The sequence below is a fragment of the Streptomyces sp. NPDC051064 genome (genome assembly GCF_044455985.1).
Classification (GTDB): Bacteria; Actinomycetota; Actinomycetes; order Streptomycetales; family Streptomycetaceae; genus Streptomyces.
In genome coordinates this window covers 280424-336665 of the sequence record NZ_JBITFK010000010.1, presented here as the reverse complement: position 1 = coordinate 336665, position 56242 = coordinate 280424, and the positions used below count along the sequence as shown (strand labels likewise).

At 71.5% G+C, this 56242-nt stretch carries 50 protein-coding genes and 1 pseudogene (1 of these 51 only partly in view); 24 read left to right on the top strand and 27 right to left on the bottom strand.

The window, feature by feature from the left end; genetic code table 11:
* Nucleotides 1-330: the final stretch of a 2-phospho-L-lactate transferase gene (gene cofD, locus ACIBCU_RS32290; RefSeq protein WP_362934866.1), read on the top strand. The gene continues 627 nt to the left of window position 1, outside the view; 330 of the gene's 957 nt are visible here — the last part of the coding sequence; its start codon lies beyond the left edge, outside the window; the stop codon is at nt 328-330.
* The gene (locus ACIBCU_RS32285) at nt 327-1655 is read left to right on the top strand and encodes a coenzyme F420-0:L-glutamate ligase (protein WP_362934863.1); all 1329 of its coding nucleotides are present in this window, start codon (nt 327-329) and stop codon (nt 1653-1655) included. Before cofD ends, ACIBCU_RS32285 begins: the two co-directional genes overlap by 4 nt.
* 21 nt (nt 1656-1676) lie before the next feature.
* Here ACIBCU_RS32285 and ACIBCU_RS32280 read toward each other — a convergent pair whose 3' ends face one another.
* The 3 genes from ACIBCU_RS32280 to ACIBCU_RS32270 form a co-directional block, all read right to left on the bottom strand.
* A complete protein-coding gene (locus ACIBCU_RS32280) occupies nt 1677-2681 on the bottom strand; it encodes a DNA-3-methyladenine glycosylase 2 family protein (protein ID WP_362934860.1) in 1005 nt (334 codons plus the stop codon).
* Between the two features lie 96 nt (nt 2682-2777).
* Entirely contained in the window at nt 2778-3869 is a 1092-nt protein-coding gene (locus ACIBCU_RS32275; protein WP_362934857.1) for an NDP-sugar synthase, read from the bottom strand.
* Between the two features lie 78 nt (nt 3870-3947).
* Nucleotides 3948-5405, bottom strand: a complete 1458-nt coding sequence (locus tag ACIBCU_RS32270; protein WP_362934854.1) for an N-acetylmuramoyl-L-alanine amidase — start codon at nt 5403-5405, stop codon at nt 3948-3950.
* Between the two features lie 140 nt (nt 5406-5545).
* Here ACIBCU_RS32270 and ACIBCU_RS32265 point away from each other — a divergent pair, with 140 nt between their 5' ends.
* The 4 genes from ACIBCU_RS32265 to ACIBCU_RS32250 all read left to right on the top strand — a co-directional run bounded on the left by ACIBCU_RS32265 (nt 5546) and on the right by ACIBCU_RS32250 (nt 11434).
* The gene (locus ACIBCU_RS32265) at nt 5546-6298 is read left to right on the top strand and encodes a TIGR03089 family protein (RefSeq protein ID WP_362934851.1); all 753 of its coding nucleotides are present in this window, start codon (nt 5546-5548) and stop codon (nt 6296-6298) included.
* 186 nt (nt 6299-6484) lie between these two features.
* Nucleotides 6485-7777, top strand: coding sequence for an LCP family protein (locus ACIBCU_RS32260; RefSeq protein ID WP_362934848.1), 1293 nt, complete (start codon nt 6485-6487; stop codon nt 7775-7777).
* Between the two features lie 233 nt (nt 7778-8010).
* Nucleotides 8011-9702, top strand: coding sequence for an LCP family protein (locus ACIBCU_RS32255; RefSeq protein ID WP_362934845.1), 1692 nt, complete (start codon nt 8011-8013; stop codon nt 9700-9702).
* A 49-nt stretch (nt 9703-9751) separates the two neighbouring features.
* The gene (locus ACIBCU_RS32250; RefSeq protein WP_399235741.1) at nt 9752-11434 is read left to right on the top strand and encodes an LCP family protein; all 1683 of its coding nucleotides are present in this window, start codon (nt 9752-9754) and stop codon (nt 11432-11434) included.
* A 64-nt stretch (nt 11435-11498) separates the two neighbouring features.
* On the opposite strand, the gene ACIBCU_RS32245 is transcribed toward ACIBCU_RS32250, so the two are convergent.
* Nucleotides 11499-12521 carry a glycosyltransferase family 2 protein gene (locus ACIBCU_RS32245; RefSeq protein WP_362934840.1) on the bottom strand — a complete coding sequence of 341 codons (1023 nt, stop codon included), beginning with the start codon at nt 12519-12521 and terminating at the stop codon, nt 11499-11501.
* 330 nt (nt 12522-12851) lie between these two features.
* On the opposite strand from ACIBCU_RS32245, the gene ACIBCU_RS32240 reads away from it, so the two are divergent.
* The gene (locus ACIBCU_RS32240) at nt 12852-14216 is read left to right on the top strand and encodes an LCP family protein (protein WP_399235739.1); all 1365 of its coding nucleotides are present in this window, start codon (nt 12852-12854) and stop codon (nt 14214-14216) included.
* Nucleotides 14217-14348: 132 nt separating this feature from the next.
* On the opposite strand, the gene ACIBCU_RS32235 is transcribed toward ACIBCU_RS32240, so the two are convergent.
* The gene (locus tag ACIBCU_RS32235; RefSeq protein ID WP_362934835.1) at nt 14349-14897 is read right to left on the bottom strand and encodes an acyl-CoA thioesterase; all 549 of its coding nucleotides are present in this window, start codon (nt 14895-14897) and stop codon (nt 14349-14351) included.
* Between the two features lie 119 nt (nt 14898-15016).
* Here ACIBCU_RS32235 and ACIBCU_RS32230 point away from each other — a divergent pair, with 119 nt between their 5' ends.
* Both ACIBCU_RS32230 and ACIBCU_RS32225 read left to right on the top strand, forming a co-directional pair.
* On the top strand, nt 15017-16294 hold the full coding sequence (locus ACIBCU_RS32230; protein ID WP_399235737.1) for an LCP family protein: 1278 nt from the start codon (nt 15017-15019) through the stop codon (nt 16292-16294).
* Between the two features lie 274 nt (nt 16295-16568).
* Entirely contained in the window at nt 16569-17315 is a 747-nt protein-coding gene (locus ACIBCU_RS32225; protein ID WP_399235734.1) for an SAM-dependent methyltransferase, read from the top strand.
* 65 nt (nt 17316-17380) lie between these two features.
* Here the strand turns inward: ACIBCU_RS32225 and ACIBCU_RS32220 are convergent, their stop codons facing one another.
* Complete coding sequence (locus ACIBCU_RS32220; protein WP_362934923.1) at nt 17381-18538, bottom strand: acyl-CoA dehydrogenase; 1158 nt, start codon at nt 18536-18538, stop codon at nt 17381-17383.
* Nucleotides 18539-18735: 197 nt separating this feature from the next.
* Between ACIBCU_RS32220 and ACIBCU_RS32215 the strand changes: the two genes are divergently transcribed.
* Nucleotides 18736-20079 (top strand): UDP-glucose/GDP-mannose dehydrogenase family protein, encoded by a 1344-nt coding sequence (locus ACIBCU_RS32215; protein ID WP_362934826.1) that lies wholly within the window; start codon nt 18736-18738, stop codon nt 20077-20079.
* Between the two features lie 55 nt (nt 20080-20134).
* Here ACIBCU_RS32215 and ACIBCU_RS32210 read toward each other — a convergent pair whose 3' ends face one another.
* Genes ACIBCU_RS32210 through ACIBCU_RS32200 form a run of 3 tightly spaced genes read right to left on the bottom strand, consistent with a single transcriptional unit; the run spans nt 20135 to nt 23020 of the window.
* The gene (locus ACIBCU_RS32210) at nt 20135-21328 is read right to left on the bottom strand and encodes a dipeptidase (RefSeq protein ID WP_362934823.1); all 1194 of its coding nucleotides are present in this window, start codon (nt 21326-21328) and stop codon (nt 20135-20137) included.
* A 7-nt stretch (nt 21329-21335) separates the two neighbouring features.
* Nucleotides 21336-21872, bottom strand: coding sequence for a 5-(carboxyamino)imidazole ribonucleotide mutase (purE, locus tag ACIBCU_RS32205; RefSeq protein ID WP_362934820.1), 537 nt, complete (start codon nt 21870-21872; stop codon nt 21336-21338).
* On the bottom strand, nt 21869-23020 hold the full coding sequence (locus ACIBCU_RS32200; RefSeq protein WP_362934817.1) for a 5-(carboxyamino)imidazole ribonucleotide synthase: 1152 nt from the start codon (nt 23018-23020) through the stop codon (nt 21869-21871). The genes purE and ACIBCU_RS32200 overlap by 4 nt, the downstream gene beginning before the upstream one ends.
* Nucleotides 23021-23195: 175 nt before the next feature.
* Between ACIBCU_RS32200 and ACIBCU_RS32195 the strand changes: the two genes are divergently transcribed.
* Nucleotides 23196-23714 (top strand): GtrA family protein, encoded by a 519-nt coding sequence (locus ACIBCU_RS32195; protein ID WP_362934814.1) that lies wholly within the window; start codon nt 23196-23198, stop codon nt 23712-23714.
* Nucleotides 23715-23717: 3 nt separating this feature from the next.
* On the opposite strand, the gene ACIBCU_RS32190 is transcribed toward ACIBCU_RS32195, so the two are convergent.
* On the bottom strand, nt 23718-24986 hold the full coding sequence (locus ACIBCU_RS32190) for an ATP-binding protein (RefSeq protein WP_104786446.1): 1269 nt from the start codon (nt 24984-24986) through the stop codon (nt 23718-23720).
* Nucleotides 24987-25000: 14 nt separating this feature from the next.
* The gene (locus tag ACIBCU_RS32185) at nt 25001-25678 is read right to left on the bottom strand and encodes a response regulator transcription factor (protein ID WP_031098784.1); all 678 of its coding nucleotides are present in this window, start codon (nt 25676-25678) and stop codon (nt 25001-25003) included.
* Between the two features lie 487 nt (nt 25679-26165).
* Between ACIBCU_RS32185 and ACIBCU_RS32180 the strand changes: the two genes are divergently transcribed.
* The gene (locus ACIBCU_RS32180; RefSeq protein WP_362934811.1) at nt 26166-27656 is read left to right on the top strand and encodes an oligopeptide:H+ symporter; all 1491 of its coding nucleotides are present in this window, start codon (nt 26166-26168) and stop codon (nt 27654-27656) included.
* 102 nt (nt 27657-27758) lie between these two features.
* Here ACIBCU_RS32180 and ACIBCU_RS32175 read toward each other — a convergent pair whose 3' ends face one another.
* Together ACIBCU_RS32175 and ACIBCU_RS32170 are read right to left on the bottom strand one after the other, a co-directional pair.
* Entirely contained in the window at nt 27759-28250 is a 492-nt protein-coding gene (locus ACIBCU_RS32175; protein ID WP_362934808.1) for an ATP-binding protein, read from the bottom strand.
* A 199-nt stretch (nt 28251-28449) separates the two neighbouring features.
* Nucleotides 28450-28818 (bottom strand): STAS domain-containing protein, encoded by a 369-nt coding sequence (locus tag ACIBCU_RS32170; protein WP_362934805.1) that lies wholly within the window; start codon nt 28816-28818, stop codon nt 28450-28452.
* A gap of 293 nt (nt 28819-29111) precedes the next feature.
* On the opposite strand from ACIBCU_RS32170, the gene ACIBCU_RS32165 reads away from it, so the two are divergent.
* The 4 genes and pseudogenes from ACIBCU_RS32165 to ACIBCU_RS32150 all read left to right on the top strand — a co-directional run bounded on the left by ACIBCU_RS32165 (nt 29112) and on the right by ACIBCU_RS32150 (nt 32945).
* On the top strand, nt 29112-30095 hold the full coding sequence (locus ACIBCU_RS32165; protein WP_362934802.1) for an RNA polymerase sigma factor SigF: 984 nt from the start codon (nt 29112-29114) through the stop codon (nt 30093-30095).
* A gap of 189 nt (nt 30096-30284) precedes the next feature.
* Nucleotides 30285-31433: a DegT/DnrJ/EryC1/StrS family aminotransferase gene (locus ACIBCU_RS32160; RefSeq protein WP_362934920.1), complete on the top strand. Its 1149-nt coding sequence runs from the start codon at nt 30285-30287 to the stop codon at nt 31431-31433.
* Nucleotides 31426-32730: pseudogene (locus ACIBCU_RS32155) on the top strand (lipopolysaccharide biosynthesis protein); the annotation flags it as partial. The gene ACIBCU_RS32160 and the pseudogene ACIBCU_RS32155, both read left to right, overlap by 8 nt.
* Nucleotides 32731-32762: 32 nt before the next feature.
* Nucleotides 32763-32945: a hypothetical protein gene (locus ACIBCU_RS32150; RefSeq protein WP_399235728.1), complete on the top strand. Its 183-nt coding sequence runs from the start codon at nt 32763-32765 to the stop codon at nt 32943-32945.
* Here ACIBCU_RS32150 and ACIBCU_RS32145 read toward each other — a convergent pair.
* From ACIBCU_RS32145 to hutU, 10 genes are all read right to left on the bottom strand, one after another.
* Nucleotides 32920-34014 (bottom strand): glycoside hydrolase family 26 protein, encoded by a 1095-nt coding sequence (locus ACIBCU_RS32145; RefSeq protein WP_399235726.1) that lies wholly within the window; start codon nt 34012-34014, stop codon nt 32920-32922. The two genes, ACIBCU_RS32150 and ACIBCU_RS32145, sit on opposite strands and share 26 nt — an antisense overlap.
* Nucleotides 34015-34046: 32 nt before the next feature.
* Nucleotides 34047-34469, bottom strand: coding sequence for a hypothetical protein (locus ACIBCU_RS32140; RefSeq protein WP_362934796.1), 423 nt, complete (start codon nt 34467-34469; stop codon nt 34047-34049).
* 29 nt (nt 34470-34498) lie between these two features.
* Nucleotides 34499-36400, bottom strand: coding sequence for a hypothetical protein (locus tag ACIBCU_RS32135; RefSeq protein ID WP_399235724.1), 1902 nt, complete (start codon nt 36398-36400; stop codon nt 34499-34501).
* A gap of 117 nt (nt 36401-36517) precedes the next feature.
* The gene (locus ACIBCU_RS32130; RefSeq protein WP_399235722.1) at nt 36518-37351 is read right to left on the bottom strand and encodes a polysaccharide deacetylase family protein; all 834 of its coding nucleotides are present in this window, start codon (nt 37349-37351) and stop codon (nt 36518-36520) included.
* Nucleotides 37348-38613: a glycosyltransferase gene (locus ACIBCU_RS32125; RefSeq protein WP_399235791.1), complete on the bottom strand. Its 1266-nt coding sequence runs from the start codon at nt 38611-38613 to the stop codon at nt 37348-37350. Before ACIBCU_RS32125 ends, ACIBCU_RS32130 begins: the two co-directional genes overlap by 4 nt.
* A gap of 88 nt (nt 38614-38701) precedes the next feature.
* Nucleotides 38702-39784 (bottom strand): GNAT family N-acetyltransferase, encoded by a 1083-nt coding sequence (locus tag ACIBCU_RS32120; protein ID WP_399235789.1) that lies wholly within the window; start codon nt 39782-39784, stop codon nt 38702-38704.
* Nucleotides 39785-39927: 143 nt separating this feature from the next.
* On the bottom strand, nt 39928-41109 hold the full coding sequence (gene hutI, locus ACIBCU_RS32115; RefSeq protein WP_399235720.1) for an imidazolonepropionase: 1182 nt from the start codon (nt 41107-41109) through the stop codon (nt 39928-39930).
* 71 nt (nt 41110-41180) lie between these two features.
* Nucleotides 41181-42551, bottom strand: a complete 1371-nt coding sequence (locus ACIBCU_RS32110; RefSeq protein ID WP_362934787.1) for a formimidoylglutamate deiminase — start codon at nt 42549-42551, stop codon at nt 41181-41183.
* Nucleotides 42542-43756 carry an allantoate amidohydrolase gene (locus ACIBCU_RS32105; protein WP_399235787.1) on the bottom strand — a complete coding sequence of 405 codons (1215 nt, stop codon included), beginning with the start codon at nt 43754-43756 and terminating at the stop codon, nt 42542-42544. Before ACIBCU_RS32105 ends, ACIBCU_RS32110 begins: the two co-directional genes overlap by 10 nt.
* A gap of 17 nt (nt 43757-43773) precedes the next feature.
* A complete protein-coding gene (gene hutU / locus ACIBCU_RS32100) occupies nt 43774-45438 on the bottom strand; it encodes a urocanate hydratase (protein WP_362934784.1) in 1665 nt (554 codons plus the stop codon).
* A 462-nt stretch (nt 45439-45900) separates the two neighbouring features.
* On the opposite strand from hutU, the gene ACIBCU_RS32095 reads away from it, so the two are divergent.
* From ACIBCU_RS32095 to ACIBCU_RS32080, 4 genes are all read left to right on the top strand, one after another.
* Nucleotides 45901-46305, top strand: coding sequence for a hypothetical protein (locus tag ACIBCU_RS32095; protein WP_362934781.1), 405 nt, complete (start codon nt 45901-45903; stop codon nt 46303-46305).
* Entirely contained in the window at nt 46302-47108 is an 807-nt protein-coding gene (locus ACIBCU_RS32090) for a helix-turn-helix domain-containing protein (protein ID WP_362934778.1), read from the top strand. The genes ACIBCU_RS32095 and ACIBCU_RS32090 overlap by 4 nt, the downstream gene beginning before the upstream one ends.
* A gap of 38 nt (nt 47109-47146) precedes the next feature.
* Nucleotides 47147-47614 (top strand): roadblock/LC7 domain-containing protein, encoded by a 468-nt coding sequence (locus tag ACIBCU_RS32085; RefSeq protein WP_362934775.1) that lies wholly within the window; start codon nt 47147-47149, stop codon nt 47612-47614.
* 98 nt (nt 47615-47712) lie between these two features.
* On the top strand, nt 47713-48087 hold the full coding sequence (locus tag ACIBCU_RS32080) for a hypothetical protein (protein ID WP_362934772.1): 375 nt from the start codon (nt 47713-47715) through the stop codon (nt 48085-48087).
* A 10-nt stretch (nt 48088-48097) separates the two neighbouring features.
* On the opposite strand, the gene ACIBCU_RS32075 is transcribed toward ACIBCU_RS32080, so the two are convergent.
* Nucleotides 48098-48637 carry a hypothetical protein gene (locus tag ACIBCU_RS32075; protein ID WP_362934905.1) on the bottom strand — a complete coding sequence of 180 codons (540 nt, stop codon included), beginning with the start codon at nt 48635-48637 and terminating at the stop codon, nt 48098-48100.
* Nucleotides 48638-48797: 160 nt separating this feature from the next.
* Complete coding sequence (locus tag ACIBCU_RS32070; RefSeq protein WP_362934769.1) at nt 48798-49646, bottom strand: MurR/RpiR family transcriptional regulator; 849 nt, start codon at nt 49644-49646, stop codon at nt 48798-48800.
* A 138-nt stretch (nt 49647-49784) separates the two neighbouring features.
* Here ACIBCU_RS32070 and ACIBCU_RS32065 point away from each other — a divergent pair, with 138 nt between their 5' ends.
* Nucleotides 49785-50366, top strand: a complete 582-nt coding sequence (locus tag ACIBCU_RS32065; protein ID WP_362934766.1) for a thioredoxin domain-containing protein — start codon at nt 49785-49787, stop codon at nt 50364-50366.
* A gap of 28 nt (nt 50367-50394) precedes the next feature.
* Here ACIBCU_RS32065 and ACIBCU_RS32060 read toward each other — a convergent pair whose 3' ends face one another.
* Nucleotides 50395-51198 (bottom strand): maleylpyruvate isomerase family mycothiol-dependent enzyme, encoded by an 804-nt coding sequence (locus ACIBCU_RS32060; protein WP_362934763.1) that lies wholly within the window; start codon nt 51196-51198, stop codon nt 50395-50397.
* A 135-nt stretch (nt 51199-51333) separates the two neighbouring features.
* On the opposite strand from ACIBCU_RS32060, the gene ACIBCU_RS32055 reads away from it, so the two are divergent.
* On the top strand, nt 51334-51753 hold the full coding sequence (locus ACIBCU_RS32055; protein WP_362934760.1) for a hypothetical protein: 420 nt from the start codon (nt 51334-51336) through the stop codon (nt 51751-51753).
* 285 nt (nt 51754-52038) lie between these two features.
* On the opposite strand, the gene ACIBCU_RS32050 is transcribed toward ACIBCU_RS32055, so the two are convergent.
* Nucleotides 52039-53442, bottom strand: coding sequence for a cystathionine beta-synthase (locus tag ACIBCU_RS32050; RefSeq protein WP_362934757.1), 1404 nt, complete (start codon nt 53440-53442; stop codon nt 52039-52041).
* Between the two features lie 155 nt (nt 53443-53597).
* On the opposite strand from ACIBCU_RS32050, the gene ACIBCU_RS32045 reads away from it, so the two are divergent.
* Nucleotides 53598-54641 (top strand): SGNH/GDSL hydrolase family protein, encoded by a 1044-nt coding sequence (locus tag ACIBCU_RS32045; protein WP_362934902.1) that lies wholly within the window; start codon nt 53598-53600, stop codon nt 54639-54641.
* A 160-nt stretch (nt 54642-54801) separates the two neighbouring features.
* Complete coding sequence (locus ACIBCU_RS32040; protein ID WP_362934754.1) at nt 54802-56022, top strand: acetyl-CoA C-acetyltransferase; 1221 nt, start codon at nt 54802-54804, stop codon at nt 56020-56022.
* Nucleotides 56023-56242 lie beyond the last annotated feature (220 nt).

Below are 56242 nucleotides of genomic sequence, written 5' to 3'. Positions count from 1 at the left end.
GCCGTGCCCGGCATCCGGGAGGCGATCGCCGAGGCCGGGGTTCCCGTCGTCGGGCTCTCCCCCATCGTCGGCGACGCACCCGTGCGGGGCATGGCGGACAAGGTGCTGGCCGCTGTGGGCGTCGAGTCCACCGCCGCGGCCGTCGCCCAGCACTACGGTTCGGGCCTGCTCGACGGCTGGCTCGTCGACAGCGTGGACGCCGGAGTGGTCGACGAGGTCGAGGCGGCGGGGATCCGCTGCCGCGCCGTCCCGCTGATGATGACGGACGTCGACGCCACCGCCGAGATGGCCCGCCAGGCCCTGGCGCTGGCCGAGGAGGTACGGGCATGAGCGGCGGACCGGCCGACGTGGCGCCCTCGTACCGGGTGTGGGCCCTGCCCGGGATGCCCGAGGTGCGTGAGGGCGACGATCTCGCGAAGCTGATCGCCGCCACGGAGCCCGGCCTGGTCGACGGCGATGTCCTGCTGGTCACCTCGAAGATCGTCTCCAAGGCGGAGGGCCGGATCGTCGAGGCCACGGACCGGGAGGCGGCGATCGACGCCGAGACCGTCCGGGTGGTCGCCCGGCGCGGGACGCTCAGGATCGTGGAGAACCGGCAGGGGCTCGTCATGGCCGCGGCCGGGGTCGACGCCTCGAACACCCCGGCCGGAACGGTCCTTCTGCTGCCCGAGGACCCGGACGCGTCGGCCCGGCTGATCCGGGACGGCCTGCGGGACTCGCTCGGGGTCGACGTCGGGGTCGTCGTCACGGACACCTTCGGCCGCCCCTGGCGGAACGGTCTGACGGACGTGGCGATCGGAGCCGCGGGGATCAGGGTCCTGGACGACCTCCGGGGCGGCACCGACGGATACGGCAATCCGCTGAGCGCCACCGTCGTGGCCACGGCCGACGAACTGGCCTCCGCCGGTGACCTGGTGAAGGGCAAGGCGTCCGGGCTGCCGGTCGCGGTGGTGCGCGGGCTCCCCCACGTGGTGGCGGACGCGTCCGCGGACGAGGACCGGGGCGCCCGGGCGATGGTGCGGGTCGCGGCCGACGACATGTTCCGGCTGGGTACGTCCGAGGCGGTGCGGGAAGCGCTGAATCTCCGGCGCACGGTCCGGGAGTTCACGGACGAGCCGGTCGACCCCGGCGCCGTACGACGTGCCGTCGCGGCGGCCGTGACGGCTCCGGCGCCCCATCACACGACCCCGTGGCGCTTCGTCCTGCTGGAGTCGGAGCGGTCGCGTCACCGGCTGCTCGACGCGATGCGGGACGCGTGGATCGCGGACCTCCGCCGGGACGGCCGGAGCGAGGAGTCGGTCGCCAAGCGGGTGCGGCGGGGCGACGTCCTGCGCAACGCGCCGTACCTGGCCGTCCCGTGCCTCGTGATGGACGGCTCGCACACCTACGGGGACGAGCGCCGGGACACCGCGGAGCGCGAGATGTTCGTGGTCGCCGCCGGCGCGGGCGTGCAGAACTTCCTGGTGGCGCTCGCGGGTGAGCGGCTCGGCTCGGCGTGGGTGTCCTCCACGATGTTCTGCCGGCCCGTGGTGCGCGAGGTGCTGGACCTGCCGGACTCCTGGGATCCGCTGGGCGCGGTGGCCGTGGGACACCCGAAGGGGACACCGCCGGCGCGGGCGGCCCGGGACGCGGGCGCGTTCATCGCGGTGCGCTGAAGCAGGCCCCGGGGCCGCCGGTCAGAGCCGGGCGATGTCCCGGGGCGTCATCCGAGGGGCCCGGCGCGCCGGGGTGTGCCCCGAGAGCATGATCAGGCGGGTCGCGCGGTGGCGCTGGCCCTCGTACGGGGCGAGGAGCTCCAGCATCTCCTCGTCGTCGGCGTCCCTGTTGCCCGCGAGCGCGTGACCCACGATGCCCGGCAGATGGAGATCGCCGACCGTCACCGCGTCCGCCGCGCCGTTCGAACGCTGCAGGGTCTCCGCCGCCGTCCAGGGGCCGATGCCCGGGATCAGCTGCAGCCGGGCCGACGCCTCGGTGAGTTCCATGGCGGCCGCCTCCTCCATGCGCCGGGCCACCCGGACCGCGCGCAGGATCGTGGCGGAGCGCTTGGCGTCCACACCCGCGCGGTGCCACTCCCAGGACGGGATCAGCGACCAGGTCCTGGCGTCCGGCATGACGTACAGGCCGTACGTGGCGAACGCCGCGTCGGCGGGGCCGGGGGCGGGGGTGCCGTAGGTGCGGAGCAGCAGCCGCCAGGCGCGGTAGGCCTCGTCGGTGGTGACCTTCTGTTCCAGGATCGACGGGATCAGGGACTCCATGACCAGCCCGGTGCGCAGCAGGCGCAGACCCGGCCGGCGACGCTGGGTCAGGGCGATCAGCTTGTGGCGGGGGCGGAAGGCGTCCGGGGTGTCGCCCGCGCCGAGCAGTGCGGGGAGCCCGTCCAGAAGCCACTGGGCGCCCGGCCCCCAGGCCGCCGCCGCGACGCTGCCGTCGCGGGACGCGGAGACACGCAGGGTGCCGGGGCCGGTCGGGGTGCGGGTCGCCCGCCAGAAGGATCCGTCGGGCAGGGCGCGGTAGGCGGGGTCCGCAGGCCCGCGCCGCAGGGGGCTCAGGACCAGCCGCAGGTCGAGCGGGTCCGGCGGGGTCCAGGTCCGGGTCCGCGGCGGGGCGGACGCGGAGCCTGCATCGGACCCCGGCTCCTGACGGGGCACGGCGGTGGTGCGGGGTACGAAGCGTCCTGCCACGGGTGAGGTCCTCGGTCGTCGGGGGTTCCTGTCGAGGGTAGACCGGAAGGGGCCTCTCACGGGCCGGTGAGGCTTCTCACCGGCCGGTGGGACAGGTCACTGGTCGGACGAGAAGCGGACCGAGGCGTCCGGGAGGACCGCGCCGCACCAGACACGGATCCCGTCACGCAGTTCGTTGTCGGCGCCGACCTGGGCGCCGTCGCCGATCACCGCGCCCGTGAGCACCGAGCGGCTGCCGATCCGGGCACCCGCCCCCACCAGCGAGTCGGTGACGACCGCGCCCGGTTCGACGACCGCGCCGTCCAGCACGGTGGAGCCCGAGATCCTGGCGCCCTCGCCGATCAGCGCGCCCTCGCCGATGACCGTACCGCCGGTCAGCTTGGCGTCGGCGGCCACGGAGGCGGTGGGCAGCACGAGCCGGTCGCCGCAGCGGCCGGGCACGGCCGGGGACGGGGCGCGGCCGAGGACCAGGTCGGCGGAGCCGCGTACGAACGCCTGCGGGGTGCCCAGGTCCAGCCAGTACGTGGAGTCCACCATGCCCTGGAGGTGGGCTCCGGCGGCCAGCAGGCCGGGGAAGGTCTCGCGCTCCACGGAGACCGGCCGGCCTGCCGGGATCGTGTCGATGACCGACCGGCGGAAGATGTACGCCCCCGCGTTGATCTGGTCGGTGACTATCTCCTCGGGTGTCTGCGGCTTCTCCAGGAAGGCCGTCACCCGGCCCGTGGCGTCCGTCGGCACGAGACCGAAGGCCCGCGGGTCCTCCACCCTGGTGAGGTGCAGGGAGACGTCCGCCCCGGAGGTGGCGTGCGCCGAGACCAGGGCCCGGATGTCGAGGCCGGTGAGGATGTCCCCGTTGAACACGATGACGGGTTCGTCCGGGCCCGAGGCCAGGCGCGACGCCACGTTCCTGATGGCTCCGCCGGTACCGAGGGGTTCGTCCTCGGTGACGTACTCGATGGAGAGGCCGAGCGACGAACCGTCACCGAAATACGGTTCGAATACCTCCGCCAGGTAGGACGTCGCGAGCACGATGTGCTCCACCCCGGCCGCCCTGGCACGCGCCAGCTGGTGCGTGAGGAACGGCACCCCCGCCGCCGGAACCATCGGCTTGGGGGTGTGCACCGTGAGCGGACGCAGCCGGGTGCCCTTGCCACCGACCAGGAGGATCGCTTCTTTTGCCTCTGTCACAGCACCGTCTCTGCTTCCTGCTGGGGCCGGGCCTCGTTTCGGCTGGCCAGTGTATGCAGACCGTTCGGAGCCTCCCGGTCAGCGGCCCTGCAGCTTCGCCGAACTGGTCCGGGCCGTGCCGAGCTTGTTGTAAAGACGGATTCCGGGGCATTCGGTTGCGAAGCCGTCGCGGTGGCCGGAGATGACGTTGAGTTTGGCCTTCGCACCCTTCTTGTACTTGCCGCTGCCGCCGGAGACGAGCGTGACCTTGCCCTTGGGGTTGCGGCCGAACAGGCCGAGCTTCCAGGCGGTGAGCTTGGCGATGGCGGTGACCGCCGCGGCGGGCGGGTTCTTCGAGCTGTACGTCCCGAGTACGGCGATGCCCATGCTGTTCGTGTTGAAACCGAGGGTGTGGGCGCCGAGAACCGCCTTCGACACGCCCCCTGCGCGTCCTTCGTAGATGTTTCCGCACTTGTCGACGGCGAAGTTGTAGCCGAAGTCACGCCAGCCGCTGCTCTTGACGTGGTAGCGGTAGATACTGCGCAGGACGGAGGGCGCCTGGGCGCAGGTGTAGTTGTTGCCGGTGGCGCTGTGGTGGACGAACGCCGCCTTGACGGTCGAGGTGTAGGCGAAGGTGCGCTCGCGCAGGCTCTCGTCGGCGCCCCAGCCCTTGCGGGTGACGATGCGCGGCCGCGGTCCCACGAACGGCTTGGCGCCCGCTCCGACGACCGCCTGCTCCTCCGACTCGGCCTTGCTCAGGGCGGGGATCTCGGCGGCACCCAGCGGGGCGAGGTCGGCGTTGACCGCGGAGCTCTCGGCCGCGGCGGTCGTGAGGCCCGCTGCCTCCGGGAGCGCACCGGGCTGGGCGGCCGTGGCGGGCGTCGCGGTGCCCGCCGGAGGGGTGACGGCGGACGGGGTGCCGGTGGCCGGGGTGCCGGTGGCCGGGGTGGCCTCGGCGCGCGGCTGCTCCGGGTCGTCGCCCGGGTCGACGAGTTCCACCTGGAGGCCGGCGGGGAGGGGCGCGGTGTCGGCGGCGCCGCTCCGCGGTCCGGCGTTCTCGGAACGTACGCGTACCTCGACGCCGTCCGAGTCGCCGACCCAGAGGGGGGCGGTGGAGCCGCGGACCGTTCCCGATTCGCGTTCGGGGCTCCCGGAGTCCGCGGCGTGGTCGGTGTTGTGGGTCTCCAGGGCCTGCCAGCCGGACCACTTGGCGGTGCCGGTCGCGCGGGTGCGGACCTGGACGGTGCCGTGCAGTTCGGCGTCGGCGTCGTCCCAGACGACGCCGACGAGGGAGAAGCGGTGCGAGTCGCGCCGCAGCAGCCCTTGTGCGGCCGCGGGGTGCAGGGATTCGGTGGGTGTACCGGTGGCCCTCGGGACCGCGTCGGGGAGCGGGCGCAGGGGCAGTGACTGGGTCGAACCCGCGGGTTCGGCGGGGGATGCCGCGGGCGCCTGCGCGACCGGGGCCTGGGCGGGGGCGGCGGGAGCGGGCGCGGCGAGCGGGAGGGCGAGTGCCGTCGCGCAGGTGACGCCGATCGAGGTTGCAAGAAGTGCACGCATACAGGAAATCCTTGACAGAGTCCGGCATTCCCGGCTACTGGAGTAAACCCGCCTGCAGTTGACGCCCCTTCTGCCGAACCGGTGTACGGGGCACCGGTGACGCCCCGTCGGGCCGGCACCCGCCGCGTACCCTTGCGCGGATGAACGCCAGCGATCGCACCCCCGCCGACCTGCTGCGATCCGCGCTCGCCGCGGACCCCGGCCGTCCCCTCGTCACCTTCTACGACGACGCAACCGGAGAGCGCGTCGAACTGTCGGTGGCCACCTTCGCCAATTGGGTGGCCAAGACCGCCAATCTTCTCCAGGGAGATCTGGCCGCCGAGCCGGGCGACCGGCTCGCCCTGCTGCTCCCCGCCCACTGGCAGTCTGCCGTCTGGCTGCTCGCCTGCTCGTCCGTGGGCGTCGTCGCCGAGGTCCAGGGCGACCCGGCCTCCGCCGATCTGGTCGTCAGCGGACCCGACACACTCGACCGGGCCCGCGCGTGCCGGGGTGAGCGGGTCGCGCTGGCCCTGCGCCCGCTCGGCGGCCGGTTCCCGCAGCCTCCCGAGGGGTTCGCGGACTACGCGGTGGAGGTACCCGGCCAGGGCGACCGATTCGCCCCGTTCGCCCCCGTGGACCCGGCGGCCCCCGCACTGACCGTGGGCGGCGTGGGTCTGACGGCAGACCAGCTCGTCGCGCGGGCCCGTGACGACGCGGCGGAGCTGGGACTCGGCCCGGGATCCAGGATCCTGACAGGCCGTACGTACGACACCTGGGAGGGGCTGTCCGCCGGGCTCTTCGCACCGCTGGCCGCCGGGGGCTCCGTCGTCCTGTGCCGCCACCTGGACCAGCTGGACGAAAACGGGCTGGCCAAGCGCGTCGAAAGCGAGCGGATCACCGGCACCGCGGTATGACAAGCGCCCCTGAGGCCACTCGTCCGGCCCACAGCGGGCCGAGCCCCCGGGAATGCGCCCCGGCGGCGGTACATGATCGGGCGGTACGAAGCACCACCGGGAACGCCGCCCGGATGCACAACCAAGCGTGAGGTTCAGCCGTCTACTTCTGCGACCGGCGGCCCATCGCGCCGCCGAACGTGAAGGATGGACGCAGACGTGAGCGACAGCCCCGGCACCCCCGCCGACCCGGACCGCCCGGACGACTCGGCCGGGGGCGGGCCTGCGGACGGGAGCGACGGCGGGTCCGCGGCCGGCACCTGGGCCGAGCGCCCCCGGCCCGGCCCCGGGAGCGGCCGGCGGCCCTGGCTCCGCTGGACCGCTCTCGCCGCCTCCTTCCTCGTGCTGGTCGCCGCCGGGGTCGGCTGGTGGCTCTACAAGAAGCTCGACGGCAACATCAGCACCGACACGAGCGCGGCCGCCGAGCTCAAGGCGTACGAGAAGGAGCGCCCGCGGCCGATCGCGAGGGGCGCCCAGAACATCCTGCTCATCGGCTCCGACACCCGCTCCGGCGACAACAGCCGGTACGGCCGTGACGACGGCGGCAGCCAGCGCTCGGACACCACGATCCTGCTGCACCTCGCGGCCGACCGTGAGAGTGCGACCGCGGTGTCGATCCCGCGCGACCTCATGGCCGAGATCCCCAGCTGCCACAAGGACGATCGCAAGGCCACGAAGAAGCAGTTCGCCCAGTTCAACTGGGCCTTCGAGCTCGGCGGCACGGCCTGCACGATCCGTACGGTCGAGAAGATGACCGGCATCCGCGTCGACCACCACATGGTCATCGACTTCAACGGCTTCAAGGACATGGTCGACGCCGTGGACGGCGTGGAGGTCTGCCTCAAGGAGCCGGTCGACGACGCCGACGCCCGTCTCAAGCTCCCCGCGGGCCGCCAGAAGCTCGACGGCGAGGAGGCCCTGGGATACGTACGGGCCCGTAAGTCGATCGGCGACGGCAGCGACACCGAGCGCATGGACCGTCAGCAGAAGTTCCTGGGGGCCCTCGTCAACAAGATGCAGAGCAACGGCGTGCTGCTGAACCCCACACGGCTCTACCCGGTGCTGGACGCGGCGACCAAGTCGCTCACCACCGACCAAGGGCTCGACTCCCTGAGGGACCTGTACGACCTGGTGCGCGGGATGCGGAACGTCCCCACGGAGAAGGTGCAGTTCCTGACCGTGCCCCGGAAGGAGTACCGCGCCGACCCGAACCGCGACGAGCTCGTGCAGCCGGACGCGGACCGGCTGTTCACGCAGCTGCGCAAGGACGAGCCCGTCACCGTGGTCCCGGCCGAGGAAATCAAATCCGGGGATTCACAGGCAGATCACAGCTCCGGGAAGGACCCGTCCGGCCAAAAGCCAGGCGATTCGGACGCGAGCCCGACCCCGGCGCCCACCTATTCGGGGTCGAATGCCGCAGATGACCCGTGCGGCTCGTAAAACAATGCCCAAGACATCAATAGATATGGACGGCATACGGAGTGGAATAGGCAGAATGCCCGGTTGTAAAGAGCGTGGAATGTGTCACGCACGCCCCCTGTGGCCGATTCCGCCGGATAGTGTGACGCGATCCGGTGCTCGCGGCCATCAGGCCGCGCACGGCCGGAGCGGACGACCGAGCGCCCGACCGGGGGAGGCGCCTCGCGTGGCACCGACGGAGGATTCAGGAAACCGTGGACGCGCATAGCCGTGGGCGGGCGGACGAAATAGATCCCGCCGACCAGTGGGTGCTCAACCCGCAGACCGGCAATTACGAATTGCGACTGAACCACTCCGGAACAGAGTCGTCCGGCCCTTCCCGTACGACGAATCGGCCGGCCGGCCGGGGCGAATCCGCCGGGGTGCCCGCTCAGCGGAGCAGCCGCCCGGCGGGTGACGGCCGCGACCGGACTCCCCCGGTCGCCGGCCGGGGACGCAAGCCGCGGGCGTCGAGGCGGAAGAAGGCGCTGCTGTGGACCGGCGGGGTCATGGCCTTCGTGATCGTCGCCGGATCCGCGGGGGCCTACGCGCTCTACCAGAAGTTCAACGGCAACCTCGACACCGTCGACGTCGGTGACGCGGGCAGCAAGAGCGTCGCCGGCGACGGCCCGCTCAACATCCTGATCATCGGGACGGACAAGCGGACCGGCGAGGGCAACGAGGGCTACGGCGACAAGGGCAGCACCGGCCACGCCGACACCAACATCCTGTTCCACGTCTCCGCCGACCGCACCAACGCGACGGCGATGAGCATCCCCCGGGACCTGATCACCGACATCCCCGAGTGCACCACCAAGCAGGCGGACGGTTCGGAGAAGGAGATACCCGGCTCGCAGAACGTGCGCTTCAACGTCAGCCTCGGCCAGGAGGGGCGCGACCCCGGCTGCACGATGCGCACGGTCAAGGAGATAACCGGCCTGTCGGTCGACCACTTCATGATGGTCGACTTCAACGCGGTCAAGACCCTCTCCACGGCCGTCGGCGGCGTCAAGGTCTGCCTGGACAAGGCGGTCGAGGACCCGGACTCGCACCTCGACCTGCCGGCCGGCGAGTCCACGATCCAGGGCGAGGACGCGCTGGCCTTCGTCCGCACCCGGCACAGCTTCGGGAACCAGAGCGACCTGGACCGGATCAAGGTCCAGCAGCAGTTCATCGGCTCGATGATCCGTCAGATGAAGTCCGACGACACGCTGACCGACCCGGGCAAACTCTTCAAGCTCGCCGACGCGGCGACCAAGGCGCTCACCGTCGACTCCGGCATCGGGTCGATCAAGAAGCTGACCTCGCTCGCCCAGGAACTCGGCAGGATCGACACCAAGAACATCACCTTCGTCACGATGCCGGTGAAGGACAACCCGGCCGAGCCGACCCCGGTCACCGTGGTCGTGAAGCCGCAGGAGTCGGAGCAGCTGTTCTCGATGATGAGGGCCGACACCTCCCTCACCGAGGTGAAGAAGAAGGAGCAGGCGGCCAAGGACAAGCAGGAGGCCGTCCTCGAGGGCACCAGGGCCGAGGCCTCCGACATACGCGTCGACGTCCTCAACGGCGGCGACATCACCGGCGCGGCGGCCGCGACCGTCACCTGGCTGCGGGACGAGCAGGGCGTGGCCGGCTCCACGAACAAGGCGAACGCCCCGGCGAAGACCGCCAGGACGACGCTGGCGTACACACCGGGCCAGGCGGACCAGGCCCGTGCGCTCGCGGACATCATGGGCCTGCCCGCCACAGCGCTCAAGCAGGGGGCGGCGGGGGCCGAAGGCGATCAGGCGATGGTGCTGACCCTGGGAGCCGACTTCAAGGGCGCGGGCGTACCCGTCACCGGTCCGGCAAAGGCGCCGGAAGACATGCAGAGGGCAAGCGCCGACAAGGCGGAATGCGCGAAGTGACGACCGGTCGTCGCGCCACAGCAGAATTCTGAGGAGCAGGGGGATCCTGGTGGGACGTAGCAGCACGCGCGGGGAGGGGACACGGCCACGCAGCCGGCACAACGGGCCGCCGGGCGGCGAAGGCGGCGGTGACGCACCGGACGGCGCCGGGCGCAGGGGCCACGGCCGACGGGCCCGGACGGCCCCGCCCCAGGCCGGGAACGGTCCGGGGAGGCCCAACCGCCGCGCGCGGCGGACCGCCGGAAAGGGCGGGAAGCGACGCGTCCTTCGCTGGGTGGCGTGCGTTCTCGCACTGCTGATACTCGGCACCGGCGGCGCCGGTTACCTCTACTACAAGCACCTCAACGGCAACATCAGGAAAGAGGACCTGACGCTCGGCGACAAGGAGATGGCCGACCACAAGGCCAACTCTGCCGGGCAGACGCCTCTGAACATCCTGCTCATCGGATCCGACGCCCGGGACTCCAAGGCCAACCAGAAGCTGGGCGGCGCGAAGGAGACCTTCGGAGGCACGCCGCTCGCCGACGTACAGATGCTGCTGCACCTCTCCGCGGACCGCAGCAACATCTCGGTCGTGAGCATGCCGCGCGACACCATGCTGAAGATGCCGAAGTGCACCGACCCGAAGACCCACGACGTGTACCCGGCCACCACGCAGCCCGTCCAGACGAACGAAAGCCTCGGCCGCGGCGGCCCCGGCTGCACGGTGGCCGCCTGGTACGAGCTCACCGGCATCACCATCGACCACTTCATGATGATCGACTTCGCGGGTGTGGTCTCCATGGCCGACGCGATCGGCGGCGTCCCCGTCTGTGTCGACGCCAACATCTACTCGCACACCAGTGACGGCAAGGGCTCCGGGCTGAAGCTGGAGGAGGGCACCACCTCCGTCAAGGGCAAGCAGGCCCTCCAGTGGCTGCGTACGCGCTACGGCTTCGAGGACAACACGGACCTCGGCCGGACCAAGGCCCAGCACCAGTACCTGAACTCGATGGTCCGCCAGCTGCGCAAGGGCACCAAGCTCACCGACCCCGGAAAGCTGATGAACCTCGCCGAGGCGGCCACCAGCGCGCTCACCGTCGACAAGGGCCTCGACACCGTCAAGAAGCTGTACGACCTGGCCGAGGAGCTCAAGAAGGCCCCGACCGACCGCATCACGATGACGACCATGCCGAACGTCTACGGCACGGGGCAGTTCGCCGGCCGGGTGTATCCGAAGGCCGAGGAGGCCGAGCAGGTGTTCCGGATGATCCGTGAGGACATCCCGCTCGACGGCAAGGCGTCCAAGCGCAAGGCGCCCGTGGCCAAGGACCAGGCCGCCCCCACCGCCGAGATCGCGGTCAGCGTGCGCAACGCGAGCTCCACGGAGACCCTCGGTCCGGTCCAGGGCCGCGCGACCACGGTCCAGGAGCTGCTCACCGAGGCCGGCTTCGCCAAGGCGACCGTCGACCAGCAGAACGTCGAGGCCGCCGCCACGACCGGCATCCTCTATCCCAGCGCGGACCTGGAGGGCGACGCGCAGGCGGTCGCCAAGGCGCTCGGGATCCCGGTGTCCCAGGTGAAGAAGTCGACCGACGTCTCGGGCATCGTCCTGGCCGTGGGTGCCGACTGGCGCGAGGACGAGGCGTACCCCGCCAAGGCCGCCGAGGAGAAGACGCCGGACTCGGCGAACCCGCTCAACGGCGCGGACGAGGAGGCGTGCATGCACGTCAACCCGAGCTTCAGCTGGTGACGTCGTACGTGTGAGAAGGGCCCCGCCGTCGACGGCGGGGCCCTTCTTCCTGTGGTGACGGCGATCAGACCGTCTGTTCCCGCACGGCCGGGCGGCGGCTGGCGATGACCCGCTTCGCCAGCGAGCGGGGACTGGTCAGGAAGCCGTACCCCCAGGACATGTGCATGGTGGCCAGCGCCACCGGGATCTGCGCCCGCGCCTTCAGCGGCAGGCCCTTCCCTGCGGGCAGCGATCCGGCGACGATCGCCGCGGCGTACCCGGCCGGAACGACGAACGCCCACGGGGTGACGGCGGCGCCCACGACGATGCCGGCCGCGATCGCGCAGACGGCGGTCGGCGGGGCCAGGTAGCGCAGGTTGATCGAGCCGGAGTGGTAGCGGGCCACGACATGGCGCCAGCGGCCGTACTCCTTGTACTGCTTGGAGAGGGCGCGGATGCTGGGCCGCGGGCGGTACTGCACCTTCAGCTCCGGCGAGAACCAGATCAGGCCGCCCGCCTCGCGGATCCGGAAGTTCAGCTCCCAGTCCTGCGCGCGGATGAACTCCACGTTGTAACCGTCGGCGCGCTCCAGCGCCTCGCGGCGGAAGACCCCCAGATACACGGTCTCGGCCGGGCCCGCCTCCCCTCCGGTGTGGAAGGCCGCGTTGCCGACGCCGATCTTCGACGTCATCGCGGCGGCGACGGCGTCCTCCCAGGCGTTCTCACCCTCGGCGTGCATGATGCCGCCGACGTTCTGCGCGCCGGTCTCCTCCAGGAGGCGGACAGCGGTCGCGATGTAGTTCGGCGAGAGCATGCCGTGGCCGTCGACCCGTACCACGATCGGGTGACGTGAAGCCTTGATCGCGGCGTTGAGCGCGGCGGGGGTGCGGCCGGTCGGGTTGGGGACGGTGTGGACCCGGGAGTCCTCCCGGACCAGCTCGGCAGCGATCTCGTCCGTACGGTCGTTCGAGGGTCCGAGGGCGATCACCACCTCCATCTCGCCGGCGTACTCCTGCTCCAGGATGTGCCGGACCGAGTTCCTGAGATGGCGTTCCTCGTTGAGCACCGGCATGATCACGGAGACGGCGGGGTACTGCGCGGCAGACATGTGGTCCTCGGGGGGTCCTTGGGGGTGCCGGGGTTCCGGGGGATTTCGCACCCCAGGAGGCGGCGTGATTCGGCCGCCACGTTACCGCGAACGGGGGACAGTGGCGCGCGCCGCCGGGTCTCGTCCCGGTCCGCAGATCGTATGGGCCTACGGTGCGAAAGTCCTACTCGCACCGCGGAGGTGTCCCTCGTGCCCACGCCGCACCGATCGCCCCGTCCACCGCACCCCCGCACAGCCGGCCCGCAGCGCAGGCCCGCACGGCAGCCCGGAGCCGGTGGCGCCGGGCGGCGGAACCGGTCCGGCGGGCGGAAACCGCCACCCCGGTGGGGCATGCGGGTCGTCACCGGGCTGTCCGTGCTGGTGCTCGGTGCCGGTGGCATCGGCCATGCCGTGGTGAGCGGTCTGGAGACGGGGATCGACCGGGTCGACCCGTTCAAGGACATGAAGAACCGTCCCCAGGGCGGCCACGGCATGAACTTCCTGCTCGTCGGCACCGACGGCCGCGACAGGATCAGCGCGGCCGAGAAGAAGAAGTACAAGCTGGGCGGCGCCCCCTGCCACTGCACCGACACCCTCATGCTCGTCCATGTCTCGGCCGACAAGCAGCGGGCCAGCGTCATCAGCCTGCCGCGCGACAGCTACGCCGAGCTCCCGGCCCACACCGACGGCACCACCGGCAAGGAGCACTCCGCCCATCCGGTGAAGCTGAACGCCGCCTATGCCGAGGGCGGACCTCACCTCACGGTGCGGACCGTCGAGCAGATGACGGGCGTCAAGATCGACCACTATCTGGAGGTCGACTTCACCAGCTTCATGAAGACGGTCGACACCCTGGGCGGGGTGGAGATCTGCACGGCCAAGCCGCTCAAGGACTCGTACACCGGCCTGGACCTGGCCGCCGGCACCCACGAGCTGGACGGTGGGCAGGCTCTCCAGTACGTGCGCTCCCGGCACCTCGACGGGGCGGCCGACCTGGGCCGGATGCAGCGCCAGCAGAAGTTCATGGCCGCGCTGATCAAGCAGACGACCAGCAGCGGTGTGCTGATGAACCCGATGAAATTCCAGCAGGCCGCCTCGTCGATGCTCGAATCGGTCCGGGCCGACAAGGGCTTCGGCACGGAGCAGATGCTGGAGCTCGGCAAGGCGATGCGCGGCTTCACCCCGGCCTCCTCGGAATTCGCCTCGGTCCCCTTGGAGGAGAAGGGCTACCAGGTCAAGGGCATCGGCTCCACCGTGAAGTGGGACGCCGCGAAGGCGAAGCAGATGTTCCAGGCCCTGCGCGAGGACAAGCCGCTCGCCCCGCACCTGCCGAAGCAGCCCAAGGCGACGCCCGTCGAGGTGGCCCCGGAACAGATCCGGGTGCAGGTCTACAACGGGACGCCGAAGGACGGGCTCGGCCAGGACGTCGACGCGGCGCTGCGCTCCACCGGCTTCAACACCACCCGCTCCCCGCTCAACGGCGGACCGCACGATCTGCGGCGGACGCTGGTCACCTACGACCCACGCTGGGACCGTTCGGCGAAGTCCCTGGCCACCGCGCTGCCCGGATGCGAGCTCCGGGCGGTGAAGGGACAGGGCGGGACCATGAAGGTCACGGCGGGCTCGGACTTCACCAAGGTGCAGCCCGTGAAGGCCGAGGACCCGCAGCGTGGCGAATTCGGCACGGTGACGGGCGACCAGGTGGTCTGCCCCTGACCGCGCCTTCCGGAGGTCACCCCTCGCGGCGCCGGGAGAACGCCGTCGCCACCAGGGCGACGACCGCGGCGGCGGAGGCGGCCGGCCAGAGAGCCGTGTAGCCGCCCTCGCCCGGTCACCTGCCGCCGGGGGCTAGTCCTCGATACCCTCGGCGGCTCGCTGTTCGCGTAGCTCCTTGATCGCGCGGCGGCGGGCGAGGCGGTGGGTGCGGCGGATCTGGGCCTCCTGGTAGCGCCGCTTGTCGCGTTCCGTCTCCGGGGTCACCGGCGGTACGCGGCGCGGCTTGCCGTCCTCGTCGACCGCCGCGAACACCAGGTAGGCGCTGCCGACCTGCTGGGCCGGGGTCGACTCGTTCCACCGCTCGGCCATGACGCGGACGCCGACCTCCATCGAGGAGCGGCCCGTCCAGTTCACCTGGGCGCGGACGTGAACAAGGTCACCCACGCGGACGGGCTCCAGGAAGACCATCTCGTCCATCGATGCCGTCACGGCCGGTCCGCCGGAGTGCCGGCCCGCGACGGCACCCGCCGCGTCGTCGACCAGCTTCATGATCACGCCGCCGTGCACCGTGCCCAGGAGATTGGTGTCGTTGCCGGTCATGATGTGGCTGAGGGTGGTCCGGGATGCCGAGGTCGGTTTGCCCTGAATTTCGCCCTCCGGTGGCTGGGACTGATCTGTCATGCCGTCCACCTTATGCGGGGGCTTGCACCCGGTTGCATTGCATCAGCTTCGCAACAGCCCTGCCCCGATCCCCCGTACACCCTGTAAGAGCCCCAGGCCGAGACGGCACACTGGTCCGCATGAGCGATTGGCCCGAAGGACGGAACGGCGGACAAGGCGAACGCTACGGACGGGGCAGCGCAAGCCCCCGGCCCGAGAGCGCCCGCGCCATGCCGCACGTCCGGCGGCGCCCCGCGCCGCCGCAGTCCCCGCCCCACATCCCCCCGCAGCAGGGACAGGGCTACGAGGACGGACCCGGTTACGACAGTGGCTACAACACGGGCCAGGTGTACGGCGGCGGCCAGCGCGGCGGCCCCGGCGGTGGCGGTTACGGCGGCCGCGGGGGTGACAGCGGTTACGTCCAGCCCCGTGCGGCAACGAACTGGGGCCGGCGGATCAAGGTCGGCGTACTCACCCTCGTCGTCGTGGTGCTCGCCGTCTCCGTCGGCACGTACTTCTGGGCCGACGGCAAACTCAAGCGCGAGGTCGACCTCTCCAAGGTCATCGAGCGGCCGAGCGAGGGCGACGGCACGAACTACCTGGTCGTCGGCTCCGACAGCCGCGAGGGCATGACCGCCGAGGACAAGAAGAAGCTGCACACCGGCTCCGCCGAGGGCAAGCGGACCGACTCGATGATGATCCTGCACGACGGCTCCAACGGCCCGACGCTGATCTCACTCCCCCGCGACTCCAACGTCGAGATCCCCAGCTTCGTCGGCTCCGAGTCCGGCAAGAAGTTCGAGGGGACGGGCCGCACGACCAAGCTGAACGCCGCCTACGCCGAGGACGGCCCGGAGCTCCTGGTCCGCACGGTCGAGTTCAACACCGGGCTGCGCATCGACCACTACGTCGAGATCGGCTTCGGTGGCTTCGCCAACATCGTGGACGCCATCGGCGGGGTCGAGATGGACATCCCCAAGGCCTTCAAGGACAAGAACTCCGGCGCCGACTTCCAGGCCGGCAGGCAGACCCTGAACGGCGAGCAGTCCCTCGCCTTCGTCCGCACCCGGTACGCGTTCGCGGGCAGCGACCTGGACCGCACGAAGAACCAGCAGAAGTTCCTCGCGGCCCTGGCCTCCCAGACGGCGACCCCGTCGACGATCCTCAACCCGTTCAAGCTCTACCCGACGATGGGTGCGGGCCTGGACACGCTGGTCGTCGACAAGGACATGTCGCTCTGGTCGCTCGGCAACATGTTCTTCGCGATGAAGGGCGTCACGGGCGGTGAGGGTACGTCGATGAACATCCCGCTCACGGGCGGGAGCGTGAACGGCAACCTCGTCTGGGACAAGGACAAGGTCAAGCAGCTCGTGGAGCAGCTGAAGAACGACGAGAAGGTCACGGTCGAGGGCAGCTGACGCCCCGCCGCCGGACCTGGACGGCCCCTCGCCCCGCCTCCCGCGGGGTGAGGGGCCGTCGTCACGCGCGCCCGGACTCCGTCGGCCGCTACAGGCCGGGGAGTGCGAGCCGGAAAATCGGTGGAGGTGCCGGGCCGGAAGGCCTACGTTTACCGGCTCAAGATCCATGCGTGCGAACGAGGTGTATCGATGACGGTCCGAGCAACGGCTGCCGACTCCGGTCGGCCGTCCCCCGCAGACGCCATGACCTCATCGAACCTGAGGAGCGCCACCCGTGGATCTTCCACGCATCTTCACCATTCGCGAAAGTAGCCACCGCATCCACAACCCGTTGACCCCTGGCAAGCTCTCCGCCCTGGGCCAGGCACTGCACCTGGCGCCCGGGACGCGCGTGCTCGACCTCGCCGGCGGATCGGGCGAGATGCTGTGCACCTGGGCCCGTGACCACGGCGTCACCGGGACCGGGGTGGACATCAGCACGGTGTTCACGGAGAAGGCCCGCTCCAGGGCCGCGGAACTCGGCGTGGCCGACCGGGTCACCTTCGTGCACGGCGACGCCTCCGGCTTCGTCGCGGACGAGCCGGTCGATCTCGCCGCGTGCGTCGGCGCCACCTGGATCGGGGGCGGCGTGGCCGGCACCGCCGAGCTGCTGGGCAGGAGCCTCCGCCCCGGCGGCCTGATGCTGATCGGCGAGCCGTACTGGCGGCAGGAAGTCCCGGACCAGGAAACCGCCGAGGCCTGCCACGCCGGCGGCAAGGACGACTTCCTGGGACTGCCGGAGCTCATCGAGCAGTTCGGCGATCTCGGGTACGACGTCGTGGAGATGGTGCTGGCCGATCAGGACAGCTGGGACCGCTACCAGGCGGCGCAGTGGCTCAACCTCCGCCGCTGGCTCGACGCCCATCCCGATGACGAGCTGGCGGACGAGGTACGGGCCGAGCTCACCACCGGTCCCGCCCGCTACACGAGGTACCAGCGCGAATACCTCGGCTGGGGAGTCTTCGCACTGATGGGCCGCTGACGGTCCGGACGGCGCGGGCCCGGGCAGCATGTGCTGCCCGGGCCCGCGCGCCTGCGGAGATTCCGTTACGGCAGGTTGCGGGCCATGACGATGCGCTGGACCTGGTTCGTGCCCTCGTAGATCTGCGTGATCTTCGCGTCGCGCATCATGCGCTCCACCGGGTAGTCACGGGTGTAGCCGTAGCCGCCGAGGAGCTGGACGGCGTCGGTGGTGACCTCCATCGCGACGTCGGAGGCGAAGCACTTGGCCGCGGCGCCGAAGAAGGTGAGGTCGCCGTCGAGGCGCTCGGACTTGGCGGCCGCCGCGTAGGTGAGCTGGCGGGCGGCCTCCAGCTTCATGGCCATGTCGGCGAGCATGAACTGGATGCCCTGGAAGTCGCCGATCGGCTTGCCGAACTGCTTGCGCTCCTGGACGTAGCCCTTGGCGTAGTCCAGGGCGCCCTGGGCGATGCCGAGCGCCTGGGCCGCGATCGTGATGCGGGTGTGGTCCAGGGTCTTCATCGCGGTGGCGAAGCCGGTCCCCTCCTCGCCGATCATGCGGTCGGCGGGGATGCGGACGTTGTCGAGGTAGACCTCGCGCGTCGGGGAGCCCTTGATGCCGAGCTTCTTCTCCGGGGCGCCGAAGGAGACACCCGGGTCCGACTTCTCGACGACGAACGCCGAGATGCCCTTCGAGCGCTTCGTCGGGTCGGTGACGGCCATCACCGTGTAGTACTCGGACTCGCCCGCGTTGGTGATCCAGCGCTTCACACCGTTGAGGACCCAGAAGTCACCGTCGCGGACGGCCTTGGTCTTCATGCCCGCCGCGTCCGAACCGGCGTCCGGCTCGGACAGGGCGTACGAGAACATCGCGTCACCCTTGGCGAGCGGGCCCAGGTACTTCTTCTTCAGGGCCTCGGACCCGGACAGGATCACCGGGAGCGAACCCAGCTTGTTCACGGCCGGGATCAGGGAGGAGGACGCGCAGACGCGGGCCACCTCCTCGATCACGATGACCGTGGCGAGCGCGTCGGCGCCCGCGCCGCCGTACTCCTCCGGGACGTGGACCGCGTGCAGGTCCGAGGCGACCAGAGCCTTCAGCGCCTCGTGCGGGAAGCGCGCCTCCTCGTCCACCGCGGCCGCATGCGGGGCTATCTTCGCCTCGGCGAGCGAACGGATCGTCTCACGGAGCATCTCGTGCTCCTCGGCCGGACGGTACAGGTCGAAATCGGTCGAACCCGCCAAGACGTTCACTCCCCAAGGATGCTAACTACCGTTAAGTAACACGATTTTAGTGGCGCTGCCGCGCGGAGGCATACGGGCGGGGTACGTGAGCTTGCCGACAGCCGCGGAGGCAGCCCGGGAGGCGGCCGGAAAACGGCGTTCCGCACGCCCGGTTATGCTCGGCTCCGCACGTCTGTCCGCATCGTTCAGGAGCACCCATGGCCCTCAGGATCACCGTGATCGGCACCGGCTACCTCGGCGCCACCCATGCCGCGGCCATGGCGGAGCTGGGCTTCGAAGTCCTCGGGCTCGACGTCGTGCCCGAGAAGATCGAGATGCTCTCGGCCGGCAAGGTGCCGATGTACGAGCCGGGGCTCGAGGAAATCCTGCAGAAGCACGTCGCGGGCATCGAGGGCTCTACGGGGCGGCTGCGCTTCACCACCTCCTGGGAGGAGATCGGCGCGTTCGGCGATGTGCACTTCGTCTGCGTGAACACTCCTCAGAAGCACGGCGAGTACGCCTGTGACATGAGCTACGTGGACAGCGCCTTCGAGTCGCTGGCCCCGCAGCTGACCCGCCCCGCGCTGGTCGTGGGCAAGTCCACCGTCCCGGTGGGCTCCGCCGCACGGCTGGCGGCGCGGCTGGCCGAGCTGGCGCCGGTGGGCACGGACGCGGAGCTGGCCTGGAACCCGGAGTTCCTCCGCGAGGGCTTCGCGGTCGAGGACACCCTGCGCCCGGACCGGATCGTCATCGGCGTGGAGGGCGAGCGGGCCGAGAAGGTGCTGCGCGAGGTGTACGCGGGACCGATCGCCCAGGGCTCGCCCTTCGTGGTGACGGACTTCCCGACCGCCGAGCTGGTGAAGGCCTCCGCCAACTCCTTCCTGGCGACCAAGATCTCGTTCATCAACGCGATGGCCGAGGTCTGCGAGGCCGCCGACGGCGACGTGGTGAAGCTCGCCGAGGCGATCGGCCACGACGAACGCATCGGGAAGAAGTTCCTGCGGGCCGGGATCGGCTTCGGCGGGGGCTGTCTCCCCAAGGACATCCGGGCCTTCATGGCGCGCGCCGGTGAGCTGGGTGCCGACCAGGCGCTCACCTTCCTGCGGGAGGTCGACTCCATCAACATGCGCCGGCGCGGTCACATGGTCGAGCTGGCCCGCGAGGCCGTGGGCGGGGGATCGTTCCTGGGCACGCGCGTCGCGGTGCTGGGCGCCACCTTCAAGCCGGACTCCGACGACGTACGCGACTCACCGGCCCTGAACGTCGCCGGACAGATACATCTGCAGGGCGGCCAGGTGACGGTCTTCGACCCGAAGGGCATGGAGAACGCCCGGCGGCTCTTCCCGACGCTCGGCTACGCGGACACGGCGCTGGACGCGGTGCGCGGTGCGGACGTGGTGCTGCACCTGACGGAGTGGCGCGAATTCCGGGAGCTGGACGCGGTGGCACTGGGCGAGGCCGCAGGGCGCCGGATCATCCTGGACGGCCGCAACGCGCTGGACCCCGCGGTGTGGCGCGAGGCCGGCTGGACCTACCGCGCGATGGGCCGCCCGAAGGCCTAGACGCTGAAAGGCGGCGGCCACAGGGCCGCCGCCTCCTCGTCCGCGGAGGACCGGCTCAGCCCGTCGGGCCGTCCAGCTCGTCGATCGTCGCGTGGGACGGGCCGACGCGCGTGATCAGATCGCGGGACACCGCCTCCGCGTCGCGCAGGACCCGCACCGCGTTCTGCCACGTCAGCTTGGCCACGTCGGTGTCCGACCAGCCTCGCGTCAGCAGCTCGGCGATCAGGTGCGGGTAGCCCGACACGTCCTCCAGCTCCAGGGGGAGGAACGCCGTGCCGTCGTAGTCTCCGCCGATGCCGATGTGGTCGATCCCGGCGATCTCGCGCATGTGGTCGAGGTGGTCGGCGATCGTCGCCACGGTGGCCATCGGGCGCGGGTTGAGCGCCTCGAAGTCCGCGTGGATCCGCATGGCGGCCGGCGTGGTGTCCAGGTGATGCAGGCCGTGCTCCCGCATGTTGCGGTCTGCGGCCAGCGTCCACTCGACGGCCGCCGTCAGGACGAACTTCGGTACGAAGGTCGCCATGGCCACGCCTCCGTTGGCCGCGAGCATCCGCAGCACGTCGTCGGGGATGTTGCGCGGGTGGTCGCAGACCGCCCGGGCGGAGGAGTGCGAGAAGATCACCGGCGCGACGGAGGTGGCGAGCGCGTCGCGCATCGTGGTGGCCGCCACATGGGAGAGGTCGACCAGCATCCCGACGCGGTTCATCTCGCGTACGACCTCACGGCCGAACTCCGACAGGCCGCCGACGCGCGGGGAGTCGGTCGCCGAGTCCGCCCAGTCGGTGTTGTCGTTGTGCGTGAGCGTCATGTAGCGGACACCGAGTGTGTGCAGCGCACGCAGGGTGGCCAGCGAGTTGTTGATGGAGTGGCCGCCCTCGGCGCCCATCAGGGAGGCGATACGGCCCTCGGCGCGGGCCTTCTCCATGTCGTCCGCGGTCAGGGCGCGCCGCAGGTCGTCCGGGTAGCGGGCCAGCATCTCGCCGACCACGTCGATCTGTTCCAGCGTGGCGCTGACCGCGTCGTCGCCCGCCAGGCGGGGTGCGACGTAGACGGACCAGAACTGCGCGCCGACGCCGCCGGCCCGCAGCCGCGGGATGTCGGTGTGCAGGGTGCCGGTCTGGTCCTGGGAGATGTCGCGGGCGTCGAGGTCGTAGCCCACCTGCTCGCGCAGCGCCCAGGGGAGGTCGTTGTGGCCGTCGACGACGGGGTGGTCGGCGAGGAGCAGCCGGGCGCGGTCCAGGTTGTCCATCGGTGACCTACTTCCCGAAGCCGAAGGAGTCCGCGCCCTGGGTCTTGGCGCGCAGCCGCTTGCCCTTCTCCGTCGCCTGCTCCTTGAGCTCCTGCTGGAAGTCCTTCATCCGCTCCAGCAGCGCGCTGTCGTGGGCGGCGAGGATACGGGCGGCGAGCAGGCCGGCGTTACGGGCACCGCCGACGGAGACCGTGGCGACGGGGACCCCGGCCGGCATCTGGACGATGGACAGCAGGCTGTCCATGCCGTCGAGGTACTTCAGCGGGACCGGCACGCCGATCACGGGCAGCGGGGTGACGGAGGCGAGCATCCCGGGCAGGTGGGCCGCTCCGCCCGCCCCCGCGATGATGACCTTGAGACCGCGGTCCGCGGCCCTCTCGCCGTACGCGATCATCTCGTGCGGCATGCGGTGGGCGGAGACGACGTCGACCTCGTGGGGGATCTCGAACTCGCCGAGGGCCTTGGCGGCCGCTTCCATCACGGGCCAGTCGGAGTCCGAGCCCATGACGATGCCGACGACGGGGGCGGAGCCTGGTGCGGTCATTCGGTGATCGTTCCTCGCAGGTAGTCGGCCGCGTGCCGGGCGCGCTCCCGCACGTCCGCCAGATCGTCGCCGTAGGTGTTGACGTGGCCCACCTTGCGGCCGGGCTTCACGTCCTTGCCGTACATGTGGATCTTGAGCTGCGGGTCGCGGGCCATGCAGTGGAGATACGCCTGGTACATGTCCGGGTAATCGCCCCCGAGGACGTTGCACATGACCGTCCAGGTGGCGCGCGGACGGGGGTCGCCGAGCGGGAGGTCCAGGACGGCCCGCACATGGTTGGCGAACTGCGAGGTGACCGCGCCGTCCTGGGTCCAGTGCCCGGAGTTGTGCGGGCGCATCGCGAGCTCGTTCACGAGAATGCCGGGGGTCCCGTCGTCGCTGCGCGTCTCGAAGAGCTCGACCGCGAGGTGGCCGACCACGCCCAGCTCGGCGGCGATCCGCAGGGCGAGCTGCTGGGCCTCCCCGGCGAGGCGCTCGTCCAGGTCGGGCGCCGGGGCGATGACGGTGTCGCAGACCCCGTCGACCTGGATGGACTCGACGACCGGGTAGGCGACGGCCTGGCCGTGCGGTGAGCGGACGATGTTCGCCGCCAGCTCCCGCACGAAGTCGACCTTCTCCTCCGCGAGGACGGGGACACCGGCCCGGAAGGGCTCGGCGGCGTCCGCCTCGGAGCGGACCACCCACACGCCCTTGCCGTCGTATCCGCCACGGACCGTCTTGAGGATGACGGGGAAGCCCCCCACCTCCTCGGCGAAGGCGGCGGCGTCCGCCGCGTCCGCGACGATGCGGTGGCGGGGGCAGGGCGCGCCGATCTCCGTGAGCTTCGCGCGCATCACCCCCTTGTCCTGGGCGTGCACCAGAGCGTCGGGGCCGGGGCGTACGGGAATACCGTCCGCCTCCAGGGCCCGCAGGTGCTCGGTCGGTACGTGCTCGTGGTCGAAGGTGATCACGTCACAGCCGCGCGCGAAGGCGCGCAGCGTCTCCAGGTCGCGGTAGTCGCCGACGACGACCTCGCCCACCACCTGGGCGGCCGAGTCCTGGGGCGTGTCACTGAGGAGCTTGAATTTGAGGCCGAGGGGGATACCCGCCTCGTGGGTCATACGGGCGAGCTGGCCGCCGCCGACCATGCCGACTACAGGAAACGTCACCTGTCCAGGGTATCGGGCCGCGCGAGGGCTCTCCCCACCGTCTCCGGCACCGCCCCCGCACCTCCGGGAAGGATGCCTCGTCACGCGGGCGAGGCCGGCTCACGGGCAACACACGGGAGGGCTGGTTAGCATGGCCGGGTTGACGAAACCGACCGGACGGGGCTGAGCGATCACCATGAGCGAACGGGGCGCACTGCGGACCCGGCTTGATCTGCTGGCCCGGGAGGTCGCCAAGTTCGGCGCGGTGGGCGCACTCGGGCTGGTCGTCAATATCGTCGTCTCGAACCTGATCTGGCGCACCACGGACTTCCCGGTGGTGCGGGCCGGGCTGATGGGGACGGTCGTCGCCATCCTCTTCAACTACGTCGGCTTCCGTTACTGGACCTACCGGGACCGCGACAAGACCGGGCGCACCCGGGAGCTGATGCTGTTCCTGCTCTTCAGCGCCGTCGGCGCGGTGATCGAGACGGGCGTGCTCTACCTGGCGACGTACGGCTTCGGCTGGAACAGCCCGGTCCAGAGCAATGTCTTCAAGATCGTCGGCATCGGGATCGCCACGCTGTTCCGCTTCTGGTCCTACCGCACCTGGGTGTTCAAGGCGCTGCCCGCCAAGGAGGCCGTGCTCAACGCGGAACGATTTCTGGAACAGCGGCGGCCCTCGGACGAGGTGACACCGGGCCCCCTGCCCCGCTGACGCTCAGCGCACGGGGCGTACGGATTCCTTGCGGCTCGGCGCCACCCGGCTGAGGAAGAGGGCGAAGACCGGGGGCTGCTGCTGGAGCAGTTCGAGCCGGCCGCCGTCGGCCTCGGCGAGGTCCCGGGCCACGGCCAGGCCGATCCCGGTGGAGTTGCGGCCGCTGATGGTGCGCTCGAAGATCCGCGCCCCCAGGTCGGCGGGGACGCCGGGGCCCTCGTCCGTGACCTCGACGACGACCTGGTTGCCGGTGACACGGGTACGCAGCGCGACCGTGCCGCCACCGTGCATCAGCGAGTTCTCGATCAGAGCGGCGAGCACCTGGGCGACGGCGCCCGGGGTCCCGACGGCCTCCAGACCGTGCTTGCCCGAGCAGACGACGGCCCGGCCGGCGCTGCGGTAGGCCGGACGCCATTCCTCGATCTGCTGCTTGACGACCTCGTCCAGGTCGAAGACGACGGCGGAGCCGGTGCGCGGGTCCCGGGCGTTGGTCAGCAGCCGCTGCACCACGTCGGTGAGCCGCTCGACCTGGGTGAGCGCGATGTTCGCCTCCTCCTTCACCGTGTCCGGGTCGTCGGTGACGGAGATCTCCTCGATCCGCATGGAGAGCGCGGTCAGGGGCGTACGGAGCTGGTGCGAGGCGTCCGCGGCGAGGCGCCGCTCCGCGGTCAGCATCCGGGCGATCCGCTCGGCGGAGGAGTCCAGGACGTCGGCGACCCGGTCCAGCTCCGTCACCCCGTACCGCTTGTGGCGGGGCCGGGGGTCGCCCGATCCGAGGCGCTCGGCCGTCTCGGCGAGGTCGGTGAGCGGGGAGGTGAGCCGGTCGGCCTGGCGTACGGCCAGGAGTACGGCGGAGATGATGGCCAGCAACGCCACCGCTCCGATGATCAGCAGCGTCCGGCCGACCTCACGGGTCACGGCCGAGCGGTCCTCCTCGACGGTGACCTTCTCGCCCTGCTCCCCCGTCTCCGTGCTGCGGATGGCGTTGCCGTCCGTGGGGCGCTCGCCGACCTCGATGGCGGCGCGTCCGGGGATCTCGACACGGGCGTAGCGGCTGGGGTCCACCTGCTCGGCGAGGACCTGGGGGGTGATCCGCTCGGCGCCGAGCAGCCGGCTCTCGACGACGCTGATCAGCCGGAACGCCTCGGAGTCGACGCTCTCCTGAGCGCTGTTGCTGATGGTGCGGGTCTCGACGATGACGAGGGAGACGCCGAAGACGGCGATCACGACGAGCACCACGGCGAGCGTGGAGTTGATCAGTCGGCGGCGCATGACTGTTCTGTACGTCAGCTCTTCTCGAACCGGAAGCCGACGCCCCGGACGGTGGCGATGTAGCGCGGATTGGCCGCGTCGTCGCCGAGCTTCTTGCGGAGCCAGGAGATGTGCATGTCGAGGGTCTTCGTGGAGGACCACCAGGTGGTGTCCCAGACCTCACGCATCAGCTGGTCGCGGGTGACGACCCGGCCCGCGTCCCGTACGAGGACCCGGAGCAGGTCGAACTCCTTGGCGGTGAGCTGGAGTTCCTCGTCGCCCATCCAGGCCCGGTGGGACTCGACGTCGATCCTGACGCCGTGCGTGGCGGGCTGCGGGGCGGGCTCGGTGGCGCCGCGGCGCAGCAGGGCGCGGACCCGGGCGAGGAGCTCGGCGAGGCGGAAGGGCTTGGTGACGTAGTCGTCGGCGCCGGCGTCCAGGCCGACCACCGTGTCGACCTCGTCGGCCCGGGCGGTCAGCACCAGGATCGGCACGGCGTGGCCGTCGGCCCGCAGCCGCCTGGCGACCTCCAGTCCGTCCATCCCGGGCAGCCCCAGGTCGAGGACGACCAGGTCGACGCCTCCCTGGAGTCCGGCGTCGAGTGCGGTCGGACCGTCCTCGCGGACCTCGACCTCGTAACCCTCACGACGCAGGGCGCGGGCCAGTGGCTCCGAGATGGATGCGTCGTCCTCGGCGAGCAGTACACGGGTCATGCAGTGATGGTAGTCCGCGCAGGCCCGCTGGGGTGAGGCACTGGGCAGGCCCTGCGGGTCAGGGCCACGAATCGGGCATCCTCCTTCGAATATGGGACTGTGGTTCCACGCACACCTGTGATCCATCTCTCAAGTCCTTCCATATCCCCGTGTGTCATGTCGTATGGTTGCTCGACGCCTGTTGCACCACCGAAGGACCTTTGGGCAGCGTTTCGCGCCAAGGGTCTCTTTTGTGTACGGGCCGGTTCCCGCCGGCCCCGATCAGTGAATGACCTGTGGGCCGGGCCCGGAGCGCGAGGACGCGCGCCGGGCGTGGATCCCGGAGCGGTCTGTCCCACGATCCCGTCCCCACACTCCCGGCGGAGCGGTGGCCCGGATCGAATCCCTCGAGGCGTCAGGGGTGGGGCGTGTCCGCCCGGTGCCGGCTACCCCCCACCGGGCGCGTACCGCTCACGAGGCGGCGCGTCCCGACCAGCAAGGATCGACCATGGCGTCCAGCCTGACGAAGGACTCGGCCAGTACTTCTGGTTCGGAGAAGACCTTCTTCGGCCACCCCCGCGGCCTGGCCACTCTCTTCATGACGGAGATGTGGGAGCGCTTCAGCTACTACGGCATGCGCGCCCTTCTCCCGCTCTACCTGATCGCTCCCAACGGGCTTCACATGAACCCCGCCACGGCCACCGCGATCTACTCGGTCTACCTCTCGCTGGTGTACCTGCTCGCCATGCCCGGCGGCTGGTTCGGCGACCGTGTCTGGGGTCCCCGCAAGACCGTCGCCATCGCGGGCGGCGTCATCATGCTCGGCCACCTGACGCTGGCACTGCCCTCCGAGGGCACGTTCTTCGCAGGGCTCGGCCTCGTCGCCATCGGCTCCGGCCTGCTGAAGTCCAACATCTCCACGATGGTCGGCCACCTCTACGACGGCCCGGACGACCCGCGCCGTGACGGTGGCTTCACGATCTTCTACATGGGCATCAACGTGGGCGCCTTCGCCGCCCCGCTGGTGATCGGCACCGTCGGCGAGAACGTCAACTGGCACCTGGGCTTCGCCCTGGCCGCGCTCGGCATGGGACTCGGTGTCGTCCAGTTCCTGCTCGGCACCCGCCACCTCAACGAGCGCAGCCTCGTCGTGCCGAAGCCGCTCTCCGTCGACGAGCGCGCGGCCACACTGCGCAAGTCGATGATCTGGCTGGGCATCGCGGCCGTCTTCTACATCGGCACGGTCGTCACCGGCGTCTACACGCTGAACTGGCTGCTGGTCCCGATCACGATCGCGGGCCTGGTCATCCCGGTGCTGGTGCTGGCGCGCATCAAGCGCGACAAGGAGCTCAGCCAGACCGAGCAGAAGAAGATGTCCGGCTACATCTGGTTCTTCGTGGCCGCCGCCATCTTCTGGATGATCTACGACCAGGGCGGTTCGACCCTGGCGATCTTCGCGGACTCCTCGGCGGAGAACTCGGTCCTCGGCTGGGACTTCCCGGTCTCCTGGTACCAGTCGGTCAACCCGGTCCTGATCATGGCGCTGGCCCCGGTCTTCGCCGCCTTCTGGCTGGCCCTGAACCGGCGGGGCAAGGAGCCCAGCACCGTCGTGAAGTTCAGCTCCGGTCTGGTCCTGGTCGGCGCGTCGTTCTTCCTCTTCCTGGCACCGCTGACCATCGCGGGTGACGGTCACAAGGCCGCCGCTATGTGGCTGGTCGCGATCTACTTCGTACAGACCGTCGGTGAGCTGACGCTCTCCCCGGTCGGCCTCTCGGTCACCACGAAGATGGCCCCGGCCAAGTACGCCAGCCAGATGATGGGTGTCTGGTTCCTGGCCGTGACCGCCGGTGACTGCACCACGGGTCTGCTGTCCATCGCGGGTGTCGAGCTCAACGGCACCGGGGTGGTGGCCCTCCAGGCCGCGCTCGCGGTCCTCGCGGGCGTCGCGGTCTTCATGTACCGCGGCAAGGTCAAGACGCTCATGGGCGACGTCCGCTGACACGGACCCCGCCCGCATGACTCAGGGCCCCGCACCGATCGGTGCGGGGCCCTGAGTCGTTGCGCGGAGTCGGCGGGGGCGAGCGGCGTTGCGCGGGAGCGGCTACGCCGGAGCGGCGAGCTCCGCCCAGACGGTCTTGCCCGGCCGCTCCGGCGTACGCGTCACGCCCCAGTCCATGCAGAGCCGCTGCACGATGAACATGCCGTGCCCGCCGGGCCGCCCCGCCCTGTGCGGGGTGCGCGGCGCCGGCTGCCCGGCCCCGGCGTCGTCGACCTCGACCCGGAGCATCTTGGGCGTGCAGCCGATGCGGAGCTCCTCGGGACCGTCCGCGTGCAGGCAGGCGTTCGTGACCAGCTCGGAGACGACCAGGAGGACGTCCTCGGCCGCCGCCCGACGGTCGGCCCCCGACGCGGGCAGCCAGCCCCAGTCGTGGAGTGCCTGCCGGGCGAAGTCGCGGGCCATCGGCACGATGCCGCTGGCGTGTCTCAGCGAGAGCGTGCGCCACTGCCGGTCAGCGGGTACGGCAGAGGCGGTGCCCGTGCCGTCCGGCTCGCGGCCGAGGCCGCCCGGCGGATGCTGCCGGGTGGTGCTCATCAGCGCTTCACCTCACCGATTCACCGTGTTGCCATCGAACAGAACTGGTCAGATACAGAGTGTGCGGGTTCCACGCCCCCGACGGGATGTCTCCTGCCCGGCCGAATGGTGACAACACCCTTTTCGCCTACGCCGTAAGCGTGACTCGCGCGACAGGCGGGGCTCCCGAGGCCGGGGGCTGACATCGGCGGCGCCGCTGTCAGCTGCTCAGAGCGTCTTCGAGCGAGGCGTGGACGGTGAAGACCGCCTCAGCCCCCGTGATCTCGAAGACGCGGGCCACCACGGGCTGCATTCCGGCGAGGTGGACCCCTCCTCCGGCGGCCTCGGCCTTCAGACGCGCACCGAGCAGCACATTGAGCCCGGTGGAGTCACAGAAGTCGAGCCCGGAACAGTCGACCACCAGGCGCGTACGCCCTTGCGCGACCGCGCTCTCCAGGGGCTCCCGAAGCAGATCGGCGGTGTGGTGATCGAGCTCACCCACCGGCGTCACGACCTCGCTCCGCCCCTCGGTCCGGATCTCGACACTCAGCCGACCCCGGTTCGCACTGCCGACCGTCCCGCGGTCCATTGACTGTCCCTCTTCGCCGTCCGTCACTACCCACGTCCCTGTGTACGCGGCTTCGTCGTGGCTGCCGCCGACGTGCGTAAAACATTACGCGTTTCCCTCGCCACACGGTAGTCGAAGAACTCAACAAACCGGACATATAGGCTGATTTGGCGCTTGTAACTCGTAGCTGGAAACGGGTAAGGGTAGAAGAGACATCTGCACCAGTAATCTCGATCGGCTTCGGAGGCGCCGCTTCACCGCAGGAAGACGTATGGGCATCGGCAGCCATATGCCGAGAACGATGGAGGAGAACCATGTCACCCCGGCTCGACGTATCGCGTACCCACATCGCGACGTCGGCATGTCCTCAGGGACCGACCGATTCCGACTCCGCTGTCGCGAGCGCCGTACCCGGCCCGCGGACCAGCATCAGCACCACCACCGATCCGACCGCCGAGGACCACCTTCCGGGCGAGGAGTTCGAGGGTCTCGAGGGACTTCCCGAGATCCCGCCCTACGCCGAGGTCGGCGCCCTGGACGCCAGGGCCCTCTCCAAGACGCTCTTCGCGCGGCTCGAAGCCCTCGAGGAGGGCACCCACGAGTACGCGTACGTACGCAACACCCTCGTAGAACTCAACTTGGCCCTGGTCAAGTTCGCCGCCGCCCGGTTCCGCACCCGCAGCGAGCCCATGGAGGACATCGTCCAGGTCGGCACCATCGGCCTGATCAAGGCGATCGACCGCTTCGAGCTCAGCAGGGGCGTCGAGTTCCCGACGTTCGCGATGCCCACCATCGTCGGCGAGATCAAGCGCTTCTTCCGTGACACCAGCTGGTCCGTGCGCGTCCCGCGCCGGCTGCAGGAGCTGCGGCTGGACCTCGCCAAGGCAGGCGACGAGCTGGCCCAGAAGCTGGACCGCTCGCCCACGGTCGTCGAACTCGCCGACCGCCTCGGCCTCAGCAGGGACGAGGTCGTCGAGGGCATGGCCGCGAGCAACGCGTACACCGCGAGCTCGCTGGACGCCAAACCCGACGACCAGGCGGACGGCAACGAGGGATCGCTCGCGGACCGCCTCGGCTACGAGGACCACGGCCTGGAGGGCATCGAGTACGTCGAGTCCCTCAAGCCGCTCATCGCCTCGCTCCCGCTGCGCGACCGCACGATCCTCTCCATGCGGTTCGTCTCCAACATGACGCAGTCGGAGATCGGCGAGGAGCTCGGCATCTCGCAGATGCACGTGTCCCGGCTCCTCTCCCGGACCCTGGTCAAGCTCAGGAAGGGCCTGACCGTGGAGGAGTGACCCGACGTCACCCGCACCACCGGTACGTCATTGCGGAAGGACCTGCCCCGGCCGACGGGCGGGTCCTTCCGCATTGTTGACGAAGTGCCACGGACTGGGCCACATTGGGCAGGGTTCTGGGGGGAACACATGGCTCATGGGGAGAGCGGTCCTGCGGACCGCGGAGCAGTGGCAGCGGTCGAATCGGCGATGGGCGTCCGGCTGGGGCGGGAATGCCTCTACGTACCGTCCTGCCGGCTGGGCCTCTATCTGGCGCTGCGCCACTGGTGCGAACCCGGCGGCAGGATCCTGATGTCCCCGGTCAACGACGACGTCATCCTCTTCGTCGTCCTCGCCGCGGGCCTGCGGCCCGTCCAGGCCCCGCTGTCGGCGGCGGACGGCTCGATCGACGTGGACGCCGTGCCCGACGCCGTGTGGGACGGCCTCTCGGCCGTCCTCACCACCAATCTGTACGGGAACCCGGACCCGGCCGGGCGGCTGCGCGAGCGCTGCGACCGCCTCGGCGTCCCTCTGGTCGAGGACGCCGCGCACGCCATCGGCAGCGTCACGGACGGAAGACCCGTCGGCTCGTTCGGGGACGCGGCCGCCTTCAGCCTCTCCAAACACGTCGGCGCGAAGGCCGGAGGCTTCCTCGCCGTCGCCGACCCGGCCGTGCGCGCCCCGCTGGAGCGGGCCCGGGACGCCCTGCTCGACCCGGCCCGCCTCACCGCCGAACTCGCCTACGCCGTACGCCCGTACGCGGAATCGGCCGTACGCGGGCTGCGGCTCGCGCCCGCCGCCTGGTGGGCCCTGCGGCTTCTCGGGCTCCAGGAACGCGACGAGATCCGGATGCCGTTGCGGCCCGCGGAGCTGCGACAGGCCCTGGGCGCCGCGCCCTCGCTGGATGCCTTCCACTCCTGGGTCCGCGTCGACATGCACGACTACCGGATCGCCCCGGGCCGATTACGGCTGCGGCGCGTCGCCCGTCTGCTGGCCGGCCTCGACGAGCGGCTCGCCGCGCACCGGACCGGCACCGAGCGACTCCTCGCCACCCGCTGGGCCCCTCCGGTCCCCGCCGGTGCACCCGTACAGCCGCTGTTCCGGGTGCCGTTGCTCGTGGCCGACCGGGACGCGGCCGTCGCCGCGCTCGCCCGCCGGCGCATCACCGTCGGCTATCTCTACGACCCGCCGCTCGACACCTACGCGGGCACACCGTTCACCGACCCGTCGCCCGCCCCCGCCGAGGCGGCCTGGTTCGCCCGTCACGCCCTGCCCGTCGACCCGCTGCGCGCAGGCCCCGTCATCGAGATCCTGGCAGCGGCCGGTGTCCGGCCCGCGGGAGAGCTGCCCGGTGGCTGACACGGCGAGAACCGGCCGGCCGAAGGCCGACGTGCCGGCCCGGCCTGCCCCGGAGAGCGGCGCGAGCGGCGACTCGATGTTCCGCAACGCCTACGCCCTGATGCTCTCCACCGGGGTCTCCGCCGCTCTCGGCCTGGGTTTCTGGCTGGTCGCCGCCCGCTACTACACCGAGGAGGCCGTCGGCCAGGGCTCCGCCGCCATCGCCGCGATGCGGCTCCTCGCCTCGGTCACCGCGACCACGATGATCGGCGCCGTCGTCCGCTACGTGCCCCGCGCCGGACGCGCCACCGGGTCCCTGGTCGCCCGTACCTACCTGGTCAGCTCCGTCGTCGTCACCTTGGCCTGCGTGGTCTTCCTGCTCACGCTGGACCTGTGGGGCGATTCGTACGCCCCGCTCGGCACCCTGTCCGCCGGGCTCGTCTTCACGGGTTCCTGCGTCGCGTGGGCGGTCCTCACCCTCCAGGACGGGGTGCTGACCGGGCTGCGCAAGGCCGTCTGGGTGCCCGTCGGCAACGCCGTGTTCTCCGTCGGCAAGCTGCTGCTCCTCGCCGCGTTCGCGACCGCGCTGCCCGTCCTCGGCGTCTTCGTGTCCTGGGCCGCGGCCATCGCCCTGTCCGTGCTGCCGCTCGGCTGGCTGATCTTCCGACGGCTGATCCCGCGTCAGGCGGGCGCCGACCGGGATCGCGAGCCGCCCCGGATGCGCGAGATTGGCAGGTTCCTGGCGGGCGACTCCGTCGGTGCTCTCTTCAGCCTGGCCATGATCAACCTGCTGCCGGTGATGGTGGCCGTGCGCTTCGACGCCGCGCACAACGGCTTCTTCTACATCGCCTACACCGTCGGCGGCACCATGGAGTTCATGGCCATCAACATGGCCTCCTCGCTCACCGCGCACGCCTCGCACAGCCCCGGCCACCTGGCCGAGGGCGTGCGCGGGGCGCTGCGCCGCATGGCGGTCCTGCTGGTTCCCGTCGTGGCCGTCCTGGTCCTCTTCGCCCCGCAGATCCTCAGCCCCTTCGGCTCCGACTACGCCGCCCACGGCACCCTGGTCCTGAGGCTGCTGGCCGCGGCCGCCCTGCCCCGGGTCGTGGTCGAGCTGTACATCGGGGTGCTGCGGGTGCAGGGCCGCACCGGCGCTCTAGCCGTCCTGCAGGGCGCGATGTGCGTCCTCGTCCTCGGCACCGCGGCCGTGCTGCTCGGCCCGCTGGGGATCGCCGGAGCCGGCTGGGCGATGCTGATCGCCATGACCGCCGTGGCCGCCGCCTCCGCCCTGGGACTGCGCTCGGCCCTGACCGTACGAGTCTGACTGGTGCGGAGCTGATCGACGCGACCGTGGCGGCCCTGCACTCGGCCCCGCTCCGCCTCGGGGTACGGCCGCCCGCCGCGGTGGCCGGGTGGGCCGCGCAGGACGCCTTCGCCGCGACCGGACTGCCCGTGTTCTGGGGGCTGTTCGCGGCGACGGCGGTGGCGTACGGCGTCCGGGGGTGGGTCAGCGGCCGGGCACCGGCTGCTTGAACCAGTCGTCCTGGCCGGCCGTGCGGTAACCCTCCAGGCCCGGCCCCTCGTTGACCGTGAGGTCACAGCCCTTGCCCGGGACCGCCCGGTTCCAGTGCACCAACGCCTTGGCCTCGGGCATGGTCCTGGCCACCTTCGGGATCTCCTCGTACCACTCGCGCTGACGGTCCTTGTCCGCCGGATCGGGCACCGTGGCGAACTCGGCGAACATCAGCGGCTTCTCGGCGCTGATGTGGGTGCGCAGCCACTCGTAGGCAGGCCGCTGGCTGCGGTCGAAGTCCTTCCAGTCCGTGGTGTCGTGGCAGGTGAAGTAGTTGTACTGGTCCATGCCGATCCAGTCGACGTAGTCGTCGCCCGGGTAGAGCCGCTCGAAGAGCTTTCCCGACGGGAGATAGCCGGAGACCGTCCACACCCAGACCACGTTGTCCACACCCAGCTCCTCGAACCGGTCGTGGAGGTGGCGGTAGGCGGCGACGTACTCCTCGGGCGTGCCCGCGTCGCCGACCCGGGCGTCGACCTCCTGGTCGAAGGAGAGGAAGACCCGCTTCCCGTACGCCTTGAGGCGGCGCGCCTGCGGATCGATGATCTCCCGGTCGTGCTTCCCCGACGCGATGTCCGCCCAGCCGAGCTGGTCCTCGGTCCAGTTGGCGTGGTGGGGCTCGCGCCACACCGTGGACTCCCAGGCCAGCATGAGCAGCCTGTCCCGGCCGAGGATCTGTTCGTCGGGGGTCAGGAGCCGGCCGTCGATGTCGGTGTTCGACATGTCGTGGTACGTGTACAGGAGGTCGAGCTTCCGGCCGATCTTCTCCTCGAACGCGTACACCGCGTCCTTGATCGAACCGTTCTCGGCGTACGGCACATAGGCGCCCCACCAGGCCCCGCACGGCGGGACGAGCGTGGCGGTGGGGGCGCACGTCCCGCCGGACACCGGGCCGGTGGCGGCGTCGGCCGGGAGGGCGCCGGCGGAGGGCACCCGCTCGTCGTCCTCACCGGAGGAGGACGTGCCGAACCAGGCCAGGAGTCCGGTCAGCAGCGCCGCGACGGCGACCAGCGTGAGCACGAGGTACATACGGGGGCGGCCCTCCGGTGCGCGGTGGCGGGTCACCGGCGCCTCGCCGGGGTCGGCCTGGCCCGCTCGACAGCACCCCGGGTGGCCGCGGGCAGCGGAAGCCCCGGGAGGGCGGCGGCGAGGGTGGTGAACGCGGCGAGGACCATCAGGAACGCGGTCCCCGAGAACCCTTCCACCAGGAACAGCGCGGTGGCCGCGACGACGGCCACGGAGAGCCCGAGGGGCGCGGCGAGCGCGGCCGCTTCGAGGCGGGCGCCCGGCCTGAGCGGTCCGGGCTGCGGATACAGCAGGGCGAAGCCGGGGCCGAGGCAGACGAAGAGGAGCACGGGGGCCCAGCGCAGGGGTGATCCCCCCGGCAGCGCGGTCGCGGCGAGCGCCACCCATCCGGAGAGCGCCAGGGCGGCTCTGATCAGGGTCTGCCGGGCGGGGAGTGCCGGTTGCCGGTTCTCGGACACGTGGCTGCCTTCCTGGTCAGGGACGCGTCTCAGGGGCTGTCGTAGCGCAAGACCACGCCGTGTCCGGTCCGCTCGACCACGTGGAAGAGCGGCGAGGCGGTGAGGTCCCGGGTCAGGGCGTCGAAGCCGCCGGGGGGCAGCAGCCCCTCACCCGCGGTGTAGATGTCCTGGGTGCGCGTGAGGATGACGTAGGCCGTGGTGCCGGGCGGCAGCCGGGTCGAGAGGTAGCCCGCCGGGTCCTTGAGCATCTCGACGTTCTCGGGGAGCTCCTGCTCGGCGAAGAACCAGTGCTCCAGCCGGTCGTAGCGGTGCAGCGCCTGCGGGAACGACCCGGTGGTGGCCAGGATCAGCGCTCCTTCGGGAGCCCGGTCGATGGTGCGCGTGACGAGCGCGGTCTCGGCGGGCGGGGTGTAGTTCATCTGCTCCTTCCCGTAGTACGACGCCATGAAGCCGGCGAGCAGCGCGACCAGTGACACCGGCAGCGCGACGGCGCAGATCTTCCGTACGGCCGGGCGGACCCGGTGCGCCCCGGTGCCCCCGGCGGCCGGGACGAGCGCCGCGGCGGCGAAGAAAGCGGCGCCCGGGAGCGCGAACAGGTAGACCCGGAAGAGCATTTCGCCGCCGTAGTCGTTGACCACGAACAGGGGGACGGGCGCGGCCGAGGCCAGCAGCAGCGGCAGGGCGCTGTGCACCAGGCGGCGCCGCATCAGGAGGGCCGCGCCGGCGAGGACGGCGACGCCCAGCACCATCAGGACGTTGGCCCGCCCCGCGAGCTCGGGGCCGGCCCCGGTGAGCTGTCCGGCGTATCCGGCGCGGGAGTTCTGGGTGAGTTCGCCGAGGGAGTCGCGCAGGGTGCCCAGTGTCTCGGTGAAGAGGGGGCGGCCCATGGTGAGGTCCCAGGCCAGCATGAGCAGCCCGGCCACGGTGAGGAGCCCGGGGTTGCGGTAGCGGCGGGTGAGGTTGAGCGCGAGCAGGGTGACGCAGAGCATCACCGGGGTCAGCTGGTGCACCGCGTTGACGGCCACGATCAGGGGCACCAGGACCACGACACAGACCGCGCGCTGCCGGGTACGGGTGGGCGGCGGGACGGCTGCGGCGGCCGGGTCGAGCCAGGCCCGCGAGCGCAGCCGCCCGGCGGAGCCGGGGCGCACGAAGTGCCGTACGACGACGGCGAGTACGGCGAGGTGGAGGAGGAAGGCGAGCCCCTGCGGGGCGAGATAGTCCTGGCCCACCCAGTTGGCGAGCTGGAAGATCCAGACGGCGGTCCACACGAGGCGCCGGTCCTCGCTGAAGGTGCGGTAGATCAGGACCAGGACCGGCATCATCAGCAGGCCGAGGACGACGGGCGCCCAGTTCAGGTAGGCGGCGGCACTGTCGGCCCCGAAGGCTCGGACGAGCCCGCCGTTGAGCGTGAAGAAGCCGGGCCACTGGTCGTAGGCCGACATGTTGCCGGACAGGCCCTCGTTCGGCCGCAGTTCGCCCTTGGCCAGCAGGTGGTTGATGACCGCGTCGTGCTTGGACGCCCAGGGGTAGCGCTCCGAGTCGTACAGGACGGCGGGGACGCCCTTGAGTGCCATCAGCAGCCCGGCGCAGTACAGCGCGGGCCACCACGGGGCCGTGCCCGCGCGACGGAGGCTGACCAGGAAACCCGCGGTCAGGACGAGCAGGGAGAGGTAGTGGATGACGGGCAGCCGGTCCAGGAGCCCGTACTCGCCCATCGAGCGGAATCCGATGGACGGCAGCGAGGCGATCCAGAGACCGGCCGCCAGGAGTAACGGCAGCCAGGTGAGGACCGTCCAGGGTCTCAGCGCGCCGGGGAGACCGCGGGGCGCCGCCTCGGGGGCGGCGTCGTGCGACCGCCCGGGGGGAGGCCCCGGCTCGGCACTCCCCGCTGTGTCCCCCTTGACCGGCGCGGGCACATGCTGTGGCACGGTGCGACTCCCCCCACGGATGTGGTCGCGGCCGTCACGCCGCTGTCCCCTTAAGCGAAGTATAGGAATGTGCTTCGCCTTTGTGGCGCTCTCGTCCCTTTCTTCGCCGTCCTCACGTCACCCCGCGAACTCCGGCCCCCGCACGGCGGCCCGCCCCCGCCGGTACCACCGCCAGCCCACCGTCGGCAGCGAGTCGGGGAACGGCGCCACGCGCGCGCCCTCGCCCGCCATCCAGCGCTCGATGTCCCGCACGGTGTGGCTCCGCCTCAGGATCAGCCGCGCGATCCGGTACGGCTCGTCCCGGCCGGAGCTCAGCGCGTGCCGGACGGCCACCGCGCTCTCGTAACCGGCGGCGCGGGCGGCACGGCGCACGCGCACGCTGTTGTATCCGTGCGGATAGGCGAGATGGGCCACCTCATGGCCCAGGACGTCCTCCAGCACCTTCCTGGAGTCGACGAGTTCCGAGCGCAGAGCCGCGGCGGGCAGGGTGTCCAGCTGCGCGTGCGTGACGGTGTGCCCGCCCACCTCCATGCCGTACTGCTCCAGCAGGGGCGCCTGGGCCAGGCTCATCATCGGCGCGGGCGGCAGCAGGCTGCCCCCGCCGGACCGTGTCAGCGCGCCCGTCGTGAGATACGCGGTGGCCGGCATCGACCGTCCGGCGAGCGCCTCGGCGGTCGGCCCCGGCAGGTCCGCGAAACCGTCGTCGAAGGTCAGGACGACCGGCCGGTCCGGCAGCGGCTCACGCCCCGCGAGATGGGCGACGAGCGCACCGACCGGGACCGGCGTGCGGCCGCAGGCACCGATCGCGTCAAGCTGGGCGGCGAACTCCCTCGGCGTGACCGTGAATTCGGCGATCCACTCCGGCGGGTCGTCCATCACCGCGTGGTACAGCAGCACGGGTATCGGGGGCGCCACTCGTCTGCCGGGCTCCTCCGGTCCGCGCGCGCTCATCTCGCCTCCCAGGGGCGTGCGGCACGGACGGCGAGCCTCGCGCGTACGTATCCGAAGGGGCCGTACAGCAGACCTCTGCGCTCCAGCCGGGACAGATGTCGGGGCCACGGGTAGGTGTACGCGCCGTGCGCGCCGGGAACGCCGTTTTCCCCGGCGTCGGTGGCACGGGGCGCCGTCATCGTGCGGGCGTGGGCGAGGCCGCGCGGCAGCCGGGCCAGGAGGGACGGCAGCAGGGCGGGCCTCCGGACCAGTAGCGCGGTGAGGCAGGCGGTGAGCCCGGCGCCGTAGCCGTACGCCTGCCCGCACAGGTCCTCCCAGCGCTCCCGGTGGTGGTGCCAGACGATCGCGTCGGGCGTGTAGTGCAGTGGGTGCCCCCCGGCGAGGAGCCGTACGAACGCGTAGAGGTCGTCACCCCCCTTGGCCGCGGTGCCGGTTCCGGTGGCGGGGTCGAAACCTCCGACGGCTTTCAACGCCTCGCCGCGGAAGGCCATGTTGGCGCCCGAGCCGAAGCGCCCGGCCGTGAACGGGAAGAGCGGCTCGTCGGCGGGCGGGTGCGCGGGGTCGTAGCGGCGTGCGGCGAACCCCTTGGCGAAGCCGCCGTGGCTCTCCAGCAGGATCTGCGCCGGGGTGCTCAGCCTGGCCGGCAGGATCAGGCCCGTGACGCAGGCAAGCCTGGGGTCCTCGCCGAAGGGCCGGGTGAGGGCGCTGAGCCAGTGCGGGTCGGCGATGACGTCGTCGTCGGTGAAGGCGACGACGTCCGCCTTCGCGAGGAGGACCCCTCTGTTGTGCGCGGCCGCCAGACCGGGGACCGGCTCACAGGCATAGCTCACCCCCCGGCCGGCGTAGGCGGAGGTGATGAGCTCACGGGTGGCGTCCGTGGCCGGGGCGTTGTCGACGACCACGATCTCGAAGTCCGGGTGGTCCTGGGCGAGCAGCGAATCGAGGGCGCGGGCGAGCTGCGCGGGGCGCTCCCGGGTCGCGACGACGACCGTGGCCCTGGGCACCTCCCCGGCCGGAGGACGCTCCGGGGCGTCCGGGACGTCGATCTCGTCCGCCGCCTGCTCGGCGAGGACGGAGGCCGGATCGTCGCCCGCCCTGACGCGCCCGACGACCGTGCCGACGGGGCGCCCGCGCAGCCGCACCAGAGCGAAGATCCGCTGCTCCTCGCCGTCCCGCGGTCCCAGGGGCGGCCCGCCGGGCGCGGGCCCGATCCGGGCGCCCGTGCCGTCGGCCGCGTCGAGCTCCAGCTCGGCGACGGCCATGCCGGCGAGCCGGCCGACGCCGGGTAACCGCTCCGCCCTCCCCGCCTGTTCGTTCCCGTACGGCATCCGGTCCCCCCGGGTCGTGACGCTATGGACGTTTCGGTTCGCGCAGCCGGCCGGCCCGTTCGAGGCCGCGCTGCGCCAGGCCGGCCAGCCGTGGCCGGTTCCGTACGAAGCCGTGCGCGCGGCGGGAGGGTTCGCGGCCGGCCCACTGGAGGGCCGCGCCCACGCCCGGCCTGACCGAGGCACCCTCGTACACCGTGAGTTCACCGGTCTTCAGGGCGTCCTTGTACTCGGCCGCACCTCGCCCCATGTCGAGCATCCCGATGCCGTCGTCCGCCGCCGCCCGCGCCATCCGCAGATGCAGGATCAGGCCCGGTGAGAACTTCGCGAACCCGGGGTCGTACGCCGGGAACCAGCACGAGAGCACCGTGCGCGAGCGCAGCCCGAAGTGGGCGGCCACGGGCCGGTCGCCCGCGTACAGGACGGAGAGCAGGCCGGAACAGCCGGGTGCCCGGGTGTGGAAGAGGAACTCCGCCAGGTCTCGGATCCACCTCTTCGCGAAGCGGTCGCGCCGTCCGGTCCTGCGGTACTGGGCGGACTTCCACTCCATCAGGGTCCGCAGCACCGCCGGATCCCGCTCGTCGAGGACGAAACGCACCTCCCCGGCCTCGCGGCCGAGCTTGCGCTCCTTGGCCAGGGTGGTCCTGAGGAACTTCGGCGACCGTGCCCGCAGGACCTGCTCGTAGCGCTCGTAACCGTCGCCGACATCGATGACGTACGAGGCGTACGAGCGGGCGGCGTCCGGCTCGAAGAGGCCCTGGCCCTCCTCGAGGTTGTCGAACTCCCACGCGGAGAGCCCGCAGGCCCGCAGCAGCTCCCTCGCGTCCAGCGGAAGACCGGGGCGCAGCACGGCGCCCTGGACGTCGGAGACCCCGAAGCCGATGGCCCGGCCGTGGCCGAGCCGTCCCCGCTCGAAGGCGAGGAAACCGGCCGGTCCCCCGGATTCCTCGCTGATCAGCGCCACCCGCGCGTGCGGCCGGACCCGGCCGACGGCAAGGGCGAACTCCGGTTCCATGAACGGATGGGCCGGGGCGCCGGACTCGGCCCGGAGCTCCCGCCAGCTCTCGATGTCCCCCGCGCCCAGATCTCCGGGCCTGACCACACGTATGCGCCTGCTGCTCACTAGACCCCCCGGTCCTACCCCCCTGAGCCACGCTGCCCAGAACGGTACCGGGCGCGGTCACCCGGCGGTAGACAGCCGCGACATCCTGTGACCGACCGGTGAAAACCCCCTGCGCCGCCCCTGGGGCATCACACCGCCCGCTCGCCGCCCCGCCATACCGCCGCCACCAGGGGGACTCCCGGCCGGTAGGCCAGGTGGACATGGCTCGGCGCGTCCAGCATCACGAGGTCGGCGCGGGCGCCGGGGGTGATGCGGCCGATGTCGGTGCGGCGCAGAGCGGCGGCGCCTCCGGCGGTGGCGGACCAGACCGCTTCGTCGGGGGTCATACCCATGTCCCGTACGGCGAGGGCGACGCAGAACGGCATGGAGGAGGTGAACGAGGAGCCCGGATTGCAGTCCGTGGACAGGGCGACCGTGGCACCCGCCCCGAGGATGCGGCGGGCGTCGGGCCAGGCCGCCCGGGTGGAGAACTCGGCGCCGGGGAGAAGGGTGGCGACGGTGGAGCCCTGGCCGAGCGCGTCGAGGTCGGCGTCGTCGAGGTGGGTGCAGTGGTCGGCGGACGCCGCGTCCAGCTCGACGGCGAGCCGGACCCCGGGGCCGTGGCCGAGCTGGTTGGCGTGGACGCGGGGGTGGAGACCCCTGGCCTTCCCGGCGGTGAGGATCGTGCGCGCCTGGTCCTCGTCGAAGGCACCACGCTCGCAGAAGACGTCGATCCAGCGGGCGTACGGGGCACAGGCGTCCAGCATCGGGCCGGTGACGAGGCCGACGTAACCGGCGGGATCGTCGGCGTAGTCGGGGGACACGATGTGGGCGCCGAGGAAGGTGACCTCGTCGGTGTGGCGGGCGGCGATGCGCAGGGCGCGTGCCTCGTCCTCGACGGTGAGGCCGTAGCCGGACTTGGTCTCGAAGGTGGTGGTGCCCTGCCGGAGCGCCTCCGCGAGGTAGCGCGCGACGTTGGCGGAGAGCTCCTCGTCGGAGGCGGCGCGGGTGGCGGCCACGGTCGTGCGGATGCCGCCCGCGGAGTAGGGGCGGCCTGACATACGGGCGTTGAACTCGGCGGTGCGGTCGCCGGCGAACACCAGGTGGGAGTGGGAATCGACGAAGCCGGGGATCACGGCGCGGCCGCCCGCGTCGACGGCGTTGTCGGTGGCGGGTGCTTTGCTGGATTCACCGGTCCAGACGATCCGGTCACCGTCGATGACGACGGCCGCGTCCCGGATCAGGCCCAGGGGGGTTCCGTTACCGAGGGAGGGGTCGTTGGTGACCAGGTTCGCGATGTGGGTGATGGCGGTCGTCGGGGTGGTCGTCATCCGGGCACAGCTTTCTTTCGGCTCGGTCCCGGGCCGGGCCCGGGTTCACGGTGCGGTGGCGCGCAGGGCGCTCAGGCGTACAGGGCGGCGATGGCCGAGGCGAGCGCTCCGGGCACGTCGTCGATCCGTGTGTGCCGGCCGTCCCGGACGATGTGCCGACCCGCCACCACGGTGTGCCGCACATCGGCGGCCGTCGCGGCGAATACGGCTGCTTCGGCTGCCAGCCGGGGCACCGGCCCCGCTGTTCTGACGGAGTCCAGCGCCACGGTGGCGAGGTCGGCGGGCGCGCCCGGTTCGAGCACGCCCGCGTCCGGGCGGCCGAGCGCGGCGTGGCCCTCGGCGGAAGCCGCCCTGAGCAGCGCTGCCGCCGTCCAGTGGCCCCGGACATGGGTGCGCAGGCGTTCGTTGAGCTCCATCGCCCGTGCCTCCTCGAAGAGGTCGATCACGGCGTGGCTGTCACTGCCCAGCGAGAGGGGGGAGCCCGCGCCCTGGAGGGCGGTGGCCGGGCCGATGCCGTCGGCGAGGTCGCGTTCGGTCGTGGGGCACATGCAGGTGCCCGTCCGGGAGGAGCCCAGCAGCTCGATGTCCTCGGCCGTGAGGTGCGTGTTGTGGATGCCGGTGGTGTGCGGGCCGAGGACCCCGTGGTCGGCGAGGAGCCGGGCGGGGGTGCGGCGGTGGGCGGCGAGGCAGGCGTCGTTCTCCGCGGTCTGCTCGGAGAGGTGGACATGGAGCGGGGCCGCCCGCTCCTGCGCCCACTGCGCGACGGTGGACAGCTGCCCGGCCGGGACGGCGCGCACGGAGTGGATCGCGGCGCCGATCACCACCAGGTCGTCGTCGCCCTTGAGGAGGGAGGCACGCTCGGCCCAGGCGTCGGCGGTGGTGTCGGAGAAGCGCAGCTGGTGCCGGCTCGGCTTCTCCCCGAAGCCGGCGGCCAGATAGGCGGTGTCGAGCAGGGTGATGCGGATCCCGGCTTCGGCCGCCGCCGCGACGAGCGCCTCGCCCATGGCGTTCGGATTGTCGTAGGGCGTGCCTCCGGGCGCGTGGTGCACATAGTGGAATTCGCCCACCGCGGTGATCCCGGCCAGCGCCATCTCGGCGTATGTGGCACGGGCCAGGTCGTAGTAGGTGTCGGGGGTGAGGCGGGAGGCCGTCCGGTACATCAGCTCGCGCCAGGTCCAGAAGGTGCCGGACCCCACCTGGGCGGTGGAGCGCAGCGCGCGGTGGAAGGCGTGAGAGTGGGTGTTGGCCAGTCCCGGGACGGTCAGCCCGTCGAGCACGACGGCGCCGGGCGGCGGTGTGTCGATGCCCGTCCGGACCCCGGCGATGCGCCCGCCGGCCACGTCCAGGAGGACGCCCGGCTCGACATGGGTGGCGAGCCAGGCATGCGACATCCAGTACGTCGCGGTGACCGGTGTGCCCGTCGGTTGCGTTGTCAGCTGCACGCGAGACCTTCCAGTACGTCGGCGAGTGCCCTCACCCCGGCCACGCAGTCGTCCTCGGCGGCGTGCTCGGCGGGTGAGTGCGAGATCCCGGTGGGGTTCCGTACGAACAGCATGGCGGTCGGCACGGAAGCGGACAAAATACCCGCGTCGTGTCCGGCTCCCGTACCGAGCACGGGGACGGTGCGCCCGCCGCCGTCCGGGCCGCGCTTCTCCAGCACCCGGCCGATCTCGTCCCGGAGCGCGTGCTGGAAGTCCACCACCGGCGTGAACGACTCGCGTACGACGTCGAGATCGATCCCGGCCCGCTCGGCGTGCTCCCTCGCGGCCCGCTCGACGCCGCTCACGACGGCGTCGAGAGTGGCCTGGTCGGCGGCGCGTGAGTCGAGCCACCCCCGCACGAGGGAGGGGATCGCGTTGACCCCGTTCGGCTCGACGGCGATCTTGCCGAAGGTCGCGAGACCTCCGGCGAGCTCGGCCTCGCGCCGGGCCGCGAGCACGGTCTCGGCGTACGTGAGCATCGGGTCGCGCCGGTCGGCGAGGCGTGTCGTGCCGGCGTGGTTGGCCTCGCCCCGGAAGTCGAACCGCCAGCGGCCGTGCGGCCAGATGGCCGAGGCGATCCCGACCGGGTCCCCGCTCAGGTCGAGGGCGCGCCCCTGCTCGACATGGAGCTCGACGAACGCACCGATCCGGGCGAGCCGTTCGGGGTCGGGCCCGATGGCGTCGGGGTCGTAGCCCGCGGCCTCCATGGCCTGCGGGAGCGAGACGCCGTCCCCGTCCCGGAGCCGGTGCGCGTGCTCGACGGTCAGCTGTCCGGCGGCGAGCCGGGAGCCGACGCAGGCCAGCCCGAAGCGGGCCCCCTCCTCGTCGCCGAAGTTGGTGATGGCGAAGGGCCTGGTGAACACCGCTCCCCTGCGGCGGAGTTCGTCCAGGGCGGCGAAGGAGGACACCACACCGAGAGGGCCGTCGAAGGCGCCGCCGTCCGGCACGGAGTCGAGGTGGGACCCGGTGACCACGGCGTCCCCGGCGAGCGGGTCGCCGAGCCAGGCCCACTGGTTGCCGTTGCGGTCGACCTCGTGGTCGAGACCGCGCGCCTCGGCCTGCGCCTGGAACCACAGGCGGCACTCGGCGTCGGCGCCGGTCCAGGCGTAGCGGCGGTAGCCGCCGGACGCGTCGCTGCGGCCGATGGGCCGCAGCGAGCGCCACATGGCGTGGAAGGTGTCGCTCACGCGGTGCCTTCCTCCCGCATCGGGATGCGCACGCCGCGCTCGTCCGCCACCGACTCCGCGATGTCGTAGCCCGCGTCCACGTGCCGGATGACGCCCATGCCCGGGTCGTTGGTGAGGACGCGGCGGATCTTCTCGCCGGCCAGCTCCGTGCCGTCGGCGACCGAGACCTGGCCCGCGTGGAGGGAGCGGCCCATGCCCACGCCGCCGCCGTGGTGGATGGAGACCCAGGAGGCGCCGGAGGCGACGTTCACCATGGCGTTCAGGAGCGGCCAGTCGGCGATCGCGTCGGAGCCGTCGAGCATGGCTTCCGTCTCGCGGTAGGGGGATGCCACCGAACCGCAGTCCAGGTGGTCGCGGCCGATCGCGAGCGGGGCGGCGAGGGTGCCGTCGCCGACCATGTCGTTGAACATGTCGCCCGCCTTGTCGCGCTCGCCCTGGCCGAGCCAGCAGATGCGCGCGGGCAGGCCCTGGAAGTGGACCCGCTCCCCGGCCATCCGGATCCAGCGGTGCAGCGACTCGTTCTCCGGGAAGAGGTCCAGGAGCGCCTTGTCCGTCTTGTGGATGTCCGAGGCCTCACCTGAGAGCGCGGCCCAGCGGAAGGGGCCCTTGCCCTCGCAGAAGAGCGGCCGGATGTAGGCGGGCACGAAGCCGGGGAAGTCGAACGCGCGCGTGTAACCGGCGAGCTGGGCCTCGCCCCGGATCGAGTTGCCGTAGTCGAAGACCTCCGCGCCCGCGTCCATGAAGCCGACCATGGCCTCGACGTGCTTGGCCATCGAGTCACGCGCGCGGGTGGTGAAGCCCGCCGGGTCCTTGGCCGCGTACGAGGCCATGTCGTCGAGGTCGACGCCGACGGGGAGGTACGCGAGCGGGTCGTGGGCCGAGGTCTGGTCGGTCACGATGTCGATGGGGGCGCCCTCGGCGAGCATGCGCGGAAGGAGCTCCGCCGCGTTGCCGAGCAGGCCGATGGAGAGCGGACGACGGGCGTCGCGCGCCTCCACCGCCAGCTGGAGCGCGTGCTCCAGGGAGTCGGCCCTCACATCCAGGTACTTGTGCTCGATGCGGCGCTCGATGGCGCGCGGGTCGACGTCCACACAGATCGCGACGCCGTCGTTCATCGTCACCGCGAGCGGCTGGGCGCCGCCCATGCCGCCGAGACCGGCGGTGAGGGTGATCGTGCCGGCCAGGGTGCCGTCGAACCTCTTCGCGGCGACCGCGGCGAACGTCTCGTAGGTGCCCTGGAGGATGCCCTGCGTCCCGATGTAGATCCAGGATCCGGCGGTCATCTGCCCGTACATGGTGAGCCCGAGGGCCTCCAGACGGCGGAACTCCTCCCAGTTGGCCCAGTCGCCGACCAGGTTGGAGTTGGCGATCAGGACGCGCGGCGCCCATTCGTGGGTCTGCATGACGCCGACCGGCCGCCCGGACTGGACGAGCATCGTCTCGTCCTGCTTGAGCGTCCGCAGCGTACGGACCATGGCGTCGAAGGACCGCCAGTCGCGGGCCGCCTTGCCCGTGCCGCCGTAGACGACGAGCTTGTCGGGGTGTTCGGCGACCTCGGGGTCGAGGTTGTTCTGCAGCATGCGGAGGGCGGCTTCCTGCTGCCATCCCAGGGCGCTCAGTTCCGTACCGCGCGGTGCCCGTACGGGGCGGGGTCCTGACATGGCGATGCCTCCTCGCGAATGTGACTCTCTTATTCACATCCTGGCCGCCTGAATACTCCTAGTCAACAGGTGAACCCCCCGCCTCCCCCGGGCAGGCCTGAAGTCATCACATTCCCGCACCGGCATCCACTCCACCACCGGCAAGGTCGCGGGCAAGGTCGGCGGGGCACTCTGGCTGCCGTTCCTGATCGGTTCGCCGAGATCCTTCTCCTGATCGGAATCGGTCTCCGGGTGGTCGACAAGGCGGTGATGCCGGCCCGCGATCAGGCCTGACGACGGACGGAGGCGGACCGGATCCGCCACGGAACGACAGCCGGCCGGACACATTCCGGCCGGCCATCGCGCGTCCAATACACGGCCCGCCGCATGTACCTGTGGAAAATGCCAGAACTCCCACCAGGCGCACACACGTTGCGTAGCCTCTCCATTACATCCGTACGCCACGTCGGGAGGGAGTTCGCGTTGCCCGGGATCGACGAGTGCCTGATCGAAGTCATGAGGCTGCCCGGTGCCCGGGGTGCCGCGGTGGTCGACTGGACGAGCGGTCTCGCGCTCGGCACCATCGGCGAGTCGCCCAACGGCGACCACGAGGCCACGGCCGCCGAGACGGCCGAGGTGGCGAGGATGGCCGCCGAACAGCCGGTCTTCGCCCAGGCGGAGGCGCCCGCCGGCTTACCGGGGCCGCCCGCCCCGGCCGTCGAGGACGTCATCGTCACCACCGCCCCCGGCTACCACATCCTCCGTTTCGTCGAGACGGCCTTCGACAGCAGCGTCTTCCTCCACCTCTGGCTGGACCGCGCGGAGGGCAATCTCGCCCTGGCGCGCATACGGCTCGGCGAGATAGCGGAGCGGCTGGTCCTGGCATGAGACCCGCCGCCACCGTCCGGCCCGGCGCAGCCGAACGGGCCGCGCCCTCCCCGATGCTGCAGCGGCTGGAGGCGGAGCGCGCGACCGGCGCACTGATGCGCGACCGCGGCACCCTCTACCTCGCCGACGGCCAGGTCGTCCACGCGGAGAGCCCCGCGACCCCCGGAATCGACGTCCTGCTCACCACGGGCGGGGCGCTGCGCTCCGAGGGCTGGTGGGACGCGGTCGCCCAGGCGGGTGCCGGACAGCGGGTCGGCCGCTACCTCGTCGACAGCGGCCGGGTCCCGGGCGGCGCGCTGGAGCTCTGCCATCTGGGCGCCCTGTACGACGCGGCGTTCTTCGCCCTGGCCCCCACGCACACACCCGCCCGCTTCCGCTACGGCGTCTCCCACTGGATCGGCCCCGTCCGCCCCGTGCCCGTGCACGCCGTGCAGCGCGAGACGCTCCGGCGCCGGGAACTCCTGGACCGGATCTGGCCGGACGCGCTCACCGACAGCGCCCCGCTCTCCCCCACGGCCCATCCTGTGGACGCCCCGGTCCCGCCACGCCAGCGCCGCGTCCTTGCCCTGGTGAACGGCGAGCGCACGGCCACGGACATCGCCCAGGAGCTGGGCCGCTCGGCGTTCCACATCCTGGTCGACCTGCGCCGGCTCGCGGCCGCCGGACTGGTCGAAGCGGTCCGCCCCGCCACAGCGGGCTCCGCACCGGCGTCCGGGCCCGGCCGCATCACGCTGCCCGAGGTCACGAACGACCCCGACGTCGCCCTGTTGCGCCGGCTCAGAGACGCATTGGAGGCCTTGTGATACGCGCGCTCAGACAGCGTGCCGGGAGGAGACAGCTGATGGTGCCCGAGGCAGAGGTGCAGGACGTCCTCGACGAGCTCCAGCGGTTACGCGCCCGGGTGCCCCTCCTGACCGGCGCGCTGGCCGCCAGTACGGACGGCCTGATCGTCGCCCAGGACACCCCTGGCATCGAGGCCGAGGGCGTCGCCGCGCTGACCGCCGCCGCGCTCGGCGTCTCGATCCGAATGACCGACGCCACCGGACGCGGCGGCTTCCGCGAACTCCTGATCCGTGGCGAGAGCGGCTACATCGCCACCTACGCGGCGGGTTCATCCGCCGTCCTCACCCTGCTGGCCGAGGACCGCATCAACGTAGGCCGTCTCCACCTGGAGGGCCGCCGCGCCGGGGCACGCATCGGCGAACTCGTCGATGCCTCCCAGGACCGGCCCGACCGCCCCGTGCCGGCTCCACGGCCGCAGCAGTCGCGGGCCCTGCCCCGCCGCACCGTCACACCGGATTCCACGTGACACCCGCCGCGGCCCGTCACGCACGCGCCACGGATGGACAGCGCACCACCAAGCAACGGACCGGCCACCGGGCCGGACAGGGAAAGGGAACGAGCACTATGGCCAACACCGAAGCGTCACTGAAGGATGCGATGGCGTCGATCGAGGGGACCCTCGGTGTCGCACTCGTCGACTACACCAGCGGCATGGCCCTGGGCACCCTCGGCGGTGGCAAGGACTTCAACCTGGAGGTCGCCGCGGCCGGCAACACCGACGTGGTCCGGGCGAAGCTCCGGACGATGGAGCACCTGGGCATCAAGGACGAGATCGAGGACATCCTGATCACCCTCGGCACCCAGTACCACCTGATCCGGCTGCTCAAGACCCGTGGCAACAACGGCCTCTTCCTCTACCTCGTGCTGGACGGCGGCCGGGCCAACCTCGCGATGGCACGCCACCAGCTGCGGAAGATCGAGGCGGAGCTGGAGATCTGACCCGGCTCTCTCACCGGCGGCGACGCCGCGCCCCACCGGGCGCGGCGTCCCCCGCCACGGGTCCGGTCGTCCGGTAGGCCTTCACGCGCCTGCCCGTGGGCCGTCCGCGCTCCACCCAGTCGGTGCGCACCCAGTACAGGACGTCGTCCCGCCGCTCCCGCTGCCCGATCCGTACGGCCTTCAGCCAGAGCCCGGCCCCGGCCCCGGCCATCACCAGCCCGCCCGCACCGGGCAGCACGTACGCGCTCGCGACCGCCACCAGGAACACACCGGCCACCCACCAGCGGTAGCCACGCCGCCGGTTCCGTACGGTCACGTCCCGGTCCTGGAGGAAGTCTCCCCGCCCGGCCCGCGTGGCGCCCTTCGCGAGCTCCGCGTACCGCCCGGTGCGCGTGAACGCCACGGCGGCCAGGGTCACCAGGAACAGCGCGGCCCCCGCCAGCAGTCCGATCTGCCGGCCGGTGAGCCCCGGGACGAACGCCCCGACGGCCGCCGCCAGCAGCCCCGGCCACCACAACGGCGCGGCGCCGGCTCTCACGATCACGGCCACCCTCGCCAACGACTGCGTTCCGCGCCCCACGTCCGTACCCCTCTCCCGCCATCCCCTGTGGACCTTTCCGGTCGCGGAGATTAGTAGGCACAGATGAGCGACGTCTGAGAATCGGCGGAGCCGGCCGCCCGGAGTTCCGACCGCCCGCCCGGGGCTCCGGCTACTCGACGAACAGCCCCCACGCGGCGGCCCGCGCGTCGAACTCCTCCAGCCGGGCCTGCGCCTCGGGCAGCCCGTCGCACATGGCCTCCAGCAGTACCCGCCCCAGCAGCATCGGGGCGCACGCGGTGTCGAAGGCCAGCCCGGTCCCCACGGCCGCCGGAATCAGCAGATCGCTGTGGGCGGCGACCGGTGCGAACGCCGAGTCGGCCACGGTCACGACGGTCAGCCCCCGCTCCCGGGCGTACGCCAGCGCGTCCACGACCTCACGCGGGTGCCGGGGCAGCGCGAAGCACATCAGCGCGCTCGCGCCCGCGCGCGCCGCCGCGTCGATGCGGTCGTGCAGCATGCTGCCGCCCTCGTCGAGCACCCGCACATCCGGGTGCACCTTGGCGGCGAAGTACCCGAACCCCCTGGCCTGCGAGGACGCGGCCCGCAGCCCGAGCACGAGCAGCGGCCCGGACCCGGCGAGCAGCCGCCCCGCCCGCTCCACGGGGGCCGGATCGGCGAGCAGTTCGGACAGCTGCCGCAGGTTCTCGATCTCCGCGCGCACCGCCTGCTGGTACTCGTTGAAGCTCTCCTCCACCCCGCCCCCGTCGGCCGCACCCTCCGGGGCGACCTCCCTGAGGTGCTTGCGCAGCGCGGGGTACCCGTCGAAGCCGAGTGCGACGGCGAAGCGGGTGACGGACGGCTGGCTGACCCCGGCCAGTTCGGCGAGCTCCACGCTCGACAGGAACGGGGCGTCGGCCGCCCGCCGCACCATGGAGTGCGCGATCCGCCGCTGGGTGGGCGTCAGCCGCTGCCCCTCGAAGAGCCGCTGCAACCGCGCAGCCGGGCTGCTCCCGCTCATGCTGTCCCCTCCAGAGTTCCGGCGCACCGGTCCGGCACCGAGGAATCCATTCAGCCAGCAAGCGGTCTGAATGTCCATATACAGCCCCCGCCCGCCGCTCCCATTGCGGGACCGCCCTCCGCTGCCGACCCTGGGATCATGATCCCAGCCAATACGAGAGGGCCGGGCGGCGTCATCGTCCGCTACGGCGATGCCGAGGCCGAGCACGTACTGAGCGTCTACGCCGACCTGCGCTGCCCCTACTGCAAGCGCATGGAGCTCGACCTCGGAGCCGTGATGGAGGGGGCCGCGGACGAGGGCAGATTCGCGGTGGACCACCACTTCGGCACGTTCATCGACGACTCCGCGGGCGGCAGCGGCTCCATGGAGGCCCTGGCCGCGCTGGGAGCCGCCGCGGACGAGGGGCAGAAGCCGTTCATGCACTACCTGCGGGTGCTGTACGCCGATCAGCCCAGCGAGGACGTGGACGCCTTCGCCGACCGGGCCACCCTGCTGCGGCTGGCCGACGAGGTCGAGGCACTGCACACCGACGCCTTCCGCCAGAAGGTCGGTGAGCGCACCTACCTGCCCTGGGCGGCGCAGGTGTCGGCCGCCTTCGGGACGAGCGGCGTCCGGTCCACCCCGACGGTGCTGATCGACCGCACCCCGGTCCCGGTCATCAACTCCATGGGGTACGCGGTCACGCCCGAGGCGTTCCTCGCCGAGGTGACCTCTCGCTGAGCGTCCGGACCACGCGCACCGTCCGGGGTCAGAACACGACGCGGGCCGCCGTCAGCGCTGCCCGCGCACCGGGATCGCCCTCCAGCTCCAGGCGGCCGCGCACCGGCCGCCCGGACACATGCCGGGCGAAGTCGACCGCGTCGGCGTGGAGGGTCGCCGCCGGGGTTCCGATGCCCAGCAGACGGCGTCCGCCCGCGGGCCCGGTGAGGTCGACCTCCACGGCGGGGCCCGTCCAGGCGAGGGCGAGGTCGAGCACCACCTGGTCCACGATCTCCCGGTCGTGTCCGTCGAGGACCGACTCGGCCCCGATGGCGCCGCAGAGGTCCACCCGGTGCATCCAGGTGTCACGGGCCAGGAGGACGTTGCCGAGGTAGTCCATCGAGTCGTCGGGCAGCGCCTTCGCCTCCGGATAGAGCAGGCTCAGCCTGACCCTGCGGCGGAGCGGTGCGGGCATGCGGCGCAGGGCGATGAGGGCCTGGGGCGCGAAGTGGGCGAGGGCGCCGATCAGTTCGCGGCCCGGAACGGCCTTCCTGTCCTCGATCTGGGCCTCGTTGTGCCCGTCCCGCCGGCCGAGGTGCGGATGGGTCCGGGCGGCCCGCCGGATCCGGCGCACGGCTACCCAGGGGCGCGGCACCTCCTCGTACTGGCCGACGGTGTGCGCCAGCATGTCCCGGACGTTCCAGCCGGTACAGGCGGTCGGGCGCCGCCAGTCCTCGTCGGAGAGCTCACGGAACGTGGAGAGCGTCGCCCGGAGCTCGGCCTCGTTGACCAGGCGGGCCCGCGTCCCGGACGTCCGGGGGATGGCCCGGGCGGAGGATGTCGTGGTGGCCATGGGCGCGCCTCCCGTCTCCGGTCCTGCGGCAACAACGCTACGCCGACGGGGCACGGCCCGCCCTGTGTGACGGGCCGCCGAAACAGGGGGGCTAGCCCCACTGACCCGAGCGCCCCGGGTTCGTACCGTACACGTATGGAAGCCCGTGACCCTGAGCTCAGGCGAGAGCTCGACGCCACCCTGCAGGCCCGCGGCGAGCTGGGGCCCGAGTACGAGTCCGCACTCATCGACTCGTTCCTGGAGAAGGTCGAGCAGCGGCTCGCCGGCACGTACGACCAGCGGACGAGAAGGCAGCTCGCCGAGCAGCAGATGGCGGCCGCCCGGGGTACCACGCAGCCCGCCAGGCCGGTCGGCACCTTCGGGGAACGGTTCGGCTTCGGGGTCGTCTCGCTGGTGCTGGCCATCCCCCTGTCCGCGATCGGCGTCGCGAACGCCGGGAAAGAGGGGCTCGTCGTGGCGTGGCTGGGGATCTTCGGCGTGAACGCCGTGCACGCCGCCCGCGCGTGGCCGTGGGGCACGGGGAAGCGGCGGACCTCGTCCGACTGGGACGGCTGAGGGAAAGACGAGGGAAAAGATAATCGCGGGGACCGCCGCACCCCCGGTCGCCCGGGGGGCGGGACGACGGCGGTCCCCGCGAGGGACGCGGTCCCGGGTCAGGGCCGGGTGCCGCGTCCTGGCGACGGTGGAGGTCCGGGAGCCGCTCCGTAGTCCGTGTCGCCGTATGTGGTGCCGGCGGGTTTCCCTGCCGACACCCATTACTGTGCCGGAGCCGTGTTAAGCCGGTGCTGCGTCAACGTGTCGCGCTCGTACCGTTTTCGCGAACCCGGGAAACCCGGGGCGCTACGGCTTGGGCGCCGCGTCCTTCGCCAGGAACGCCAGCAGGTCCTGCCTGCTCACGACGCCCGTCGGCTTGCCCTCGACGAGGACGATCGCCGCGTCGGCGCCGTCCGCACCGCTGAGCACGGCCATGAGGTCCTCGACGGGCTCCCCCGAGCCGACCTGCGGCAGCGGGGCCGACATGTGCTTCTCCAGGGAGTCGGACAGCGTGGCCCGCTGGGTGAACAGCGCGTCCAGGAGCTCACGCTCCACGACGGAGCCGATGACCTCGGCGGCCATCACGTCCGGGTGTCCCGCACCCGGTTTCACGATCGGCATCTGGGAGACGCCGTACTCCCGGAGGACGTCGATGGCCTCGCCGACCGTCTCCTCGGGGTGCATGTGGACGAGGGAGGGGAGCGGCCCCTCCTTGAAGTCGAGCACCGCGCCGACCCGGGCGGACGGCCCGGCGTCCTCCAGGAAGCCGTAGTCGGCCATCCACTCGTCGTTGAAGATCTTGCTCATGTAGCCGCGGCCGCTGTCCGGCAGCAGGACGACGACCACGTCCTCCGGGCCGAGGCGCTTCGCGACCTCCAGGGCCGCGACGACCGCCATGCCGCAGGAGCCGCCGACGAGCAGGCCCTCCTCCTTGGCGAGACGGCGGGTCATCTGGAAGGAGTCCTTGTCCGAGACCGCGACGATCTCGTCCGTGACCGTACGGTCGTAGGCGCTCGGCCAGAAGTCCTCACCGACGCCCTCCACGAGGTAGGGGCGCCCCGAGCCGCCGGAGTAGACGGAGCCCTCCGGGTCGGCGCCGACGATCCGCACGCGGTTCTCGCTGATCTCCTTGAGGTAGCGGCCCGTACCGGTGATCGTGCCGCCGGTGCCGACGCCCGCGACGAAGTGGGTGATCCGTCCCTCCGTCTGCTCCCAGAGCTCCGGGCCCGTGGTCTCGTAGTGCGAGCGCGGGTTGTTGGGGTTGGAGTACTGGTCGGGCTTCCAGGCCCCCGGCGTCTCCCTGACCAGGCGGTCGGAGACGTTGTAGTACGAGTCCGGGTGCTCGGGGTCCACGGCCGTCGGGCAGACGACGACCTCCGCCCCGTAGGCCCGCAGCACGTTGATCTTGTCCGTGGACACCTTGTCCGGGCAGACGAAGATGCACTTGTAGCCCTTCTGCTGGGCGACGATGGCCAGGCCCACGCCCGTGTTGCCGCTGGTCGGCTCCACGATCGTGCCACCGGGCTTCAGCTCACCGCTCTGCTCGGCGGCCTCGATCATGCGCAGCGCGATGCGGTCCTTCACCGATCCGCCGGGATTGAAGTACTCGACCTTGGCCAGGACCGTCGCCTGAATGCCTGCCGACACATTGCGCAGCCTGACCAGCGGGGTGTTGCCGACAAGACTGATCATCGAATCGTGGAATTGCACCGTGTACTCCGGGATCTCCGTAATGGTCAGGCAAGAGTATGCGTACGGGCAGGAGATTGGACGGAGCGATTGAGCTACGCCCTCCACGGGGCAGGTAGTGCTGTGTACAGCTGTACGGCACGGAGGAGGTGGACCGGACTGTGTCGAGAGCGAGGGTGGCGCGGCGGATCGCGGCGGGTGCGGCCTATGGGGGCGGCAGCGTAGGGCTGATCGGTGCGGCGACGGTGGGGCTGGTGCTGGCCGAGGTACAGCTGGCGAAGCGGCAGGTCGGCGGGGGTAAGGCCCCGGTCCCGCCGAGTGCGGACGGGCGGTACGGGGTGGCGTTCGCCGGCCCCTCCGATCCGTTGCGCTTCGTCCTGCTGGGCGACTCGACGGCGGCCGGCCAGGGCGTGCGGAGAGCAGGCCAGACCCCGGGGGCGCTGCTGGCGTCCGGACTGGCGGCGGTGGCCGAACGACCGGTGGATCTCCGGAACGTGGCCCTGCCGGGAGCCCGGTCGGACGATCTGGAGCGCCAGGTGTCCCTGGTGCTGGCCGATCCGTCAGGGGTGCCGGACGTCTGCGCGATCATGATCGGCGCGAACGACGTGACCCACCGAATGCCCGCGACACAGTCGGTGCGCTGTCTGAGCACGGCCGTACGGAGGCTGCGCACGGCAGGTGCGGAGGTCGTCGTGGGCACCTGCCCGGACCTGGGCACGATCGAGCCGGTCTACCAGCCCCTGCGGTGGCTGGCCCGGCGGGTGAGCCGGCAGCTGGCGGCGGCCCAGACGATCGGCGCGGTGGAACAGGGCGGGCGGACCGTCTCGCTGGGCGACCTGCTCGGTCCGGAGTTCGAGGCGAACCCCCGGGAGCTCTTCGGTCCCGACAACTACCACCCCTCGGCCGAGGGGTACGCGACCGCTTCGATGGCGATGCTGCCGACCCTGTGCGCGGCTCTCGGCCTGTGGCCGGAGTCCGACCACCTGGACGGTTCCCGCCGCGAGGGCATGCTGCCGGTCGCCAAGGCGGCCTCCCGTGCCGCGCGCGAGGCGGGCACCGAGGTGACGGCGGCGCGCGCGCCCTGGGCCCTGCTCAAGCACCGCAGGCGCCGGCGCCTGCCCGCCCATACGGAACCGGTGCCGCACGACGGCACGGGGCCGGACACGGACGGCGGGCCGATGCCGGGGCGCGGGTCGGGGGCGACGTGGCGGCGGGCCTGAGCGCGACGCCCCGCCGCCACGGGAACATTCCGGGAAACTGAGCGGTTGCTTAGAAAAGAGGTCCGCATCACATCGCCTGTTGGGTGACCTCAGCTATACGTCCGGGTAACTTCCAAGGCAGTCCAGCCTTCCTGCCTTCCAGCCCTCATGGAGCCGCGTGATGCCCGAAGCCGTGATCGTCTCTGCTGCCCGTTCGCCCATCGGCCGGGCCTTCAAGGGGTCCCTCAAGGACCTGCGCGCGGACGACCTGACCGCGACCATCATCCAGACGGCGCTGGCCAAGGTCCCCGAGCTGGACCCGAAGGACATCGACGACCTGATGCTCGGCTGCGGCCTTCCCGGCGGCGAGCAGGGCAACAACCTGGGCCGCATCATCGCCGTACAGATGGGGATGGACCACCTCCCCGGCTGTACGGTCACCCGCTACTGCTCGTCCTCGCTCCAGACCAGCCGCATGGCGCTGCACGCCATCAAGGCCGGCGAGGGCGACGTCTTCATCTCCGCCGGTGTCGAGACGGTGTCCCGCTTCACCAAGGGGAACTCCGACAGCCTGCCGGACACGCACAACCCGCTCTTCGCCGACGCCGAGGCGCGCACCGCCGCCCGCGCCGAGCAGGAGGGGACGAGCTGGACCGACCCGCGCGAGGAGGGCCTCGTCCCGGACGCGTACATCGCGATGGGGCAGACCGCCGAGAACCTGGCCCGGATCAAGGGCGTCACCCGCCAGGACATGGACGAGTTCGGCGTGCGGTCGCAGAACCTCGCCGAGGAAGCCGTCAAGAACGGCTTCTGGGAGCGCGAGATCACCCCCGTGACCACGCCGGACGGCACGGTCGTCTCGAAGGACGACGGCCCCCGCGCCGGCGTCACCCTGGAGGGCGTGCAGGGCCTGAAGCCGGTGTTCCGCCCCGACGGGCTCGTCACCGCCGCCAACTGCTGCCCGCTCAACGACGGCGCCGCCGCACTGGTGATCATGTCCGACACCAAGGCGCGCGAGCTGGGTCTGACCCCGCTGGCCCGCATCGTCTCGACGGGCGTCTCCGGCCTGTCCCCCGAGATCATGGGCTACGGACCCGTCGAGGCCAGCAAGCAGGCCCTCAAGCGCGCCGGGCTGACCATCGACGACATCGACCTGGCCGAGATCAACGAGGCGTTCGCCGCCCAGGTCATCCCCTCCTACCGTGACCTCGGCCTGCCGCTGGACAAGGTCAACGTCAACGGTGGCGCGATCGCCGTGGGCCACCCCTTCGGCATGACCGGCGCCCGCATCACGGGCACGCTGATCAACAGCCTGCAGTTCCACGACAAGCAGTTCGGACTGGAGACGATGTGCGTCGGCGGCGGCCAGGGCATGGCCATGGTCATCGAGCGGCTGAGCTGACCTCGGCCGACTGCGAGTGACCGCAGCCCAGGGGCCGCGTTGAATCGAGCCGAGCTCCGATCGTGACCGAATCTCCCCCAGGATGTGATCTGCGTCCCGGGGGAGAGTCGTTTCTGCAGGTCACGCCAGCCACAGAGCTAAACACCAGGCCCAAAGACCTGTCCAATTCGTGACGTAATGCACTGACAGCAGGCATCGGTACAGGACAAGCTGATGTAGG

Bases quoted from the DNA above. Each gene is read 5' to 3' on its own strand.
- ACIBCU_RS32090 (WP_362934778.1), top strand. From the start codon at position 46,302: ATGAGACCCGCCGCCACCGTCCGGCCCGGCGCAGCCGAACGGGCCGCG.
- ACIBCU_RS32245 (WP_362934840.1), bottom strand. From the start codon at position 12,521: ATGTCTGCCGCGCAGTACCCCGCCGTCTCCGTGATCATGCCGGTGCTC.
- ACIBCU_RS32060 (WP_362934763.1), bottom strand. From the start codon at position 51,198: ATGGCCACCACGACATCCTCCGCCCGGGCCATCCCCCGGACGTCCGGG.
- ACIBCU_RS32070 (WP_362934769.1), bottom strand. From the start codon at position 49,646: ATGAGCGGGAGCAGCCCGGCTGCGCGGTTGCAGCGGCTCTTCGAGGGG.
- ACIBCU_RS32270 (WP_362934854.1), bottom strand. From the start codon at position 5,405: ATGCGTGCACTTCTTGCAACCTCGATCGGCGTCACCTGCGCGACGGCA.
- ACIBCU_RS32065 (WP_362934766.1), top strand. From the start codon at position 49,785: ATGATCCCAGCCAATACGAGAGGGCCGGGCGGCGTCATCGTCCGCTAC.
- ACIBCU_RS32055 (WP_362934760.1), top strand. From the start codon at position 51,334: ATGGAAGCCCGTGACCCTGAGCTCAGGCGAGAGCTCGACGCCACCCTG.
- ACIBCU_RS32190 (WP_104786446.1), bottom strand. From the start codon at position 24,986: ATGCGCCGCCGACTGATCAACTCCACGCTCGCCGTGGTGCTCGTCGTG.
- ACIBCU_RS32230 (WP_399235737.1), top strand. From the start codon at position 15,017: ATGAGCGATTGGCCCGAAGGACGGAACGGCGGACAAGGCGAACGCTAC.
- ACIBCU_RS32145 (WP_399235726.1), bottom strand. From the start codon at position 34,014: ATGTACCTCGTGCTCACGCTGGTCGCCGTCGCGGCGCTGCTGACCGGA.
- ACIBCU_RS32175 (WP_362934808.1), bottom strand. From the start codon at position 28,250: ATGAGCACCACCCGGCAGCATCCGCCGGGCGGCCTCGGCCGCGAGCCG.
- ACIBCU_RS32105 (WP_399235787.1), bottom strand. From the start codon at position 43,756: ATGTGGCGCTCGCTGCGGCCCATCGGCCGCAGCGACGCGTCCGGCGGC.
- ACIBCU_RS32130 (WP_399235722.1), bottom strand. From the start codon at position 37,351: ATGAGCGCGCGCGGACCGGAGGAGCCCGGCAGACGAGTGGCGCCCCCG.
- hutI (WP_399235720.1), bottom strand. From the start codon at position 41,109: ATGACGACCACCCCGACGACCGCCATCACCCACATCGCGAACCTGGTC.
- ACIBCU_RS32240 (WP_399235739.1), top strand. From the start codon at position 12,852: ATGCGGGTCGTCACCGGGCTGTCCGTGCTGGTGCTCGGTGCCGGTGGC.
- ACIBCU_RS32285 (WP_362934863.1), top strand. From the start codon at position 327: ATGAGCGGCGGACCGGCCGACGTGGCGCCCTCGTACCGGGTGTGGGCC.
- ACIBCU_RS32265 (WP_362934851.1), top strand. From the start codon at position 5,546: ATGAACGCCAGCGATCGCACCCCCGCCGACCTGCTGCGATCCGCGCTC.
- ACIBCU_RS32080 (WP_362934772.1), top strand. From the start codon at position 47,713: ATGGCCAACACCGAAGCGTCACTGAAGGATGCGATGGCGTCGATCGAG.
- ACIBCU_RS32185 (WP_031098784.1), bottom strand. From the start codon at position 25,678: ATGACCCGTGTACTGCTCGCCGAGGACGACGCATCCATCTCGGAGCCA.
- hutU (WP_362934784.1), bottom strand. From the start codon at position 45,438: ATGTCAGGACCCCGCCCCGTACGGGCACCGCGCGGTACGGAACTGAGC.
- ACIBCU_RS32180 (WP_362934811.1), top strand. From the start codon at position 26,166: ATGGCGTCCAGCCTGACGAAGGACTCGGCCAGTACTTCTGGTTCGGAG.
- ACIBCU_RS32160 (WP_362934920.1), top strand. From the start codon at position 30,285: ATGGGCGTCCGGCTGGGGCGGGAATGCCTCTACGTACCGTCCTGCCGG.
- purE (WP_362934820.1), bottom strand. From the start codon at position 21,872: ATGACCGCACCAGGCTCCGCCCCCGTCGTCGGCATCGTCATGGGCTCG.
- ACIBCU_RS32235 (WP_362934835.1), bottom strand. From the start codon at position 14,897: ATGACAGATCAGTCCCAGCCACCGGAGGGCGAAATTCAGGGCAAACCG.
- ACIBCU_RS32195 (WP_362934814.1), top strand. From the start codon at position 23,196: ATGAGCGAACGGGGCGCACTGCGGACCCGGCTTGATCTGCTGGCCCGG.
- ACIBCU_RS32165 (WP_362934802.1), top strand. From the start codon at position 29,112: ATGTCACCCCGGCTCGACGTATCGCGTACCCACATCGCGACGTCGGCA.
- ACIBCU_RS32260 (WP_362934848.1), top strand. From the start codon at position 6,485: ATGGACGCAGACGTGAGCGACAGCCCCGGCACCCCCGCCGACCCGGAC.
- ACIBCU_RS32040 (WP_362934754.1), top strand. From the start codon at position 54,802: ATGCCCGAAGCCGTGATCGTCTCTGCTGCCCGTTCGCCCATCGGCCGG.
- ACIBCU_RS32085 (WP_362934775.1), top strand. From the start codon at position 47,147: ATGGTGCCCGAGGCAGAGGTGCAGGACGTCCTCGACGAGCTCCAGCGG.
- ACIBCU_RS32210 (WP_362934823.1), bottom strand. From the start codon at position 21,328: ATGGACAACCTGGACCGCGCCCGGCTGCTCCTCGCCGACCACCCCGTC.
- ACIBCU_RS32215 (WP_362934826.1), top strand. From the start codon at position 18,736: ATGGCCCTCAGGATCACCGTGATCGGCACCGGCTACCTCGGCGCCACC.
- ACIBCU_RS32125 (WP_399235791.1), bottom strand. From the start codon at position 38,613: ATGGCCGTCGCCGAGCTGGAGCTCGACGCGGCCGACGGCACGGGCGCC.
- ACIBCU_RS32170 (WP_362934805.1), bottom strand. From the start codon at position 28,818: ATGGACCGCGGGACGGTCGGCAGTGCGAACCGGGGTCGGCTGAGTGTC.